This window comes from Motiliproteus sp. MSK22-1, assembly GCF_001968815.1.
In the GTDB taxonomy this organism is placed as follows: Bacteria; Pseudomonadota; Gammaproteobacteria; order Pseudomonadales; family Balneatricaceae; genus Motiliproteus.
In genome coordinates, this window is record NZ_MIEQ01000072.1 from 57672 (window position 1) to 115342 (window position 57671).

A 57671-nucleotide genomic window follows, 5' to 3' on the forward strand; every position below is an offset into this window, starting at 1 on the left:
GTAATAAGAAAGCATTGGGTTCAAAAGTTAGCTTCTCGCAACATTTTGTGAAAAACGATAGCCGGTTCCCCGTACTGTCTGTATAAGCGGTGCGTACACTTCGCCTAAGGCTTTACGCAGTCGGCGGATATGGACATCAACCGTGCGCTCGTCAATATAAACATTACCCCCCCAGACGTGGTCCAGCAGCTGACCTCGGGTAAAGGCACGCTCCTGATTGGTCATGAAAAACAGTAACAGTTTAAATTCGGTAGGCCCGACCTCCAGGGCCTGGTCTCCATCTGTTACCCGGTGTGAAATGGGATCAAGGGTCAGATCATTGACGCTCAGGCTTTGTTTTTCTGACAAAGGTGAAGTTCTGCGAAGCACGGCCTTAAGTCTTGCAACAAGTTCTCTGGGGGAGAATGGCTTAGTGATATAGTCATCGGCTCCTGCTTCGAGGCCCAGTACTTTTTGGTCTTCTTCACTTTTTGCGGTCAACATTATGATAGGAACATCAGCGGTCAAGCTGTCTTTTTTCAGCCGACGTGCCAATTCAATACCGCTTGTCCCAGGCATCATCCAATCCAGTAGGATCAGATCAGGCTGCTCGTCAATCACCAGCGCATGGGCCTGCTGAGCATTTTCTGCTTCAAAGCATTGGTAGTCGGCCATTTCCAACGCCAAGCGAAGCATCTCCCTGATTGGCGCTTCATCATCGACAATGAGTATGCGTTTGATGGTCATCTAGCGGTCTCCTTGGTTTGACCCTGTCTTTGAGCTAAGTGAATAGAGGTTGAACAATTAGAGAGCGAATCATTAAAGAGTACAAAAATGACAAAACGATGACAGCGAGAGCTAAACCCCATTCAGCCAGCCACCGAGAGCATTTTTATCGGATTAGGTTGTTATTTCCGATCCTGTACGAGCTTTTTTTATGACTTTCCATGTTGTATGGCTTTCTATGTTGCACGGCCTCTATTATTCCGTACTGTTCTCAGTTCTTTTTACCCAATCTCTTTCAGGCTCTTTTGAATCTGTTCAGGTGAACTGTGGCTGACGTTGACACCCTTGACCAGATAGATCAGGTGTTGAGCAATGTTACGGGCATGATCACCAATACGTTCCATGCTTCTCAGAATCCAGATTATGTTCATCGTTCGGGCAATACTGCGAGGGTCTTCCATCATATAAGTTACCAATGAACGCATGGCAAACTTGTATTCTTCGTCAACAGCCTCATCTTCTTTAGCGACCTGGTAGGCGAGATCAGTGTCGTATCGGGCAAATGCGGTCAGAGAGTCACGGACCATCTCACTGACATGGTTACCAATATGACGAGTTTCTGTATAGCCCTTGGGAGACTCTCCGTCTTCCACCAGCTTGATGGTATGGCGGGCAATACGGCAGGACTCGTCACCAATGCGTTCCAGGTCGCTAACCGCTTTGCTGATGGCGACGACGAGTCGAAGATCGCTTGCCGCCGGTTGTCGACGAGCAATAATTCGAGTGCATTCCTCATCAATGGTCAGATCCATCTGATTGATTTGTTTATCCGTTTGTCTGGCCCGTTCCGCCAGGCTGGAGTCTCCCTCAATCATGGCATTGAGGGCATCGGTCAGTTGTTTCTCAACTAACCCGCCCATGGCCATCAAGTGGGTCTTTATCTGTTCCAGTTCAGCATTAAATTGCTGGGAGATATGATCGGAATGGGCGTCTTTATTAAATTCCATAGTATTCTCTAGGTTTGGTTAACGGCGAAGGCTCAGCTTTCCACGATCTGGCTGTATTGATTGAACAGCAGAACATCAGAGAAAAGCATAGGCCACTGAATCAGCCGTATCGGCCCGTAATATAATCTTCGGTCTGTTTTTTCTGTGGATTGGTAAAGAGCTGGTCAGTGGTACCAAACTCCACCAGATTACCCATGTACATAAATGCGGTATAGTCGGAAACCCGAGCCGCCTGCTGCATATTGTGGGTAACAATAACAATAGTAAAACGTTCCTTCAGAGAGTGAATCAACTCTTCGATCTTTAATGTAGATATGGGATCAAGGGCTGAAGCGGGTTCATCGAGCAATAATACCCCTGGTTTCACCGCAATGGTGCGGGCTATAACGAGACGCTGTTGCTGACCGCCCGACATTCCCAGCGCACTTTCGTGCAACCGATCTTTTACTTCGTCCCACAACGCGGCGGATTTTAACGCCCACTCAACAGTCTCATCTATCAGGCGCTTTTTCTTGATGCCCTGTATCCGCAGCCCATAGGCAACATTTTCGTAAATGCTTTTAGGAAACGGATTCGGCTTCTGGAATACCATACCGACCCTTCGGCGAAGATCTGCCACATCTACCTTACGGTCATAGATGTTTTCTTCACCCAGTTGAATAGCACCATCTATTCGGCAGCTGTCCACCAGATCATTCATCCGATTGAAGCTTCTCAGCAGTGTCGACTTTCCGCATCCGCTGGGGCCGATAAATGCTGTTACCCGGTTTTTGGGGATCTGCATTTTAATGTTATGTAGGGCCTGTTTTTCCCCGTAAAAAAGGTTCAGGTCGTTGACCTCAAGTGCCAATGGCTCTTTGCTGAGGTCTAGTAACTCCCCCTGTCGAGAAAGTGTATCCAGGCTGAAATTGGGTTGACGTGCAAGTTCCATAGATCTAGTTCTCAAGAGCTTTGTATTTTTCTCTCAGGCGGTTACGAATGGTAACTGCCAGGAAATTCAATAGCGCAATAACTGCAACTAACAATAATGCGGTGGCATACACCAGTGGGCGGGCCGCTTCGACGTTAGGACTCTGGAAGCCAACATCGTAGATGTGGAATCCCAGGTGCATAAATTTCTGATCTAAATGCAGGAATGGGTAGTTGCCATCCAAAGGCAGTGATGGAGCCAGTTTAACGACCCCTACCAGCATCAAGGGAGCTACTTCGCCCGCTGCCCGCGCTACCGCCAGAATGACACCGGTCATAATCGCAGGGCTGGACATCGGTAGCACAACTCTCCAAAGCGTTTCTGCTTTAGTTGCCCCCAGTGCCAGGCTGCCCTCGCGAAGAGAACGGGGAATTCGGGACAGGCCCTCTTCGGTGGCGACAATAACCACTGGAACGGTGAGTAATGCCAGGGTTAGAGAAGCCCATAGCAGCCCCGGGGTACCAAAGGTTGGAGCGGGCAAGGCTTCGGGGAAAAACAACTGATCGATATTGCCACCCAGGAAATAAATGAAAAAACCAAGACCAAAGACACCGTAAACGATCGAGGGTACACCGGCGAGATTGTTAACGGCAATACGGATGATTCGTGTGACTAATCCCTGTTTGGCATATTCACGTAAATAGACGGCTGCGATAACGCCAAAAGGTGTTACCAGAACGGACATTAATAAAACCATCATGACGGTTCCGAAAATAGCAGGAAATACTCCACCCTCTGTATTCGCTTCGCGGGGCTCGTCGCTCACAAACTCCCATAACTTGGCACAGTAGAAGCCTATTTTATCCACCACATTCATGCTGTTTGGCAGGTAGGCTCGAACTACTTTACTTATTTTAACTTCGACCAGACTTCCATCCATTGCTTCTGCAATCATACTGTCTCGTTCAAAGGCCCGGTAAAGCTCCGAGAGGCGCGCTTGCAGGCCTTTATACTGCTGGTCAAATACAGCCCGGTCTGCGGCCAGTTCAGCCTGATGGGCAGCCGTCAATTCGCCCTTAAGTTCCAGGGAACGGGATTTTAGTCGCAGGCGTTCAAGGCCATGATTGATTGTGCCGATTTCATGTTTTTCTATTTCGTAGATTTGTTCATGGAGCTGTCTGGCTCGGGCAATCCGCTCCTGGAGGGCGTTCCATAGATCCTGGTGATTGGCTGATGTTAATGAGGCGACGGTTGTCTCACCTTCCTTGACTTCCTTAAGGTAGCCGTAGAAATTGCCCCATTCCGTTCGTTCTGCGGCAAACAAGGTTTCCGGATAGCGGCTATTACGAAGTTCCCTTTCCAGTACCCAGCGAAAATCGGCACCACCAACATCTCTGTTGCCGACTTTTAGCAGCAGTCGAGAAGCCGTTTCCTGTTCCGCCGGAAAACTGTAGCCGGCATCTCTTAGCTGATCCGTGGATACCTCTCTATGGTCGGCAATTTCACCGATAACCCTTGTTGTCTGGGTTTTTCCAATATGCTCTGCTTCGATAATATCGGCAGGCCAAAAATGACCAAGACCCCGTACTGCTATCAATATCAGCAGGCCTGCGACCATTATGACGCTGATCGCTACTGCTGCCGCGTTTAGAAAGATCCAGGGGGACCCGCTCGCGAACCATTTATTTACACTGATTTTCATCGTGATTCTCTCGCTGCCCTAAAGGGAACCGTATTTTTGTCGGAGGTGTTGTCGAACGACTTCGGCCAGGGTGTTTACTACAAAGGTAAACATGAATAGCACCAGAGCGGCCAGGAAGAGGATTCGGAAATGTGAGCTTCCCACCTCTGATTCGGGCATTTCCACGGCAATATTCGCTGCCAGAGTTCTCATACCTTCAAAAATATTGATGTCCATAATGGGGGTGTTGCCGGTTGCCATCAGTACGATCATGGTTTCACCCACTGCACGTCCCATACCGATCATCAAGGCAGAGAATATCCCGGGGCTGGCTGTAGGAAGAACGACCCGGGTCAGCGTTTGCCAAGGAGTGGCACCCAGCGCCAGCGAGCCTTCAGTAAGGTGTCTCGGGACGCTGAAAATAGCATCTTCAGTGATTGAGAATATTGTTGGAATGACTGCAAAGCCCATTGCTAATCCAACGACTAAAGCATTCCGTTGATCGTAGGTTATCCCCAGTTCTCTGGTTGTGTAGGTTCGCAGGTCTCCATCAAAAAATAGGTTTTCGATTCCTGTACTTAATGGCATCGACAGCCAAACCAAAAGAATAATGACGGGTATCAGTAGTGCCGCATCCCACCCGTCAGGCAACTGCCAGGAAGAGTCGTCGGGAATTTGAGACCAGAAGTATGCAAATACCAAGGTGCCAATCGGTACCACCAGCAGTAAGGTAAATATGCTGGCAAGGTTCGTTTCTACGAATGGTGCCAGCCAGAGACCTGCCAGAAAACCCAAAATGACGGTAGGCAACGCTTCCATTAATTCAATGAAGGGCTTGATCTTGCGTCTCAGGGCAGGTGCCATAAAGTAGGCGGTATAGATAGCACCACATATGGCTAAAGGAGTTGCCATCAGCATGGCATAAATTGCAGCCTTTAGAGTGCCGAAGGCAAGAGGCATCAAGCTGTATTTAGGTTCGAAATCGTTGGTTGCAGCAGAGGATTGCCAGACAAAATCCGGCTTATCGTAGCCTTCGTACCAGATCTCCTGCCAAAGAGCTGCCCAGGAAACCTCAGGATGCTTGTTATCAACCTGCCAGAAGCTTAGGGTTCCTTGATCATCTTCAGTCAGGAGTGCATTTGCTCGTGGTGAAAACGCCATTGAGCGGATATTTTCATTGGTTAACTGTTGGCTTAGCACCTGATTTCCTGCAGTGGCACTGTACAGTGTAACCACGCCCTGGTTGTCGGCAGTGGCAAATCCCTTGCGGCGATGCTCCATTGCTAAGGTGCTTAGCGGTGTTGTCGGAGACCCCTGGGATGAATCATTGTTAAAACTACGGACTTTTTTCAGATCCCATTGATTGTCTTGATCTCGAACCAGGAACCACTGAGTTACCCGGCCCTGATCATCGGCAATCATCAGAGAGGTTCCGCCAAGCAGGAAGCCAACATCGGTGATTTGACCAGTGGTTGTCTTATGGACGGCCTGTAACTGAGGGTTCTGTGGATCTTTAATATCAAATAAGCTTAGGTTTCCTGCCTGATCCAGGGCGTAAATCCAACGCATATCCGGTGCGATAAGCAGTTTTACCGGTTCTGAGGTAAGGCTGGGGAGCTTATAGAACTCTGAACTGAGTTCAACCTCCTCAGTCATGAAGTTCTCTTCCTTGCTGAGAATGAGCAAGCCCAGTTTCTGATCCTTGTTGCTGCCTACCAGTACCAGCCCATCATCCCCATTGCGAACAGCAAGATGCTTTATTTCGCCGAAGTCAGCCCCGATTTCCATGGGTGTTTCACCATAGGGGTAAGAAATGGATGGTGCTATGGTTCGAATATCATCCGGGTAACTTATTTTGTAATTGTGCTTCGCAACGACAATCTGGCCGTTATCCAAACCCAGAGCAAATACCCGACTGGATTCAGAATCCAGAGCAAAACTACTGACTTCAGTGTTTGCCGGTCTGTTTATTTCCACCTGCTTTCTTATGTGGCCGGTGGCTGCGTCGAAAAACAAAGCATTGCCTACAGTATCAATTTTTAAGGCAACTTCATTCTGCTCTTCAAGAGTCAGGTAAACGGCCGGGGTATTAGAGCCTTCCAGCGTGTAAGCCTGTACAGGTTTACCAAATTGCTCCCACTGGCTGATCTCTGCTGCTTTGAAAAGAGGAACTACCTCATAAAGCAGATAGATGAAGATCAGCATGATAGCGACGATTACGCACATACCACCGGCACCAACGGCCGAGGTAGTCATGCGTTCTTTAAGTGCACGAAACTTTCGATGCCTCGCTAGAGCAGGGGTATCGAAGTCAAGTTCGGGGGCTAGGGTATGTGTATTAGTATCCATACGAGAAAGATAATCGCCAAATATGACAGTCGTGTTACAAAACTGTCATTAGAATGAAATAAAAGTTACAGCCGGCCTGGGTAATTATCTGATAACAGATAGATCTATTTTGATAAAAAAACTGACATCTTCCATGCATTCTCACCGTGCTCTTTATAAGTAAGCGAATGTTATAAGTGAGCGAGTGTTAGCCGTTTACGCAAAAACGAAAAGGGGGCTGAAGGCCCCCTTTCCTGATCAGGCTGAGCATGGCTTAGCGAGAGGCAACTGCGCTGTTTATGCCAATGGCTGCCAGGGTCTTTTCAACAACTTTTGATGGAAGAGGAATGTAGCCATCCTTAATAACCACCTGCTGACCCGCCTTGGACAGTACTAGCTTGACAAACTCGCGATCCAGCGGGGAAAGCTCCTTGTTAGGGGCCTTGTTAACGTAAACATAGAGAAAGCGAGAGAGTGGGTACTTGCCCTTAACCGCATTTTCCGGCGTTGCTTCGACAAAAGGTGCTCCAGGCTTCTTGGCCAGTGGCACAGCGCGAACGCTAGAGGTTTTGTAGCCGATACCCGAGTAACCAATGCCGTTGATGGAAGCGCTCACGGACTGAACAACAGAAGCGGAACCTGGTTGTTCGTTTACATTGCTCTTGTAGTCGCCCTTACAAAGGCCTTTCTTTTTAAAATAGCCGTAGGTTCCTGATACCGAGTTGCGACCGTAGAGCTGAATGTCCTGCTTACCCAGGTTGCCACCTACGTTCAGGTCACTCCAGCGGCTTATGTCCTTTGGACCGTTACATTTACGGGTAGAGGAGAAAACCGCGTCTACATCAGCAATGCTCATGCCTTTAACCGGGTTGTCTTTATGAACATAGACCGCCAAGGCATCGATTGCTACCGGGATAGCGGTGGGCTTGTAACCGAACTTGTTTTCAAAGGACTCCAGCTCCTTGTCTTTCATCTTGCGACTCATCGGCCCCATGTTGGAGGTACCTTCGGTCAATGCTGGAGGCGCGGTAGAAGAACCCGCTGCCTGAATCTGAATGTTGACGTTAGGGTAATGACGCTTGAACTCTTCAGCCCAAAGGGTCATCAGATTAGCCAGGGTGTCCGAACCGACACTTGAAAGGTTACCGGAAACACCGTTTACCTTCTGGTATGTAGGAAGGTTGCTATCGAGCAGGTCAGCTGCTTGCACGGAAGTAGCAAGGCTGCCAGCAACCAGCGTCAGAGCGGTTAAGACTTTTTTGCTGAGCAGTTTGTTGGTGAATATTTTTTTGGCTTTCATCTGAGCCTCCTAAACGGGAACAATGTTTGTTGGTGCGTTCTAAGTTGTGATTGTTACGAGGTTCTAAGTCGCTACGTTGTTGGAACCCACTATAAGTCCGTTTTGTGACATCTATGTTACAGCGGTCCCCTAAATCTTATTTGGTGCCCGAAATTACTCAGCTTTCATTAATCAGTCTTTTCGATGATAAGGGGCTTCCTAAAAAACCAACGAACAGGTTAATTGGCCCTTAAATGGCTCGCTGAGAACGTCATTGCATATTTATCGGTTCTCTGGACCCGGTGAAATTTTTAGTGCAATATCAATTGCATCAAGCGCACAGGGAGCGAATATCAGTCAGAGTGCAGCGCTGCAATAGCATTAAGCGTTGACGTCAGAAGGGATGCTGTTTTCACTACCAGAATCCCCCTTCTCCAGTTACTGTTAGCTTCCTTTGTTATCCCTGTGCTGTTTGGTCGATGAGATAGGCTGTTTGGTCGAGGAGATAGACAGTGGTGGAACTGTCATAATCTTCCGTTTTAATTAATCAGATATTCAGCAAACACTTAAAGGAGTTATTCGGATGGAATATACCGACTCGGAAAATGCTTACGCTGCACCAGAAGCTACATTGGAAAGATCGCTGACAGGGGGGGAACAGATAACGGCTTTCCCGCGATTTTCTACCTGGTGGGTTTTGTTACTTTCAATGGTGACATTGTCTATATACTCACTTTACTGGATATATTCCCGGACAAAAATACTCAATCGTCTGGTTCCGGAAAATCCGATATCTTTCTGGATTTATGCTTCACCGATTCTGTTTTTTATTGTTGGTATCATTGTGAATTTTATGATTGGCTTTTACGGCGCGGAAGCGGGTTCAGGTCTGACTGTGTTTTCCAATATTGTGTCTTTGGTAAACCTTATTATTTTTATCGTATGGGCTTATTCTTTCCGTAATCGCTTGAATCGATTGGCGGGAGTTGAAAAGGGCGATAAATGCTACGCGGGCCCGATTTTGACATTCTTTTTAAATAGCCTATATATGTCCTACAAAGTCAATCAGCTTATTGATCGTCAGCGCGAAGCAGTCTGAGGACAAGCAGAGAGCAATGGGAGCTTGCCCTCTGTAACCAGTCGACCAGGATTCGCTTTGCAGGTTTTCTTGTCTGGAGTGGTACATGGCCATTTCTTAAACGGATTTAAGCAAGGTATAGATAACCGATATGCATATTTTTCAAGCCGGGTTATTGGTGCTGGCACTCTGTGTTTCTGCACCGGTGTTTGCCGCTTCTCTTCTTCCAGGTTACGGAGCCGATCCAGAGCAAACCTCTGTTTCCGGTATTTCTTCCGGTGGCTATATGGCCTCACAGTTTCATGTGGCCTATTCAACAGAACTGACGGGGGTGGGCATTGTTGCCGGTGGTCCTTATTTTTGTGCGGGTAGCGATAGTACCGCTGGGGCGGATCTAAATCCATTTCAGCCTTATGTGGTTACGGCAACCACGACTTGCATGAATCCTTGCAAATGGGCGTTTTGGCCCTTTGTTGGCTGGTGCGAATCGATAATGTTACCTGATGGGGAGGCGTTGGCAGCCCGGGCCCAGGCATTCGCGGCTGATGGCCTGATTGATGATTTTTCCGGTCTGGTTAATGACCGGGTTTATCTGTTTAGTGGCGGGTTGGATGAAACCGTTGTCACTGGGGTTGTGAATCAGGCCAAAGGTTTTTATCTTGCCGCAGGAGTGCCTGACTCGGCAATCAGGTTTGATCTGCATCCCGGAGCACAGCATGCCTTTATTTCGGACAATATCAACAGAGGCTGTGATGTTCACGGGGCGCCCTTCATCAATAACTGTGACGGCTATGATCAGGCGCGAGAAATTCTTCAGCATATATATGGAAACCTTAAGGATAATGCCGATGTTTTGACCGGCACTATGCTTGCTTTCGATCAGTCGGAGTTTGTTCCAGAGAGTCAGTTCAGCATTTCCAGTCTTGCAGAAACGGCGTATGCCTATGTTCCCAATGATTGTGAGACCAAGTCCTGTCGGGTACATGTTGCCTTTCATGGCTGCAGGCAATCCGCGGCGGAGTTTGATACCAATAAAGTTTTCTTTCGTGATCTGTCGGGTTACAACGAAGTCGCCGATACAAACCAGATCATTGTCCTGTATCCACAGATACGATCTCGCGATGAGTTGAATGTTTCGCCATACAACCCGAAAGGCTGTTGGGATTTTTGGGGTTACACGGGTTCGGGTTTTTATAAAAAGGAGTCGATTCAGATGACGGCAGTCAGTTCAATGATTAAACGGCTTTTGTTGCCTCCTGAACCGGTGCAGTAAGTTACAGATCTTAAGAAGTCGAAATGGGCAGAGAGGTTAACGATAAACAGGATGGGAACAGCCGGTAACGTTTATTTCCATTTTGATTTCATTAGTTGTTAATGCTGCGTATTTTGACCCCCGTTATTTTTTAAATCTTGGGTTCAGGCCTATGAAATCTTCACTTGTTTTTAGTTCAATAGTTGTTCTGGCGTTCCTGCTAAGCAGTTGCGGAGCGGACAATCCTGCTGCCATTGATAAGACTTCAGCGAAAGCGTCAGAGCAGCATACTCCAGGAAAGACAGCATCACTGATACAGCCCGCTGAAAAGAAAGAATCAAAAGTCGATAAGGTAGAGCAGGCAGCGAAAATTACCGGTATTGATGTATCCAAGTACCAGGGAACCGTTGATTTCGAAAAGGTTAAGGCGGCGGGAGCCCGTTATGTTTTTGTTCGTGCAACGGAGGGAATTACCTATCAGGACCCTGACTTCAAGTCTAATTTTTCCGCTGCCCACACCGCTGGTTTAACGGTGGGAGCCTACCATTTTTATGAGACTGATGATGATCCTGCTGCACAGCTTAAAAATTATACTGATATGGTGAGTTTGCAACAGGGTGACCTCCCGCCAGTGGTGGACATAGAGAAGCTGCATGATAACGATCAAGCAAATTTAATCGATAACCTCAAAGCCTATCTCAATGGTTTGGAAGCACACTACGGTGTTAAACCGATCATTTATACAGGGCTTGATTTTGCCAATGAATATATAACTGAATTTGGCGACTATCCTTTATGGTTGGCAGAATATGAGGTTGACCAGCCTACCGTACCGAAAGGTTGGTCTGACTGGACCTTCTGGCAGTGGTCTCAGACGGGCACCGTTGAGGGTATCACCGGAAATGTTGACGCAGATCGTTTTAATGGGGATGCGGCAAGCTTTGGTAAAATTCTGATTAAATAGCGCTTGATTTGTATGAATATTCAAGCTCGTAGGAATCAGACGTGAATATCGATGTTTTGACCTAGTGACGAGCTTGGATCCAGCTGTGGTGGTTGGGGCAGTAGTGAAAGGGCAAGCTGGCCTTGAAGATCAATTGAGTCCTTCAGTACACGCAGAGCTATTTCCTGGTGCAGGCTGGCGTTAGACAGCGTAGTTGGAGAAGAAAGCGAGAGGGAAGAGATTTCCATCGTTACTTTACTCCCTGTGAATCGATTATTTTATATACAATAACACTCTCATTCGCTGATTAAAACTGCTGCCTTTTTATAGTCTGATGCCGTTCTGTTGGCGATCTGTCTGATTCAGTCCTAACCTAAAAGGTGTCATAGCCAGTTAGGTTCTCATAAAAATAATTATTCAAGGATTTGATAATGAAAGAGAAAAATGTAGTACGGCAGTGGATTCTGGTTGTTATTCTCAGTTTAATGAAGGTCTTCGTTTTCTCTTCCGCCCAGGCTGCCGACGGGGAGGACTCCAGTCATAAGATCAAGCCCGTCTTACTGAAAGTACCTTTGGCATTCCCTTCTGCCTTGCCGGCGGTAAAGAGCTCTATTGTTTGGGTTGCCGATCAGGCTCAGCTGATCAGCAATGGTTCGATAAAGGTAAAAACCTATGAACCGGGAAAGCTGGTAGCACCTTTTGAAATTCTTGATTCTGTATCAACCGGTAAGGTGAATGCCGGGTTTGCTATCTCCGGCTATTGGGCAGGAAAGATACCTGCCGCCAATATCTTTTCTTCCGTGCCCTTTGGGCCTGAAAGTGGTGAGTTTATGGCCTGGATGTATTATGGCAACGGACTGAAACTGTATCAGCAGATGTATGATCAGGCAGGCTACTCGGTAAAAGTCATTCCCTGCGCTATCCTGGCGCCGGAAAGTGGAGGCTGGTTTAAACGGCAGATTAACAAGCCAGAGGATATTAAAGGCTTGAATATGCGTTTTTATGGCCTTGGAGGTAAGGTTTTCAGTAAGCTTGGTGCTTCAGTATCTTTGATTCCGGGGGCTGAAGTCTTTCCTGCTCTGGAGCGAGGAGCTATTGACGCTACTGAATTTTCTCAGCCCGCAATCGATCAAATGTTAGGTTTTCATAAAATAGCTAAATACAACTATTTTCCTGGCTGGCATCAACAGGCCAGTGTCATTGAGTTGCTGGTTAATAAGGAAAGCTGGCGTGGTATGCATGTTAGCCAGCAGGCAACAATGGAGGCTCTCTGCAAAGCTGCGATGACTAATACTCTGGCTCAGGGAGAAGCGATTCAGTACCAGGCAATGCAAAAAAATGAAAATGAGCGGGGGGTGACCAATCTTTATTGGAATGCTGAAATGCTGGCTCTGTTTGAAGATGCATGGCAGCAGGTGGTCAATGAAGAATCACAGGACCCCTTTTTCAAAAAGGTGTGGGATGATCTCTCTTCCTTTAGAGCTAACTATGTGATCTGGCAGCGACATGCATTTCTTCCCCGTAAAACAGGTGATAAGGTTCAATAGTTTCTAAAACCCTGAGGCCGGTATCTCTGCCTGTTCACCGAGCCTGCACTACCACAGCCCGGCCGGGCTGTGGTTTTTATAACTGATCGGCCATCTCTTTTATTCTCATCCCCCTGTTGTTCAATCTCTCCCCCCCTTTAGTGCGCCCCTAAAAAACCGCGCAGTGGAGGATGTTCTGGCTGCTTTCATTTCCGATCATGTGTACACCACCAATCACCGGTTTGCTGGCTTTGAGGCTTGCAGTACTCCAGCACAAAGCAAAATCCGATGCGTGGTTGTAAGGAAAAACGCTGTAGGGAAAACGTATAGAGATCGACGTTGTATAGCAAAACCAACGGCTGAAATTACGCAACCTCCTTGAGAAGGAAAGAGAGATGTTTCAAAACAACAACAAACAGATCAGAGGTTGGCTACCTCTGGCATCCGGCCTTATGGCTGCACTGGCGGCAGGTCAGGCGGCGGCAGTAGACTTCCACGGATATGCCCGCTCCGGAATCGGTGCAACCTCCAGCGGTGGTGATCAGGCCTGCTTTCAAGCGAATGGTGCTGGCGCAAAATATCGGCTCGGTAATGAGTGTGAAACCTATACCGAGATCAAGCTGGGCCAAGAGCTTTACAAAGCCGATGGGGCTTCCTTCTATCTGGATACAAATTTTGCCGGTAGCGCCAGTCAGGATCAGGACTGGGAGCCTGCTAACGGCGGTGATGGTCTTTCCATTCGAGAGTTTAATGTCAAAGCCAAAGGGGTGTTAGAGTCTTTGCCTGAAGCGACTCTCTGGGCCGGTAAGCGTTTCTATCAGCGTCACGATATTCATATTAACGACTTCTACTACTGGGATGTATCCGGCCCAGGAGCGGGTATTGAAGACATAGATCTGGGTGTGGGTAAATTATCCCTGGCATGGTTGCGTACCAGTGAGGCCGGTGGGGATATTGTTAAGAGTGAAAGCAACGTTACTGATGAGCTTCGTAATGATGTTTTAGACGTCCGCATAGCGGGTATCAATACCAATAAAGATGGCAGCCTTGAATTGGGGCTGGATTACGGCTTTTCCAGCACGGCTGATGGACAGTCTCTGACGGATAATGCTCCAGACACTGGATACATGTTGACTGCAGAGCATACGCAGGGCAATTTCTTTGGTGGTTTTAACAAGCTGACACTGCAATACGCCACTGACTCCATGACCGGTTGGGTGGGTCATAATCAGGGATCTAATGTCAGTCTGGCTGACAGTGAAATGGTTCGTCTGATCGATCAGGGCGTGGTCAAAATCGGTGACAATGTCGAAGGTATGTACTCTGTTATTTTTCAGGATATAGACCGAGGCAACGACAGTGGCTCTACCTGGATTTCTGCCGGTATTCGTCCGGTTTACAAATGGTCTGAAAATCACAGCACAGCGTTGGAAATTGGCTACGATACTGTCGACTTTGACGCCGGTAATGGCAACAAAGATAATGATTTGCTGAAGCTCACAGTTGCTCAGCAATGGTCCGCTGGTTCCAGCTTCTGGGCCCGTCCCGTTATTCGTGCTTTTGTAACCTATGCACAATGGGATCATGAAGATTACCATCCTGCTTCCGATATTCTGGATGATGATGCTGATGATGGTTTCACCTATGGCGTACAAATGGAAGCCTGGTGGTGATCTGATTCGAATGAACATCAAAATCTGTTCCAAACGACAGACTAGTAGTGGCTGAAAGGATCTCAGCCCAGGACCCCGAGGTATTCCCCTACCTCGGGGTTTTGTGCTTTCTTACAGAGGGTATAGATATGAACACAAGTAACTGGACTGGCTTTATTTTAACCCGGCTATTGTCAAAACCCGCCGGGATAGTTCTTACCGGCGTTTTTACGCTGGCTGTAACTGGTTGCAGTCTCAATGGATTTAACGAGTTGTTACCCGCTCATGCTGATGATGCCAGGACAGGTAAGACCCGAGTCACTGAAGCTGAGGGTGAAAACCGAGCTGAGAGCTTGCGTCAACCGGGTAACGCTCCATCTTGTTGTGATTCGTTGCGGCAATTACCGTATCGGCCTCTGGCTGTTGACGCGAATATTCGTCTGCAAATAAACAGCACTTCCCCCGTTTATCATTTTCCTTCCGGTCGGAGTTATTTTTCTGCGTTCAAATTACCGGTAAATAGCAGCTCATTTCGAATAGAGTTGCAGAGTCTCATCGGAAAAACGCTGTTTGAACCGACGGTAATGATGTTGGATGGAAAGTTTGCAGTGACTCGAATCTTAGGGAACGATCGCTTTAAGTACGTTGCTGCTCGAGGTTTTAAAGGTGACAGCATTGATGGCAAATTCCGCGTTGACCGAAGCTATCCAGGGAATCTCTATAATGAGACCTATATGATTATTTATACCACTAAGGCTCAGATGTCGGGACAGACGACGCTGGTACACCCGGCCAAAGCGTTTGCTATTGCTCAGGGTAATCAACCACCGGCGATTGCCGATCCAGTGGTTGACCACACTGGGGTCGGAACGATAAAGCTGTCGGTGATTGAAGAGCAGAACAAGGTCGCTGCTGAGTATGTCCCTGGTCGAAGTCAGCAAAATTTAATGGATGCTATGGGGGATAAGGGGCAAAACCAGGTCGGAGTTGCCGAGAGGGCAGATACTGAGTCGGGAACGAATCCAACAACGATCTTACCTGAAACGAAAGCCTTTTATAAAAAAGCAGTCGCTATGGCCGTGTCGGAGGGAAATCTTGATCGAGCTTTAAAGCTGGTTGAGGAATCCCAGCGCTTGGGTATTGCTGAAATCAGGCAGTACTTTCTGGAATTGTTAAAAAACTAGTCAATCCTGAAACGATTAATCTGTCCGTCTATCTATTGCACTTCTGCTCCCTGGAGGTGCAATAGATTTAGTCTGAACCTGCTTTCCACTAGAAAGGCTCAGGGTTTCCTGCAAATGCAATGACGACTCGATCATTTCCCTTGATACGAGCAAAGCTGTAGGGGCTGTCTGCCAGTTTCTGGTGCTGACCTGCGCCGATGGCAATATGTGCCTGCCTGAACGTACTTAGTATTTGCCAGTGTTTGAGCAATGCTTTATAAGCCGGTTTATTAAGATCACTCCAGTTCATGTCTGAACGAGTCCCCTGAAGTGGGTCAGACCCTGTGGGGCCTGACGGGCGGGCGCTTTCGTCTCCGTAGTATATCTGTATCGCTCCCGGTAGCAGGAGTAAAGGGGCGGCTGCCCGAAACTGCTGGTCCAGTTGGTTACCCTGTTTGTTAACAAACAGAGCGGTATCCTGAGAACTGAGGTAACTGAGCATATTAAAGCCCGGTTTATTGTCATTCAGTGCCTGTGCGTACTGTTGATACAGAGTATCCATGCTATTGAAGCATTTAACACCTGCCTGTGCTTTGTCCTGAAACTCAAAATTAATCAGCGCATCGAATCCGTTATTAAAATAGTTATCCCGACTAAAGCCGTGGCCAAAAACCTCTCCGACCATCCAGAAGGGCTCTTTGAATTGGGGCACTGTTTGCTTTTTACGCCAGGTTTGTAATGCTGAAATAGCGGCCATTTTTAACTCAGCCCAGGCTTCCTGCTCGACATGTTTGGCTGTATCAATCCTAAACCCGTCAATGCCATAGTCCTCAACCCATTGCGTCAGCCAATGGATCAGGTACTGTCGTGGAGTGCTTGAGGGAAGGTCTTTAGCCAGGGTATCGGGCTTGTGTTTCAGAAAAGGTGGAAGGGATACAAATTGGGTAGACTCTGTCTTAAAATCAGGCAGGAACGCCAGGGAACCCCTGATCGGATCAACAGCTGCGCTTGGTCCACTTTCATAGCCCGCAATTCCAGCCCGTATCCATTGTGGTCCCCACCATTGCAACCAGTCATCACTGTTGTAGTTGATCAGTGCATGGTAGTCGTGATAACTCTCGTGACTTTCAGGTTGCCATTGTTGCCAGCGTTCAGGAAGGTACCGTTCCATACCCTTATTGATTGAGCCGAACCGATAGTCCTGCATATCAGCGAGAGTGGAGTATCCGGCATGATTCATCACTATATCGAACAGTACTCTGATCCCTCTTTGGTGGGCACCATCGATGAGTTTTTTTAGCTCCTGTTCTGTACCCATATTGGCATCCAGGCGGGTATAGTCCAGGACATAATAACCGTGGTAGGCATAGTGCTTGAAGTCGCCGTCATCACCACCTCCAACCCAGCCATGAACTTGCTCGTACGGGGCCGTGATCCAAAGTGCATTAACACCCAATTGTTGCAGGTAATCCAGCTTAAGGGTCATACCCGCCAAGTCTCCACCGTGGAAGGTACCAATCTCCTGATCTCCGTCCGGTTGCCGACCGTAGCTCTGATCATTGCTGGTATTTCCATTGTAGAATCGATCCGTCATGGCGAAATACACAGTGGCATTGTTCCAGTCAAACAGAGCTGACTGCGACAAGTTCTGAGGTGTTCTTCTTTCCTTGGAGGTTGCTGGTGTCGGTGACAGGTTTAATTTACTGGAGGAGGAATCGGCTGATTCCAGTAACAGCAGACCCTGGCTGGCCGCACTGGGGGTTATTTGGATTGTCCCATTCGAAACCTGAACTTCTTGACCTGAATAAGCATCCCGTAGCCAGTCACCATCCTTAAAGGTGGGGGCTACCTTGACGGTGACGGCTCCTCCGTCCCAGATAGGGCAATTGGTCAATGATATCGATGGGGGCTTTTGCGGTGTTTTGGTTAAACGGATCAGCAGCGTCTGATCATTTTTGCTGTCAGTTGTTGTAGTCAGTTGATAAGAACCTGCTGAGGTAATCTGCAGTTGCAGCAGAGCAGGCTCCGAAATGGATAACCTGTGCTGTCTGAACGGGCGAAATGGCTGCGGTGAAATACTGTTACTCTGATGGCGGGCTACGGCAACACTGAGCGGAGATATCAGCAGCTGGTAGGTGCCTGGAGACAGAGTGCCAATGTGGGTTGTCTGGCGTTCTTCAGCCGTGAGGGAAAAGCTACCTGCGATGCTGTTGCCTTCATTGTCATGGCCTTCAATGTCCAGAGTGTGGGTCGGTTGCTGAGAAGCTGGTACTGGAGCAGCTTGCAGGGGCAATGAAGTTGATAAGAGTACTGCTAACAGTAATACCGTCAGTAACCCTACCATCGATAGACCATCAATATGGCGGTAATCATTACTTTGATATCTGATCGCTTTAAAAGCCCGGATTTGCAGACTCTCCCGGGGAGTTTTCTGTGACTCCTCCGCGTTGAATGGCTGGATACAACTCCAATATGCATAGGTCAGGGGAAAGGGATCGAGGATCATGTTGTTACCTGTTGATGTTGTTGTTTTAAACGCTTTCTGATGTCGGCGCCAGCTGGAAACTTCATCCTAACCAATTGCCATTGCGCTTTTATCCCCCTGAACAAGACATTCATAAGCCTCTGAAACGGGGCTTTTACGCCCCTTACGCCCTCTTTCTACGCCCCTGCTTTTTGTAGGGAGGAGGATGTTTTAGATTGCGCTTTTTCAGACTATGGGTAAGGCGACACTTTGACCTGATTGAGATAGCTGCCTGGTTGAGAAAGCAGTCTGGTCAGGACAGTGATCTGCACATGATGGTGAATCCAGTAAAGCAAATAGTTAGAAAAATAAACGTCGTTTACACCGAAGAAAGTTATTGGGGAAAGGATAGTATGTACATACTGACCCATGACCGAATTCCCCCGTGTTGAACGTCTTTGTGTTTTGAATGAACAGAATAACAAGCCTAATAAGGTAGGACAGAGATATGAAGAAGCTCTTAGGTACTGCGCTGATTGCTGCCGTTACGACAATGGGAATGGTAATGCCAAGTCAGGCTGGGATTGAAGAAGGCAAGCTGGTTGTCTGGATCAACGGCGACAAGGGTTACAATGGCCTGGCCGAGGTGGGCAAGCGCTTTACTGAGGAAACAGGCATACCGGTGGAAGTTTCTCACCCGGATAAGGCAACGGATAAATTCCAGCAAGCTGCAGCTACCGGCAACGGTCCAGATATCTTTATCTGGGCCCATGATCGTTTTGGTGAGTGGGCTCAAAGTGGTTTGATATCAGCTATAGATCCCAGCGCTGAATTCAAGAATACCGTTGCAGGTTTTACCTGGGATGCAGTGACATACGATAACAAAATCTACGGCTATCCAATTGCATTAGAAGCCGTTGGCCTTATTTACAACAAGGCCCTGGTTAAGAATCCACCAAAGACTTTTGAAGAGATATTTGAACTCAATATGTCTTTGGAAAAGCAGGGAAAGAAGGCCATTTTGTGGGATTACAACAATACCTACTTCTCCTGGGGGCTGTTTGCTGCCAACGACGGCTATGCCTTTAAAAATAACGGTGCCAGCTACGATGTAGCTGATACCGGCGTTAATAATGAAGGTTCTGTTAAGGGGGCTAACATGATCAAGCGCCTGATTGATGAGGGGGTGATGCCAGAAGGTGCCGACTATGGTGTCATGGACGCGGCCTTCAACAAAGGCGAGGTGGCGATGGTTATTAATGGTCCCTGGTCCTGGAGTAACTTTAACAAAAGCGGTATTGATTTTGGCGTTGCCAAGATCCCCAGTATTGATGGCAATGTCGGGCGTCCTTTCACCGGTGTTCTGGCAGCGGCATTGAATGCTTCCAGTCCGAATCAGGATCTGGCGGTGGAGTTTCTTGAGCAATACATGCTGTCTGTGGACGGACTGAAGACAATCAATAAGGATGTACCTCTGGGAGCGGTGGCTAATAAAGCTTTAATGAAGGAACTGGCCGCAGATCCTAAAATTGAAGCGACTTTTGAAAATGCCGCTATTGGCAAGCCGATGCCAAATGTTCCGCAAATGGGAGCCTTCTGGGCAGCGATGGAACCTGCATTAAAGAATATCACTTCCGGTCGTCAGGGCGTTCAAGAAGCTCTGGATGATGCCGCAAAGCGCATTGTTAAAAACTAAGCACTCTCTATTTTTGATCATCGACCCTGAGTTTAGGGTCGATCCTACTATTGTATTCCTAGATAATGAAAGGGCCCTGTAATGTCGACCCAAGCCCTCCCTATGCCTCAATCTCAGCTACACATATTATTTTCGCACCGTTTAGTCAAACTGACAGCCGTTCTGCTGGTTAATCTGTTTGCGCTTTATTTGGTGGTTGCCCTTTATGCTCAGCAGCAGATTGCTTTTGCATTGTTGCTACTGGTGCTGATCGCATCGGCGAGTTACATTTTTTTCAGTAAAAAAGCCTATGCTCACCGTTATATCTATCCTTCTTTGGCAGGAATGGGGATTTTTGTCATTTTCCCGCTGCTTTACACCGTGGGGATTGGCTTTACTAACTACAGTGCCAGCAATCTGCTTTCTCTTGAGCGAGTACAGGAGTTTCATCTCAGCCAAACCTACGTCAGCTCTGCCGGTAAATATCAGTTCCAGTTGTTCGAAAGCAACGGCCAGTACCGTATCCAGGTTTATCGTCCGGATGTGCCTGGTCAGCAATTCAGTACCGAGAGCTTTAGCCTGGGTGATGAGGTTCAGTCTTTGACGCTTTACAAGGGATCGACTGCGCTGCCGGAGCCTCTGAAAATTCGTCAAATCATCAAACTTAAAGCTGCATTGGCAAAACTCCGTCTCAATCTGCCACAGGGAGGGGAGCTTCGTCTTAGTGGTTTGAGACAGTTTGCAGCGGTAACCCCAGTCTATGTCCGTGGTGATGGAAATACTTTGATTAATCAGCAAAATGGTGAGCAGATCAGGCCCAATTTTGATACTGGTTTTTATCAGACATCGGCTGGTGAAGCCTTGTCGCCTGGATTTACCGTTGCTGTGGGCTGGCAGAACTTTACCCGGGTGGTGACAGATCCGAATATCCGCGAGCCGTTCCTGCAGATATTTGTTTGGACGCTGTTGTTCTCTGCCTTATCAGTGTTGTTTACCCTGGTTGTTGGATTACTACTGGCTAACCTGCTGCAATGGGAACAGCTGCGTGGCAAGGGCTTCTACCGGACGATGTTGATTTTGCCCTATGCGGTTCCGGCATTTATTTCCATTTTGGTATTTAAAGGATTGTTTAATCAGAACTTTGGTGAAATTAATCTGGTATTGGGGCAGCTGTTTGGAATTGAGCCAACCTGGTTCAGTGATCCTCTGATGGCCAAGAGTATGATTCTGATCGTCAATACCTGGCTGGGGTACCCGTATATATTGCTGTTGTGCATGGGCTTATTGCAGTCGATTCCCGGTGATCTTTATGAGGCTTCGACCATGGATGGAGCCGGGCCGGTGGATAACCTGCTTCGAATCACTCTGCCTCTGGTGATCAAACCGCTGGTTCCGTTACTGATAGCCAGTTTTGCCTTTAATTTCAATAATTTCGTCCTGATATCTCTGCTGACCGGTGGGTCACCCGATATTATCGGTGCGACGACACCTGCGGGAACCACGGATCTATTGGTCAGTTATACCTATCGTATTGCTTTCCAGGACTCAGGTCAGAATTTTGGCTTGGCAGCTGCGATTGCCACGGTCATTTTTTTGATGGTTGGTGCCCTTGCGCTGATTAATCTGAAACTCAGCAAGATCAAGATATAGGAGGCATTGTTATGGCTATGGTACAACCAAAATCGATCCGCTACCGGGTCTGGGCCAGCCACCTGGGACTGCTTTGTTTTATAGGATTGATTCTGTTTCCGCTATTGATGGTGGTTTCTATTTCTTTTCGTGAGGGTAACTTTGCGACCGGAAGTCTGTTTCCGGATAATCCAACTCTGGAACACTGGTCTCTGGCGCTGGGGATTCCCTATACGCTGGAGGATGGCAGTGTCGTACAACCGCCGTTTCCCGTGTTGTTATGGCTGTGGAATTCAATCAAGGTTGCATTGATTTCGTCGCTACTTATCTTGATGTTATCGACAACCAGTGCTTATGCTTTTGCCCGGATGCGTTTCGCTTATAAGGGCGTGATCCTGAAGTCGATGCTGGTATTCCAGATGTTTCCGGCGGTGTTATCACTGGTGGCTATTTATGCATTGTTCGATGAGTTAGGAAAGCACTTCAGTTGGTTGGGTATTAATAGTCATGGTGCCGTGATTCTTGCTTCGTTGGGAGGGATGGCATTGCATATCTGGACCATTAAAGGTTACTTCGAAACTATCGACTCATCGCTGGAAGAAGCTGCTATTGTAGATGGCGCGACAACCTGGCAGGCTTTCATCTATATTCTGTTGCCTCTCAGTGTACCCATTCTAGCGGTCGTATTTATTCTTGCCTTTATCGGTACGATTACAGAGTATCCGATTGCCTCGGTGCTATTGTTAGACGTTGATCATTTGACACTGGCAGTAGGAGCCCAGCAGTATCTTTACCCGCAAAATTATCTGTGGGGGGACTTTGCTGCTGCGGCTGTTCTGTCTGGTTTCCCAATAACCCTTTGTTTTCTCTACTGCCAAAAATGGTTGGTGGGTGGACTGACGGCAGGAGGAGTTAAAGGATAGCTGTGCTTTAGGGAGCCTGCGAACAAGTCCCTCGGGCCCCAGAGGGCTTGCTGAAAATATAATGGACGTATTTGAAGGCTCCTTAGCTTTCCAATATGGATCATTCCTTGGTTGGATTGACCACTTAGCCAGCGACCGTATCATGCGGTCGTTGTTTTATCCGTAACAAATCATTTTATCTCCCGTCTAATGGCTACGAACTTCCTTTATTCATCGTTGCGCTTTCTGGGGTAAAGACTGAGGCAATGGATGGATCACTACTGTCGGTGACTCCGAGGTTCTGACCTGTCAATCTGCTTTACTTCCTCAATCCCGGTGATCTCGTTTAAAGGAGTGGTTGTCACTGCTGAGCCTGCTGCAAGAACAACACTGCCTTTCAGTGAAACCTTGCTGGTGAGCTTGGCACCGGACTTTCTGGAGGTCCTTATGAAAACTCGACTCAGTTTACTTGCTGCTACTCATACCATGGTAACGGGACTGATAGGGTCAATGCTCGTTGGTTCGATCTTTGCGGGTTCTGCGTTAGCCGTTGATAGGGATGGGATTAGCGGGTATATGGAACCCGGCTATCTAAATTATAACTATGTGCCGGGGACAGAGGTGTTGCCTGTTATTCGATTGGCTGGAATGATAGCTGCTCCAGGTTCATTGGTTATTAACTCTTTAGGCCATCTGGAGCCAGGCTATTTGAATTACGCATATTTCAGCACTAATCGGCCTGCAAAAACCGCTGTCTCTATTAATGGTGAAAGTGCTGCTTCTGGATCGGTCAGCCGTAATCTCTGGGGGTTTATGGAACCGGGGTATCTTAACTACAGTTACTAGGGCGTAATAATGGTGCGTTGCCTGCAGAGCTTTTAGTTTCAAGCTTTAAAAATGACGCCTTAGAGTTTGACGCTCCCTGTGGAAATATCCCTTAACTGGTTATTTTGCTTATCTCATTTTGCCTTAGAACCTATGAATCGAGAACACACTGGACTTATTCATAGATTCCCTTACCCGAGAGAAGCTTTCTTCTGAGGAAACAGAAGCCCTCCTCTCGGCTCCTCCTTCGGTTAACCTCGATCAGGAGGAAGAATCCTAGCTCCTGTTGTCTTATCGTCTGGTTTTTACTTTTTACAGATGGTTGGCTGACAATGAATCGAGCAAAGCAAAAGAAAGTACTGATTGTAGGTGGTACATCCTACGACAGGATTATCCATTTAGAGGAGTTTCTGCAACCGACACCTCAAACAGTTTGGGCGCAGAAGAGTTACTGTGCCTTGGGTGGAACGGGTGCGGGAAAGGCATTGAATCTGGCTCAACTGGATTTTGATGTGACCGTCCATACAATTCTCGGGCATGACCGGGAAGCCGCTGAAATTTTATCCTGTCTGGATAGCGCCAATGTCCGTTGTCTGGTGACGCGAACAGAGCAGGGGAGTGAGCAACATACCAACCTGATGTCTGTTAAAGGTGAACGTATATCTATTTTTACCAACCCTCCTGCCAATCCAGACCATCTGGATTGGACCCGGGTCGAGGAAGCGCTGGTGGAATGTGATATCGCCGCAATCAGTATTCTTGATTACACCCGACCAGCGCTGGCCAAGGCCAGGGAAATGGGTAAACCTCTTTGGATAGACCTGCATGATTATGATGGTGCCAATCAATATCACCAGGATTTTATAGAAGCTGCCGATGTGGTCTTTGTTTCAAGTGACTGTTTGCCTAACTATCGGGAGTTTATGTGTGAGCAAATAGCCTCTGGAAAGGACCTGGTGGTCTGTACCCATGGTAAAGCAGGCTCAGAAGCGCTGGACAGTCAATGTAACTGGTATCAGCAGGATATCGCCGATGGATTTGAACTGCTGGACAGCAACGGCGCTGGCGATGCGTTTTTCAGTGGCTTTTTGTATAGTTACTTGAATAACCGGGGAATACAGGTCTGCTTGCGTTATGGCTCCTTGGCTGCGGCAATGTGTATCAACACAGAGCAGCTGGCATCCAACCGTTTGTCGCCGCGAGTACTGGAATTGCATTATTCCCAACGGTATTAAATATAACGGACCAAGAAGGGGGGGCTGTATGAGGTATTTTGCCGGGATTGCGGTTCCTCTAACCGCGATGATTAATTTTTTCTACATAAGATCAAATAAGGATAATAACAGCTATGTTTTGATCCTGTTTATTTTAAATTTAAAACGTATACTTTTATTGTGATGAGATTTCAGATATGTACTGAGCTCGCACATCTGCTATAACGCCTTCGTCTTCCATTTTCTTTAATACCTCAACCAGCTTTGGGACCAAGTGAGAGTTCTTTTTATGAAGGTAATGGTAGAGAGGGTATACTTGAAGAATATGTTTATAGAGTTTGATTTTCTCTTTTTTGGAAAAATCTACGGTCAAAGGGATACTGGTAAGATGTGCGATTATAATAACGTCGCACCTGTTTTTAGTGAGCATTCCAAAAAGCTGATAGTTTGAATTAACTGACCGAACACTAAAATTACGAGTCCCCGCTTCTGAAAACTTTACACCATTGCGAATACAAACACGATGGTCTTTTAAATCATCCCACTTTGTAAGGTTAAGGCTTTTGTTTTTTGTTATTGCAATGCCTTCCATTATGCCAATGGGGACGGGAATCATAATCAGGTTTTTATATTTTAAGTGAACATCCTTAATTCGATATAATTCTCCGTCTACAACTCCTGCGTTTGCATCGTGTATGGCTCTTTCAGCAGGAAGGTCGATTACTGTCATCTCAATTCCCATACGGTTATATGCTATTCTAAGAACACGTTCGCTAATCGTTGCGTAAGATGATTTTTCAATTGCAGAAATGTCGATCTTATTGTTAGCATGTGAAATAACTGAATGAAAAAATAGAAAAAAAATAATTGATTTAAAATATTTCATGTTGTTTTAACCATGTCTTAGATTCGTAATATCCAAATAATCAGAAACAACCAGTTACTTGAGTGGAGTGGTTTAATTAGATTATTTAATGTTTTTTGAGTGCGTGTTTTTATTTAAAAACAGAAAACCAGATCTCAGAAAACATGAATTAAGTTTAAATAATTACTATTGCTTTACATTAAAGAAAATATATTCGATATATTTCCAATATCTTGTATTCTAGTACAATAGCGTGCGGATTCCACTATTGACACTTTTTTTGCGATGCCAGTGGGTAACAACTGCAGAGGATAGTGATCTTGTTGAATATACGGCTTCCATAAAACTAGCCGTGGCGGAATTATGCATAAACTGGATCAGCAGGCCTGTCCACGGGAAAAGAAAGCTTTTGAGATGAAAATCCAATCCTTGCTTAATTTGCTTGGTCTGGAAGAGTTTGTTAGGCTTTCTCTCAAATTTATATTGGCGTACTTTTTTCTAATGATATATGGAATTAAATCAATTACTTAGAACAGGATGTTATATATGTCTGATATGATATTGGGAATTCATTCAAATGTTTCTGGCGATGAAGCTGGGTTTACATCTGGCCATGCATGGATTTCTATCAGAAGAGGTGGGAAAACAACGGTATACGGGTTATGGCCTGATGCTCACCCAAAAACGCTAGACAATGGAGATAAATCAGACATTAGAGTAGGTATGGAATCAAGGAGCAGGCCCAAAGCAAGCAGATATTATAAATTATCAGATGCTCAATCTAAACACTTCAATGCGCTTATGAGAGCAAATGTGGGATGGACATATACTAATACCTGTTCGGCATGGGCAAGCGATATTGTTGAAAGTGTTATCGGTGAAGATGTTGACTCTGATGATTACTTTGGTTTTGAAACTCCTAGAGAGCTTGGAAAGTCTAGTGAAGAATTAGAGAAAAAAGATCCCACTTCAATATTATCTCCAAAAAAGTTGACAAAGAACCCGGCTTCTAGTACTCAAACTTCTGGTAAGTAATGATGGATTTAAGATTAATTTTTACTCTAATAGCCATATTTACTATTGTTACAGGATGTAAGGGAGAGGTTATGAGTAATAGCTATAGCCATGATGAATTAAGTATCGAAAGCATAGAAAGGCAAGATAATGGATCAACTAAAATAGTGTATTCTACTATTCTTGAAACCTTATATTACTGTCCTGGTGCAAACGTAACTGAAAAAAAAGATGGAATACATATTGAGTTTGTCAGGTGCCCTATAGATGATTTATGCAACGTGACACATCCTTTAAAATTAGAAAATGATAAGGAATATATTGTCATCGAAGATGTTGAAAAAAAATTGTACTTAAAAACAAAAAATGATTTAATTAAAATTTAGTGCTAGAGAAATAATATTTAAATTTATCTGTGAGCAATATGGATGATTAATATTTATTGTCGGTCTCTGATGTCCTTCTGTTAATCAGGATCGACTAAATACAGGAGAGGATTAACGGGATTTTGGTGCAATGAGCCTTCGTCATCTGCTAGTGCCACTTATATTGCTTATTATAAGTGGCTGCATGACTAACCAAACAGTTGGCAAAGAAAATGCTGGCTCTTGCGAGTGAGGCGAATGAATCTGCTAAAACGACTTCTGATTTAAAATTAAGAAGAGAAATCAGCGAGTTTCTGTTGCGACAGAGCCAGAGTATTTGATCATAGGGATGTGCTTCAATGAAGAAAATCTTATTTGTATGTAGTCAAAACAAACTCAGAAGCCCTACCGCTGAGGCAGTATTCTGTAATCATAAGGGTTGGGAAGTCCGGTCTGCAGGGTTAAACAACGACGCCGAAATTCGTATCAGCACTGAAGATGTAGAATGGGCTGATTATATTTTTGTGATGGAACCGGTCCATAAGAAGAAATTGAGAGACAAGTTTAAGAAATATCTGAAAAACCAAAATCTTATATCTTTGGGCATTCCGGATAATTACGAGTATATGGATAAGGAGCTGATTCAACTCCTGGAGAATAGAGTTTGTCAGCTTATTAGCTAGGTTGCCTGGGATGGAATCTGCAGCTTTCGGTATATGCCTCAGCCCTTATAAGTTAAGGTCTGAGGCTCGGGTGGATTGATCTGAAAAACTCCTTCAGGCCCTTTAATTACTAATGGTTCAGGCTCTTAAATCACTAATAGTTCAGGCTCGGTTCAGGAAATAACCGCCTGCAGGCCTCGCCGTTCTGTTGAAATAGATGACAGGAGTCTGCGTTTATTCCTAAGGTAAAGCTGCTGTCCTCTTTCGCTGGAATGCTGCCGGGCTGGCGAACAGTCAGGCCGTCCGGCGCACCTTCCATATCCAGATATATCTGCGTTTCATTGCCCAGATGTTCTGCCAGATTAACCCGCGATTCCAAGCAGCAATCCGCTTGTTCTGGGCCCACAAAGTGTTCTGGTCTGACCCCCAGAGAGACCAGTTCCCCGACTACCAGGTTACTGCCATCAACGGGGATGGTTATTTGTTTGCTGCCCGGCAATGTCAGCTCGACAGCTGATTCACTCACGGAAAGAACCTGAGCATCGATAAAATTCATCTGTGGGGACCCGATAAATCCTGCGACAAAGCGGTTTGCCGGGTAGTGGTAAAGTTCCAAGGGGCTGCCTACCTGAGAAACACGGCCTCCATCCAACACGACGATTTTGTCCGCCAGGGTCATGGCTTCGACCTGATCATGGGTGACGTAGATCATTGTTGCTTCAAGGCGTTTGTGGAGTTTGGCGATCTCTATGCGCATTTTGACCCTTAAGGATGCATCGAGATTAGAGAGCGGTTCATCAAACAGCAGTACCTGAGGCTCACGGACCATGGTTCGTCCGATAGCAACGCGCTGGCGCTGCCCGCCGGAAAGATCTTTGGGTTTCCTGTCCAGCAGGGCACTCAGTTGAAGTGTCTCCGCTGCCGCCAGTACCCGGCGTTGAGCTTCTGTTTTATCAGTTTTTTGCAGTTTTAAACTGAACGCCATGTTTTCCGCCACATTCATGTGAGGGTAGAGAGCGTAGGACTGGAATACCATTCCGACTGAACGATCTTTTGGAGGAAGATCATTCACTCGGGTGTCACCGATATACAGGTCTCCGTCGGTTATTTCTTCAAGTCCGGCAATCAAACGCAGCAGTGTTGATTTTCCACAACCGGAAGGGCCGACAAAGGCAACGAATTCTCCTTTTTCGATCTCCAGATCAATATTTTTTGAGACTGGAATCTGATCATAACTTTTGCAGATATTTTTTAAGACAACACTGGCCATTTGATTACTCCTGCTCGGCTGGGGTCAACAGGGCGAAACCAGCATCCAGCGCTTGCAGGTGAAACTGGTGATCGGCAATTTTAGCCTGAAACTGATCTAAAATTTGCTGTTCGGCATGAAATCCCGCTGGCAATGATAACGACCGGGGGCTGTCCGTCAGGTTTATGGCAACCAGCATTTTTTGTTCTCCAGTCGTGCGTAAGAACATCAGGCAATTTTCCGGAGCATCAAGAAACTGAATATCTCCCTTTATCAGCGTGGGGAAGCCACGGCGCCAGGCAGCGAAGCTACGATAGGCGTTTAGCACTGAATGTGGGTCCGTATCCTGATGGGATACCGATGCCTTATAGTGTTCTGCTGGTACCGGTAACCAGGGTTTCACCTCTGAAAATCCTGCATTGAGCTGGTCTTCCTGCCAGGGATGTGGCGTTCTGCAACCGTCACGCCCTTTGAATTCAGGCCAGAAAGCAATGCCATAGGGATCCTGCAGTTCTTCCAGTTCAAGCTCAGCTTCAGTAAGGCCTAGTTCTTCTCCCTGATAGATGCAGAAGCTGCCTCGCAGGGAGAGTTGCAGTGCCATCATCAGTATAGACTGCTTATCACTGGGGCTGCCTTGAGCCCAGCGGCTGGCGACTCGTTGTACATCATGATTACCAATCGACCAACAGGGCCAGCCATCGCGCAGCTGGGACTCAATGGATTCGATGGTATGGCGGATAAAGGTTGCATCCTTTTGCTCGGTGAGTAAGTCGAAGGAATAGGCCATGTGTAGCTTATCACCGCCTGCAGTGTAATCTGCCATGGTTTCCAAGGAGCGATCGCATCCTACTTCACCTACGGTGGTGGTACCTGGGTATTGATCCAATAATGTTCTCAGCTTCCGTAGAAACCCCAGATTTTCCGGTCTGGATTTATCATAGACATGGGACTGGTAGGCGTAGGGATTATCCAGACGTACACCAATACTGCCATTGCTAACCTTTTCGTTGGCAGGGTTGTTGCGCAGTTGCTGATCGTGGTAATAAAAGTTAGCGGTATCCAGGCGGAAGCCATCAACACCTCTTTTCAGCCAGAATTCAACATCCGACAATAGCTGTTCCACAACTGCTGGATTATGGAAGTTAAGGTCTGGCTGACTGGCTAAAAAATTATGCAGATAATACTGACGGCGTCGGCTGTCCCAGGTCCAGGCTGAACCTCCAAATACCGAGAGCCAGTTGTTGGGGGGAGTTCCGTCGGGTAAGGAGTCGGCCCAGACAAACCAGTCAGATTTTGGGTTGTCGCTACTCTGGCGGCTCTCTTCAAACCAAGGGTGCTGGTCAGAGGTATGGCTTAACACCTGATCAATGATCACCTTAATGTTGCGTTCATGGGCTCCTGCCAGCAATCGGTCAAAATCCTCGAGAGTACCGAACATGGGGGCGACATCCCGATAGTTGGAAACGTCGTAACCAAAGTCTTTCATTGGAGAAGTGAAGAAGGGTGAAAGCCAGATAGCATCGACGTTAAGACTGGAAATATAATCCAGCTTGGCGGTTATACCTGGAAGGTCGCCAATTCCATCCTGATTGGAGTCCATAAAACTACGGGGGTAAATTTGATAAATTAGTGCGCCACGCCACCAGTCGAGGTTCATTTCCTGCATCTTCAATACTCTAAAACAGTGGGCTGCCGACTGTCATTGCTGATCTGAGTCTGACACTTGCCTGATCTGAATCTGACGCTTGTAAAACAGATTACTGCTGCGGCGGCCCGGTTGATTGATCTATCTTGTGATGCTTATAGCTTCTCCCAAATAGAAAAAGGAAAAATCCTCCAACAGGAATTTTTTTGGGGCGTACCCCGGGGGGGATGAGGTGGGGGAGTACTACTCCCCTTGGATATGACTAAGCATGCGATCTGCCAGTTTAATGGCTTCCTGGCGCTGACTGATATTGAGCTTTTGGTAAAGGCTGCGAATATGAGTTTTGATCGTACTGGTGGCAACTCCCTGCTGTTGGGCTATTTGATCGTTACTGAGACCTGCGTGTATCAGGCTAAGAACCTGCCATTCTTTTCGAGTCAGTGGTGTGGCACGAATCAGTTCCGGGATATCTGGCTGCTTCAGAATATCTTCAATTAAGGATTCATCCAGGGTTATTCTCAGTGCTTTGCTGAAGTCTTTTTGATGTTGCAGCAGCTGCAGTAATCGATCAGTACGGCTGGATTCCATGAGTTCCAGATCGCGTTCTTTTTTCAGTGCTTTAAGCATCACAATCAATGGTTTTCCCAGACGTAGAAAGCTGCCGATAAATCCTGTAGTCGTTGCTAGTTTAAGCGCCTGATGAAGGTGATCCAGGGCCTCTTGCCGGTCTTCCTGTTGCCAGTAAGCCCGAGCCAGATAGATATGATTACGGTTCTGATCGGTGACCAGTTGACATCGGACTGCGACCTGTTGAATGGCCAGGATTTTTTCGATGGCATCTGTAGTATTACCCAAACAGGTCTGAGCACGGGCCCAGTTTCTGGCATGGCACTGGGCGAAGTGATTGGTAGCAAGGGGGAGTGGAGGTGCGTCTTCCAACCAGCCTCTGATTGATTCCTGATCATTACAACTTTCCCAATAGGTCATCAGTGTTGCGTGAGCATTGGCCAGCCAGTCACTGTGGTAGCTGGAGCCTTTGAGCAGCTGTTGCACCTGTTCGATCCTTGCCCTGCAAATGTCCAGTTCACCCCGGCTCTGAGCAATTTTTGCTTCCAGTACCACGCATTGTAATTGCCAGCGTTGATCCTGTCCTTCCAAGGCTTCAAGCCCTTTTTTGCAGGCCTGATTGGCGGCATCCAGGTGATGCCATTCCCAGAGTACCTGAGCACGAATACGATGAATAAACTCCAGTAATGGCAACTCCTCCAGGTGTCGTTCCTGGGCATACTGCAAGGCTTTGTCCTGGAGGTTGAAAGCCTTTTGCAGAAAACCCTGTGCAATACAGTTCTCCGATTGTTGGCAAAGGCTCCAGATTACGGTTTGAGTTACTCCCCGACTGCGAGCCAACTGTTCCGCTTCCTGCATACGAGTCTGTGCTTTGGAAAGTCGACCTTGACAGAAACCGGCTTCACCGAGAATGGTCAGGGCTTGTATTCGTGCCCGATGTTTTTCTTCCGGTAACTGCTCCAAAGCTTGTTGTGCCAGTTGCTCGGCGTCTTCAACACGCCCCTGATTTATCGCGACCTGAGCTCTGAGGGTATCAAATTCGCCGTGGGTGGCCCGCCATTCTTCGGGAGAGAGTTGTGAGGGCAGATGCTGTTCTGCCGCCAGTAGTACCGGTTCTACCTGCTCAAAGCCAAATCGACCCTGAGCCGCCCAGGCCTGAAGTAATGTCAGTACCGGGTCCTGTGCGATGTGTTCGGAGCTGAGCGCATTCAGGCACTGTTGAAGAATACGCAGCTGGCCCTGCTGGTAAAAATTCCAGCCTTCTTTTCGCAACAGGTTAGTGATTCTTTCACTATCTGAGGCTGCAAGAGCATGGCGTACTGCTTCGTGTGGAAAACCCAATTCAAGCCAGGTATCGCTGGCTACTGTATGAAGCGCTGTTTCTTCGTCCGGCAGGCTTATCTTCAGCTGATGTTGCAGAAAACCGGCGAACAGAGGGTGATAACGATACCAGTTACGGGCATTGTCCTGAGGTAGCAGAAAAAGACCAGAGCGTTCAACTTGCTCCAGCAGTGGTCGCGGAAATTCCAATCCGGTCACGGCACTGGCCAGTCGTTCGTCGAAGCGTTCCAGAATACTGGTACGGAATAAGAACTGGCGCACATTTTCGGGGGTTTGGCTTAATACTTCTTCTGCCAGATAATCCAACACATGGCTGTAACCTCTGGAGAACTCTTCATGCAGACGCTCAAAGCTGCTGTCATCAGTGGCCGATAGTGCAATCAGCTGTAGCGCTGATGCCCATCCTTCGATCTGCTGATTGATTCGTTCAACCTGTTTAATATCTGCTTTGAAGGGGAGCCGCTGGTTTAACAACGCCAGGGCTTCAGTATCATCAAATGCCAGATCAGTCGCATTTACTTCCTGCAGCTTTCCCTGCACACGCAGCGATGCTATACCCAATGGTGGTAGTGTGCGGCTGGTAATCACGAGCTTCAGCCAGCGGGGCATATGCTTGATAAAGAAGCGCAGGGCTCCGTGGATGCTAGGATTTTCGATCAGGTGATAGTCATCAAGAACCAGTATTAAGGGAGTATCCCGTGGTGGCAGTTCAGAAAAAAGCCGAACAAATAATTGCTCCAGATTCTCAAACGAGGTCTGTTGAGCCAGTGAGGTTTGTTGTGCAATAGCCAGTGTTGCTTCACAGCTGTTGGGGTAAGCCTGATTCAGGCTGGATAACAGATAACCAGCAAAGCGAATTTCTTCATTGTCTGATGGATCCAGACTATACCAGGCAGTATCCAGTTCTTTAGTTCTAAGCCATTGGTTGGCGAAAGTGGTTTTACCGTACCCTGCTGGAGAGTGAATCAGCAATAAGCTGAATGCAGATAGCTGCTCCAAACGAAGATGTAACCGCTCTCTGGGCTGGGTGTGACAAGGGCATTCGGGTTGACTAAATTTTGAAGGGATCAGCATCAGGGCCGCATTGTCATTGGAATTGTTCGGGGCCATGGAGCGTTCCTGTTAAATGTTACCAGATGTTTATAATGTGTAATTTTTGATAAAACTAACACAAATTGTAAAGCGCATGGCGATTTTTAATAGTTGGAGTTTGTCAGTAACAGATCAGTATTTGGTCAGTTATTACCCTGTGAAATGGTGGAGCCTTGTTATTTGCGGAAGGGATTACGGGGGCAGGGGGCTTGCTTAATTTTCGGAAGATCAGCCAGAGGCTGTACTTTCAGCAGCGTGAACAGCCAGCTCATCGATGAGCCAGTTCTGAAACAGCCTGACTTTGTTACTCTGCATACTGTGAGATGGGATCATCAGATAGTAGGTCAGCCCTGAGATGCTGTGTCTGCTGTCATATTCGGTTAACCACCCCTCTTTGAGAGCTGTCTGTACCAGTAGTGAACTGACCAAAGCAATACCCTGTCCTGCCAGTGCTGCCTGGATGACATGATGCTCCTGATCAAATTGGCGTATTCGGCCTGTCTTGTGCTGTTCTTCCAGGTATCGATCCCAGGAAATGACAGGCAAATTAGTGTTTTGCCACCTGGTTTCTATCAAGCAGGCTTCATCGATTCTGGTAATACTTTCCAAATACCTGGGGGTGGCGAAGGTTCCAAAGGTTTCGGTTACCAGTTTGATTTTGTTTGCTTGTTCGCCGTCGAGTTGACCATAGCGAATGACCAGATCAATGCGTCGATCCTTTTCCGGGTTCTGCAACTGTTCTCCGGTTTGAACAACGACCTTGATCTGGGGGTTCTGCTGATGAAAATTTTCCAGTCTGGGGACCAACCACATTGCTGCAAAAGAGGCTGTAGTGCTGAGTGTAAGTGTTGTATGGGTATCTGATATTTCTTCAAATACTATTGATAGCTGTTGTAGGGCCAAGTGTGCAGCTTGAGCGAGCTTTTCTCCTTCCTCCGTGAGTTCAATCGCCCGGGTCTTTCGTTCAAACAGCAGAGAACCTAGTCTGTCTTCCAGACCACGGATCTGATGTGATACAGCGGTGGGGGTGACGTTAAGTTCGGATGCTGCTGCCTTAAAGCTTTTTAACCGGGCTGCGGCATCAAATACTCGGATGCTGTTTAACGGGGGGAGATGGGCAAACATAGTAATCTCTATGAGTAAGTATTTCTCATCTATAGGTTTAAAATGATCCTTTGTCAATCTTCTTGAGGGAACGCACCATATCGGCATGTTGATACAGATTCCAGTAAACCTTGAGGAAATGATATGCCTACGATATTACACCTTGACAGCAGTGCACGCCCTGTTGATAACCCCGTTACTGAGTATAATTCGATCTCTAAAGCATTGGCTGGGGAATTTATTCAGCAGTGGCAGAAGCAACGACCTGAGGATCCGGTAATTTATCGAGACCTTGGGCAAAGTCCTCCTGATTTTGTCAGTCAGGATTGGATCGCTGCAGTCTTTACAGATGAGAATAATCGCACTGACTCTCAGCAGCAGCTACTCAGATTATCTGATACGTTGATTGACGAACTAAATCAGGCCGAGATCATTTTAATGTCGACTCCCATGTATAACTACGGTATGCCTGCTGCGTTGAAGGCCTGGTTTGACCAGGTGATTCGTATTCATAAGACGTTCACCTTTGATTTAGAGCGAGGAGATTTTCCTCTTGAACCCATCATGTCGGGAAAAACATTGGTACTGGTGTCATCCTGTGGCGAGTTTGGTTTTGAACCCGGAGGAATCAGAGAGTCGATGAACCACCTCGGACCGCATATTGAAGTGCTGGGCAAATATCTGGGAGTGGATCATTTTTTTGAAATACGAGCAGAATATCAGGAGTATGCTGATTACCGACACCAACAGTCGGTTCAGCAGGCTCGATCTGCCGCAATCGAATTAGCCGGAGATCTGGCCTACGCTTACTAAGGAGCTTATGCTTAATTCCGTATAGAGTATAATGAATTTATTTGCGGGATTGCTAATATAGTGTTGCATCGAAATATAACAGCGTATCGAATGTGGAGGGTCTCCACAATCGATGTGCTGTTCCGGTCACCGTCGGTTTTAAATGACAGCTTCTCTATTCAGCTAAATTCCCTTAACTTGAGCTTTAGGGCGTCTTCCATGACAAGGGATTTTTCTTTGCGGGTGTCCGCCCATACCAGTACAGATTCCGCCGTGGCGAAACAAGAGTCATTAATAAACAGCCCCTGACCGAGAATAACCGAGCTATTACCTATATGCAGGACTTTACAGCCAATGCGAACCTGATTGGGATAGTAGGCAGCGGCAAGGTATTTGAGTTTGAACTCGGCGATTACCCAGCCTGTACCAGAGCCTTCTGTACAGCCGGGCCACAGGTTTTCAAGGAAATCTACGCGACCTGTTTCGCAATAGGTTGCAAAGGCGACATTATTAACATGATTGAGTCGGTCAAGATCAGCATACCGTACAATATCATCTGCCCAATATTGGTAACTGGCCGCTTCTCGTAAATCTATAGTCGCTTCAGCACTCATTGATGTTCCTTATTCATTCGGGTCTATTCCGGATCTATGCAAACATACTCAAAGTCGCCACCCTGTTTATTAATGCCTTCTTTTGGTGGCGCTATCCAGCCTGCATATTCACCGGGCTCAGTGACTGCTTTCATCAGACTGTTTATATAAGCCAGATCGGACTCCGATGGCAGCCATTGATCCTGCTGCTGTTGCCATGATTCTTTGCTCATCAACTTTCCGTCCGGGCTGACCGATAACTCTGAAAACTCTCCAACCTGGCGATTAAATGCCGGGTGAGGCTGACTGAATTCAAACGTGACACCCAGTTTAGCAATGATCTTGTTCCAGCGATTCAGACCAGCCTGGCAGTCTTTTATGTAGTCGTCCAGCAATCGGGCATTAATCGCTGTTAGTGCCGGGGTGTCTCGTATGACAAATTGATCCCCCTCCAGTTTTAGCACCGGATAGGTATCATTTTCCAGTTGATGATCGTCTTCGATGCGGGTTTCCTTATAGCGACCTTTTAAACCGGCGTTAAAGGCGTTAGCTCCGTTAGTTGAGACTTCTGCACCGAACAGATCACGGGAAACGGTTATATGGAAGTTAGCTTTTTTCTGTAGGGTAGGGAGGTCAATTACACCGAGCTTGCGAATCGCGTCTATTTCGTTAGGGTCAGATATTCCCGCTGCTTTCATCGCTTCACAGGTCCGCTGAATAATACGACCGACACCTGATTCTCCTACAAACATATGATGGGCTTCTTCCATCAGCATAAAACGACAGGAACGGGAGAGGGGATCAAATCCAGATTGGGCTAAGGAGGCAAGCTGCATTTTACCGTCTCTGTCGGTAAAAAAAGTAAACATAAAGAATGACAGCCAGTCCGGTGTATCTTCATTAAATGCTCCTAGAATACGTGGTCTGTCTTCACTGCCTGAGCGACGATTAAGTAGTGCTTTTGCTTCTTCCCGGCCATCTTTGCCGAAGTACTTTTGTAACAGGTAAACCATGGCCCATAGATGACGACCCTCTTCTACATTTACCTGAAACAGATTGCGAAGATCATAGAGTGAAGGGCAGGTAGCGCCCAGGTGACGCTGCTGTTCTACTGAAGCCGGTTCGGTATCGGCCTGTATAACAATCAGCCGGCGCAGCATTGATCGGTATTCTGCTGGCACTTCCTGCCAGACGGGTTCGCCTTTATGTTTTCCGAATGGAATGGTTCTGCCTTCTTCTTTTGGTGCCAGCAGGATGCCCCACCGATATTCCGGCATTTTTACATAATCGAAGGTTGCCCAGCCTGCGGGATCTACACCCACCGCTGTGCGTAGATACACCTGTGCTTCCTGGAACCCCTCCGGTCCCATGTTTTTCCACCAATCGATATAACCCGGGTGCCATGCTTCCAGGGCTTTTTTTAACGCTCTGTCCTCAGAAAGATTTACGTTGTTGGGAATCAACTCGTCGTAGTTTACTTCAATGGATGGTTTATTCATGGTCCCGTTCTCATCTGATAGTGTCGGCGCTGGTGCGGAGTTTTCAGTCTGATTCTCTGTGTCAGGTTCCCCTGACCGCTATACCCGCTCCTTGTTGTATTCTGGTCTTCCTCCACTGCCGTAAAGTCTTAAAGCGCCTTTTTCTCCTACAGCATTTGGACGCTGGAAGATCCAGTTCTGCCAAGCACTTAAACGGCCAAATATTTTTGTTTCCATGGTTTCCGGGCCAGCAAAGCGTAAGTTTGCTTCCATGCCCGTAAGGGCATCGGGTGAAAAACTGGCTCGTTCTTCAATGACCATACGGATTTCATCATCCCAATCGATATCATCCAGAGCCTCGGTAATCAGTCCCGCTTGTTGAGCTGCTTCTGCATCGAGATCTTCTGCAATGAGGTTGGCAACCAGCTCAAGGCTGTCAGGTTCTCCCAGAAAGCGGGTCTCCAGCCGTGATAGTCCATTCGGCATGGGGAGGGGGCCAAAATTTGTCGGGCTCAAACGGATTTTTGCTGAGGGTCTTGGATCATCTTCGTACTGGCCCTCCAGCATATAACTGCGGTCGACACTGAACAGCAACTCAGCGAGAAATCCGCTAAAGCAACTGCCTTGATCGACCAGTGCAAAGCTGGATCGGGAGGTCATATCAATGCGCTTAAGGGTCCGCTTCCAATAGAGCATTATCTCTCGTACCAACCAATAATCGGTTGACTCTCTCAGTAGCTGGTCATAGCCAAATACCGCCTGTACTTCGCCTTCGGTACGGAAGATTAATGTCCCCAGTTCGGGTTCGTTGCTTCTTAAATGTAACAGCGCATCATCGAGTTGGCGGGCCAGCGCTAACGGCCAGAATTTATCGCCCTGTGTTTGAATATCCTCGAACAAACTGTTCCTGTGCGGATGGTTTTCACCTAAACATTCTGATTCTGGCCCCTTGAGGGTCAGGGTTGCCAGGGACTTTTCTCTGTTCAACGTTACGTTGAGGTCGGGATAGCGAATTGTATCGGCTTCAATGCTGCGTTCCAGGGGGGTTAAACAGATCCCCTTGGCGTCTGGGCTGCGATTAGCCTGCTGACTGAATTCTTCTGCTCGTTGCTTTACCTGCCGGGTAAACTGAGACCCCGGGATTACTTCATCCACCAATCGCCAATCCACGGCTTTCTGGCCGCCAATACCCTCTTCGGTGGTACAGAAAATATCGGATCGATCACGCCTTACTTTGCGCTTATCGACCAGTCGGGTTAGTCCTCCGGTTCCTGGAAGTACGGCAAGCAGCGGGACTTCCGGCAAAGATACGGTGGAGCTACCGTCATCGATCAGCATAATGTAGTCGGTGGCCAGCGCCAGTTCGTAGCCTCCTCCTGCTGCTGTCCCATTAATAGCGCAGATATAACGCTGCCCGGAGTTTTCACTGGCATCCTCAATTGAGTTGCGGGTTTCATTGGTGAATTTACAAAAGTTCACCTTATGGGCATGAGAAGACCCTGCCAGCATTCGAATATTGGCACCGGAACAAAAAATTCGATTGTTGCTGGAACTGATGACTACAGCACCGACTTGCGGATATTCAAAACGCAATCTCTGGACTGCATCATAAAGCTCAATATCAACACCCAGATCATAGGAGTTCATTTTCAGCTCATAGCCGTCAAATAAGCCACCCTGTTCATCCACAGACAGGGTTAGATGGGCAACAGAACCGTTCACAGTGAGCTGCCAATGTCGATAACTGTCTGGCTGAGTCCGAAAATTGATCATCACCTCTTCCTCGCTGTTGTGTTATTAGCAGCGTTATTAGCAGCCTGCTGTTTGTAGAAAGGCGCAGGACAGAGTCCTGACTATGTTTTACGTATGATTATTGATATGCAATATAGTTCCTTATGAATTATATTGCAACTAAAAGTGATATATATCAATGAGGGTTTTTAGATATTCATTAATAACAAATAGATATATACTTGTTGTGTGGTGGGAACGAATTGTATCGCTGGATATTCGGCAATATAGTGCCTTGGGTGTAGAGTTACAGAGGAGGTGAAAAATAAATACCAGTCCATTGGCATTTAGTATTATTAGCGGCTGAATTCGATGCTTCCCTGGGGGAGCAGGTAAAGAACAAGAGCCTCACCTTCGGTTACGGTTGGATGATGCGAGCTACCCGGAGGGTATACCCACCAACCGGCACTGTGGCCATCAAAGCGTGCACCGGGTGTTATTGGCATAATCATATTGATTTCCCCTAGCGGGTGACAATGATGTGGTCCTTTTAGATCTTTCATCATGACGACATCGACGCTGAAATTATGGGTCTTCTGTCCTGGCTTTATAACCCTGCCATAGCGGATGCCTCCAGCCTCATGCTGGCACATCCAACCTTCGGAAATAGCTTGCTGGCAGGCCTGTTTAATTTTTAGAAAGTGCTCACCTTCAGCTGGAAATTGTGTGTTCAGCTGCTTCGCCATGGACCGATTTAGCGTATCTTCAGAAAGGTATGAAGTGACGACAGCGATCAGTTTTTCAAACTGGTTGATATTCATGTCTGGCTCCATAATCAACACTCCATCTGAGTTGAGTGCTCTGGTTATAAAATGCGGTTATTTCGGAGAATCTTTTGGACAATTTCAGAGATTCCTTAGCATTTGGACTAACAAATATCACATTGAATATGTATTTTAGTACTTAAACTACAGTGGCGAGTATAACTATTTTTGTTGTATTGTGCATTATAGTGCTTTTGTGGGCTGCGATTATCCTGGTCAGCAGGCTCAGAGATATGATTTATCCATTACTGGGGTTGTTAAGTAGAGATAGGGAAGAGATAGAAAAACACAGAGGGGATAGACAAGTGCGCAGAAACAGAGGGCACTATAACGGAGGGTTCTATCCTGTTTGCAGTGCTCTCTGTTCTTTGTTTTCTGTTGGTTAGCTCAGATTGCTGTATTTGCTTATGATCAGGGACGCATTTACGCCTCCAAAACCCAACCCATTACAGAGTGCATGTTCAACTTCTGTGGCTCTTGCACGATTCGGAACAAGATCCAAATCAGCCATTGTCGCATCCGGGTTATCCAGGTTAATGGTGGGCGGCATTAAATCATTGATAACGGCCTGGGCTGTAAAAATAGATTCAATTCCCCCGGCGGCACCCAGCAGATGGCCGGTTGCTGATTTGGTTGAGGAGATTGCCACCTTGCACAGGTCATCGCCCAGCAGGTTTCTTAAAGCAGCAATTTCAGCACCGTCTCCGACGGGGGTTGATGTGGCATGAGCATTAATGTAGTTCAATTTGTTTGCGGTGATATTTGCCATGGCCAGCGCAGTTCCCATTGATCTTGCACCTCCTGATCCATCTTCAGGGCCCGAGGTGATATGGTGAGCGTCAGCGCTGGTGCCATAGCCGGTGATCTCTGCCAAGGGGCTTGCGCCTCGTGCCAGTGCGTGTTCCAGCTCTTCAATGACCAATAAGCCAGCACCTTCGCCCATTACAAACCCGTCACGATCCTGATCAAATGGTCGTGATGCCTCTCTGGGACTTTCGTTGCGGGTTGAAAGAGCCTTTAATGCATTGAATCCTGCCAGTGACAAAGGATCAACGCAGGCTTCTGCTCCCCCAACCAGTGCGACTCTGGCCTCGCCGGAACGAATTATTCTCAAGCCGTCACCAATTGCCTGAATACCTGCTGCACAAGCGGTCACTGGTGTTCCGATAGGTCCTTTGAAGCCATATTTTATTGAGACGTTACCCGCAGCCAGGTTTGCCAGAAATGCTGGGACAACAAAGGGTGATATTTTCTTGTGGCCGCGACTTACAAGCGTTTGTTGCGCTTTGGTGATAGTCGGAAAGCCACCGATGCCGGTTGCTATTATCGTCGCGGTAGCAGCCTGCTCCGCTTCTGTTACAGGGAACCAGTTGGCTTGGGTCAGAGCCTCCTGACTGGCAGCCAAGGCATAAATGGTAAAAAGATCGAGCTTCTTACGGTCCTTCAGGGGTAATACTTCATCCAGCTCCAGTCCAGCTTCAGAATCCTGTTCTCTATCGGGTACCAGGCCTGCGATTTTTACCGGCAGCTCTGATACATCAAAGCGGTCAATCGCTCCTATGCCTGATTTAGCCGCGGTAAGGCGCTTCCAGACTTTATCTACACCACAGCCTAACGGGCTGACTATTCCCATGCCGGTTATAACGATACGTGTATGTGTCATAGCTTAGTTACAACAGTAGTTTATGGTGAAAATGATGCTATAACGTTCTAACATATGATCAAGATAATATTTACTCTATCGAGGTTCCTTAGGATGCCTTATTCAGCCACTCATAAAGCTAAGACCAAAGAACGAATCTTAAAGTCGGCAACAAATCTTTTCTGTCGTTATGGTTTTGATAAGGTTTCTATTGCCCAGGTCATGAAGCTTGCAAAAATGACCCATGGTGCTTTTTATGCGCACTTTGATTCAAAGGAAGCCCTATACAAAGAAAGTTTTGTTGCTGCACTCAAACGCAGTAGCGCAAGGCGTTTGATCAAGGAGCCGTTTTCTATTAAGAACCTTATGGCGTTGGTGACGGGGTATTTAAATCTGGATAATTTAAATAAAGAAAATACACCGAGCTCTGAAGCATTCTTATCCAATGATATTGGTAATTCGAATGTAGAAGTTAAAAAACTCTATGAGCAGTCGTATCTTACACTGGTTAAACTGTTTGAAAACAGGCTCAGGGCATTAACTCGATTAAAAAATTCACCATTGAATATAGATGCTGAATCAATACCTGATAAGTCTCGTGCCATATTGTCCTGTCTGATCGGTGCACTGGCAATATCAAAAACCATAAATCTGGAAAATGAGCGGCAAGCCATATTAGTTGCAGCCCAAAACCAGATATTCAGCATACTGGGAATTCAAAATCCGGAACAACAGGCAGAATCGGCTGTTTAGCTGCCCTCCGATTAACGGCACTTCCAAACAACCAGCATGTCTTTAACTTCAGCCCTGATCACCAACCGCTCTGAATATCACAGCCCAAGGCATTTGGGATGTCGCCTGGAGGGCTGGATTCTTTGGGATTGTGCAGGTTCTTGACTGGTATCGATCTTGTCGACAGTAACTACAGTTTAGTGACGATCAACGTGCATTATCTGAAGAAGGCTTTCCTAAGACGATATGACGAGGGCCTGCAATATTCTGCTGACCTGTAATACCGCGATCAATCTGCTCGATTTTTCCACCAGCTTTGAGAAAAGCTGCCGTTTGTTCTTCGATGGATTGATGTGTTTCGGTCGCTGCTGTTTTCTTTGGTTTCGCCGCCATAGTGAAGGAGTCCGTATGAGAAAATTTCTCTACATCTTATCAGTTTTTAGTTTATATATCTTGCCGTTACTATGAGTCGGCCAAAAATATGAGAATTTGGAGTAAGAGTTCAGGAAAGAAAAGTAAAGCTTAACGGGTTGTATTTAAAGAGATTAGGTTTAGAGCTATGGATAAAATTGGCGAATAAAAATAATGTTCAAAAAAATGTAAATATTATCTGATATTTTCGTTTTATCGAGTGCAGAATGCAGAAGGAATGGATAGCAGTACTCTCTCTGTTTAAGGATCCTTTGAACAAGCCCTTTCGGCCCCTGACAGCCCATAGAGCGCACAATTGACTTATTCACCGGTTCCCTATCGGTCATGGTATGGTAAATGCTGTCAGGGGCGAGTCTATAGCTTATGTGAGATGTTATGGGAATCAGATGCTTTACACACATTCATGAGATGGAATCTTTGGGCGGGGAAGTTGTTTGCACTTTTTATCGTCCTCACGGAGGAGCACCGGAGGAGCATGGAAAGTATCTTGCAGACTGGCTTTCGGGTAAGCGCCTGGTTAACGGTATTGAGAGAGACTTTCAGGAGGGACGTGATCATAATCGAGCCGGACAAATGGCGATTGACCTTATGGCTTCTATCAAGAAGCAGACGCCTTGTGAAGTTTTCCCGACAGGCTCTTCAGGTATGGGTGAGGATTTTGTATATCATATCTTTTTCAGTGATGGCGTTTTCAGTTTGTTTTGCGAAGATTGTTACTCCAGAACCAATATTATGACTGTTGTAGATGAATACGATTCAGCGCAAGTGAAAAAGGCGCTTTCTGTCAATAAGTGAAGGAAGATCGTCTTTATCTTTCCTCTAGCCATGCAGAGCTGCAATCCATGCAAGGATACCGAAAAGTTGGCGCTTACTATCCAAATGTTATATAAGAAGTAGCAATCCTCCTTAGATTTTATCCTATCTTCGGTGGAGCTGTTCACACCGTTTTGAGTGTTGTGCGCAATCGATTGTTTAAGTCTTTGGCTTTATGGCAACTGGCTGATAATCGTCGATGCGTTCGGGCTTGTTTTACTCTGTGTGGACATTAGAGACTAGGTGGTCCGTGAACGAATATACATCAGAGGATTTTGATGACGGGCGTGATCAATCAGCTTCGGGATGAAGTGGCTTACTGGGTACAATCGTGCCCTTCTTTAGCGTGCCAGAGCGCTCGCAACTTCCGATGAAATAGATTGATTTCCTTTATTCAGGCCCGACAAAGGGGCAAGTGTTCTTTATGTATTTTTATGGTAAACAGACCTCTATGGCTAACCTGTGTTGGTCGTTGAGTGTTGTCGATGGATGAACGGATTGGATGAACTAATGGAATGTATGAATACTGAAGCATTGACAATGTCTCAAGAATAAGAGCGATTTCAAATGGAGAGTCAGAACAATGTTCTTTCTGAGATCTCTGTGGCGCCAAATAATAATTAAAGCCGTGATTTTAGGTATGCATAGACAAGTTGGAGGAAGATATGTCCTATTCACCGAGTCGGCTCAGCAGTTTCTTGTTGGTTTCAACTGGATTTAGAAGCATTTAACAACATTAAGCCTGGTGATATGAAGACCAGGTAAGGAGCAGTTTGTGAAAGTCTTGCTGGTAGATGATGATGTAGGTCTTGCTGATACTATGAAGCCGGTTCTTGGTATGTACGCTATTGAGCTTGATGTAGCACATACACCCGAAGAAGGCCTTAAAATGCTCAAGGAACGCCAATACGACATATTGCTGCTTGATGTCATGTTACCCCGAATAAATGGTTTAGAACTTTGCAGGATGATCAGGGCCTTAGAGCAGCCGTTTTGTGATGTTCCAGTGATAATGCTTTCAGCTTGTAAGGAGCTGGTAGATGTAGTGGTCGGACTGGAAACAGGGGCTGATGATTATGTGGGCAAACCTTTTGAACCCCGTGAGTTGGTTGCTAGAATCAATGCCGTTCGTCGTCGGTTTAACGATATTAAGGAGGAGGTGGCTAAAGTACCCCAGGATGATGGTGAACTTTATTTCAGGATCAATGACGACACTCTGAAAGTTAATGTTCCCAGAGCACAGGCCCATATTAATGATCGCTTACTTGATGTTACATCGATGGAGTTTGAGATATTGCTGACGCTATGTAAAAACCCTTCTGAAGTTATTAGCAGGGAGAAGTTACTGGAACGCTGTAACGGGTACAGCACTATTTATTCCCGTGGAATTGTTGCGATGATTTATCGTCTGCGTAACAAAATAAAAGCGAAAGGAGCGAAAGCTGATTTTATTCGGACCGTCAGAAGTAGAGGTTATGCTGTCGTTGGCCATGTATCTGAGCTTTAGCTGCTTTCGCTGTGTAACTGAATGAATCGGTTTAATTCGTTATCCTTATAAAGTAAGAGTTAACAACTAAAAACTACGTTTGAAGTCTGTTTTTCTGTCAAAAGGTGCAGTCGCATTAATAAACGTGCGCTGCGCCTCTCCTGCCTGCTTACCCCGCCAGTGATTACCCTTTTGTGAAGGGTCCATTGGTAACGGCGAAAAATCATTCATGCTGTGGCAATCCTGGCTCAGTCGGGATCGGGTCAGGATGGCCCAAAGCACCTCTGTATCCGAATCGACGTTGATGTCTCGATCAACGTAAATAACCAGCTTGGTGAAAGGATTCGCCCGTATTAGCGACTTTGAAAGGGTTGTCAGTTGTTGCTCTGAAACGCTGTGGTTCTGGTTGATAGAGACGTAGAGCAACAGCATTCCTCCTCCGGCGGGAGCATACCGCAAGTTAACCACATCTATCCTATTGTTTTCAGCAAGAGCCAAGGCTGCATTCAGTGCCCCTCCTATACCCAGGATAATCGACTGTTCTTTACCAGGGCCAATTGTTGCCTGGAAGAGTGGGGATTGCTGGCTGCTAATACCTGTAACCTTGACCACGGGCAGCTGCTGTTGAGCCGAGCCAAAATATCCCAGAAATTCAGGCATTGAAATATTGCCGTTTGCTGACTCTGGTACACTGCAGTGACAAATTTCACCTTCGAGGACAATCTCGCTGTCAGCAAGGCACAGGGTTTCCTGGGTTCTTGCCTGTGCCATTCTAATGGCACGCCGAGCCAGGGCTCCTGCCATTGACAGCTTGTTGGCACCCTCCGGTAACATGCTTCCAGAGAGTGTTGAAGCCAATGCTACAGCCGGAGGAACACCAATGTTGATGGTCACTGGTAGCGGTTTTTCCTGATTGGCTGCTTGTTGATATAAGGCTCGTAGCTGCCGGGAGGGTAGCATCCATATCGCTAATCTGTTGTCGTCTATTAATAGCATTCGATGGGCGGAAATAGACTCCTGCCCGGTTTTGTCGTCTCGAGCATAAACAAACCCCATGGTTATGTAAGGACCCGCGTCTGAAGGGGTCGCTTGTAAAACAGGAAGTTGGCGAAGATTAATATTTCCCCGCTCGACCTGAGGGTTAAGATGCCCGGAAACTATTTGTGGATCAATGGATTGGGTTATCAGCTCGGTTGCTGTGATCGGGTTAATGTAATCAGGTATTGATGGCATTAGCTGTTTAAGGCGTTTCTCACAACCGTAAAACCCCAGCAGTACGTCCGAGTCTTCATGCCTGTAACGTACCACCGGTTCCGGGCCATCTTTAGCCGTCGCTGGCGAAGTCGCGAAATTATTTGCGAAGTGATCTGCTATTTCATTCACTGTCAACGCTGTTGAGTGCTCTATGCACTCTGCCGGTGAAACCTCGTTAAGGGTTTTCAAGGCAAAGCGCAAAGAGCTACCACTGGTCAGCGGGCTGCTGGTCGATAAATTATCAGGCTTGTTTGTAAGCATAATTAATGACTTTATCCTGTTTATAGCCAGTGATACTGATAATTGCGGGTGCAAGCAGGAGGTCAGTGATCAGAGCAAGGGATGTTCCGATCATCATAAGTGCTCCAAATGCTCGAATATTACTCATGGAGGAGAAGAGAAATACAGAAAAACTGCAGACCACTATCACTGTGGTGATCAGCAATGCTCCGCCTACATCATTGACAGCAGATTTAATCGCCTGGCTGGGGTCATTTGTGAGCTGGATGTGCTGTCGGTAGCTGTAGAACAGATGCACAGTATCATCAACAATCAATCCGGTGAGAAGGCCACCAATCAATATGGTGAAAGTATCTATCGGTATCCCTGAAACAGCCATTACTGCCAGTACGACGATAAAGGGAAATACATTCGGAATCATACTTAGCAAACCGAATTTAGAGCTGCCAAGCGTCATGCACATCAATAAGGTAATGATAATGAACGCATACAGGTAGTTGTAACCCATATTGTCCAGTACCGCTTTGGAAGTTTGCGCCAATAACGTGATAAGGCCACTTACTTCAACGGTAGCAAGAGTATTCAGCTCTTCAGCAAAAATGCTTTTTACTTGTTCTGCCACCCCGGCGTATCGTTTCGCTTCAAGCCAGGGTACTAAAAAGGATACCCGCCCCTGAGAATAATTGAGAGTGAGGTACCTCATGATGTCATCATTACCTTCGCTTTCGAGCAATAAAAACTCGTCCCAGATTTCCCTCTGGGATGGTAAGCGACGCTCTGCAGGATTACCCTCGTGTACCGCCTGATTGGTTTCCTCAATGAAAGATATTGCGCTGGTATGACGACCAATTGGAATGTCCAGTTCCTGGTAAGTGCGTTTGGCAGCACGGCTTATCGCCTCAAGAATCTCCTTATTACGTATGTCATGCTCGGCCGAGGGCTTCACCGTGACTTCAAGATTAACTGTCCCCTGGAATTTCTCGTCTATATATTCTGTAGACTGTCTTATGGGATTGCTTTCAGATAACCAGAGTAGAGAGTTATGCGAGTAGTTAAGTTTAACCAATGTGGCACCGGAAGCGATTGCGATAATTGCAAACCCCATCAGGACTCGCTTGGGGTTCTGAGCGGCAAATCCAGATAATTGAGCAAGGCTGTAGGCGATCCCGTTGAAATAGCGGCGCTTTTTTAGGAAGAACCGTTTGGGTAGCAGGGCGAAGGCAACTGAAGCCCAGCAAAGAGCAAAGACATAGCTGGCCAGGGTAATGACAGCTCCAAAAGCTCCCAATGCCGCAATGGGGGCAAGAGAAGAGGTTGTGAAACCGATTAATCCACCGGCGCTGGTAAGTACACTGAAGAAAATAGGATGATGAATTGAACCTATTGCCTGTTTGAATATTTCATGACGTGGAATGTCTTGCCGGGAGAGCCTGACACAGGTATTCATAAAGTGGATATAGACGCATAAGTTAATGACTAAGCCCAGAGCTATCAGAAGTTGAGTGGGCGGCGTAAGTGGGGTGTTAGTCAGAGACATACTTGCCAGTGTGGTAAAAAGACTCGACAGAAAGCCAATCAATGCACCCGCTGAAATAATGGTACTGCGGAATACGATTGCCATGAACAGCAAGGCGATAGCCACCGATGCAAGAGTGAATCGCGGCATATCCTTTGACATTAATCTGACTATTTCGCTACTGACCACAGGGGCGCCGGAAATATGAATATCGAAGTCCTGCTGCTGATATTTCTCAGCTATTTGCTGAGCAGCATGAGTCATCTCTATGTATTGTGGGGAGCCCAGTGGTTGTCGTTCTTCCGAGATGGTCTCTTCGGCCGGGCATGAAATACCCTCTGATGGAATAGCAATACAATCACTCGGACTGGGAGCGTAGCGATAGGGCTCAACAATGATCGCAGCGGACTTTCCTTCCTTATCTATAACAAAGTTTTTATAAAGTGGTGTGGAAGTTATTCTTTCCTGTAACGATGCAGGGTTTTCTCCATTATTAAGGACATTCCGCATGAGTTCTTCAAGGTAGAAGCTTCCGTTATCATATTCAATGAACGGGATGTTATAGAGACTGAATATCTCTGAAACATAAGGAACACCATCGGCTACTTCTCTATGGAATTTACCGAGTTGGTTCATGAATTCAGTTGTGAATATATTATCAGCACTAATTGTAATAACAATGCGGTTGTCTTGCCCGAATTGCTTTCTTAATTCGTAATAGTGGAGAAGCGCCGGATCATCTGATCTCATAAAAGCTTCAATTCGGCCATCACGTTGTAAATTAGGTAATTGGCTTCCTGCATATAGTGCGGTAAATATCAGTAGTAGTATTGCAGATTTAATTCTATGGTTAAAAATACTTGTTAGTACACTGGTAATAACGTGATTTATCGCGCTTGAACTCTTCATGAGACGATTACCCAGATAGAGAATAGAGCAGGTGGAACCCCTGCTCCTGTTTGTTAAACCTGCAAAAGCTAACGACTAAAAATCGATAATCTTCTTTAAGAATTACCGAGTAGCTATAATCCATAAGGGTCTATCTGCAGGTTATTTATTTGAAATTCTAGTTTTTCATTGATTCAGTTCTGAACTCTCTCCAGTTTGTTGTCAGCGAGCCCAGGCTTTCCGGGCTGTACCAGTCTTTAGGTAAGCCAATATTGAACTGTTCACCGTAGTTCTGAAACAATGAAGTGGAGATAATACGACCGTCTTTACGTGTTGATACACTGTACTTTTCAGGGGCAAATACACCATTAATCCAACGGTATACATCTGTATCGAAGATGCGTTGCTCGTTGGGTGCGTCGGCGTTGAAGGTACTATGAACGGGAAGGAAGGTATCCTTTTCAACCCAGACTTCGCCATCTCTCAACCCTAGCCGAATGACTTCATCTTCATTGTTAGGATTCACGTACAGTTTATAAACCGGGTAACCTTTATATTCCCCTTCACCCAGCATTTTACAGTCATAGTCGCGGGCTAATCTGATTAGCATTTCGCCAATGGCAATGTCCGAACCATACAGCCGCCCACTAAGGTCTTTTGATTCAACATCCAGCGTTTTTTGTGTTGATGGCATGTATAGCCAGACCTTGTCTGCTTTTCCGTCTTCAAAGGAGTCCACCGCAAAAGCCTCAGTGTCTCTTAGCTCAGCAGGTTCAAGTACGCGGCTACGCAGGTAACGATTAATACCAGAATTTTGGTGAGTGGCTGTGATTGTGCGCCTTTTAACGTTGCCGTTTTCATCTGTAATTTTCATCTTGACTATACGCCAGCTGTCATAGCCGTTATACCGGTTCTGAATTCCCAAAAGAACATCCTGACAGCTCTTCACAGGGGGAGGGGATGCCTGAGTGTTTAATTGAGTGGTTGTGGCCTGGGCGCCTGCCGTAAAAAGAAAAGTTGAGGCAATAGCGGTAGAAAGTGTTTTAAGCAGTGCTGGTCGTTTCATGATGTAACTCCATCTGTTTAAACGGTTATGGTCAGGAAATTAAGGGTAAAAAATCGATAGTTATCCTCTTTAACGTACGATTTTCAGCAGTACTGATTTCTATTATTTAGATGATTATCCAATATTTTTAATATTACGTATTTTGAATGAATATTAGATCTGGCTGCCAATTTATCAATCTAAATAAACAGCATCAAGTGTATAAAAATAGCGATATGTTAAATATAACTGTATGGCTTTTGAAATGTGACAAAAAATATACGATAAGTCACATAAGATGACAGTTGGTTGTTTTTTGTTGGAAAGCTCGTGTTTCATGAAGTTATATACTAAAAATAGATTGCTGAAATATTCTGTTCATAGATGAATGATGTAAAGGGACTCTGTTTATTTTTTCATATCTAATAGTCATCCCTTTTATTTGTTGATTTTGGTACGGTATTTATCAATAGCCTTTTAAAGTTATTAGGTCGTTATATTTCCAATTTGGATGGACTTACTATGAATCTAAAGATATGCGGAGCGACCAGTGTAAGAGAAATAAGCTTACTGGATTCGGTTGGTGTCAAATTTGTTGGGCTCTGGACGTCGATATCTGGGCATAAACGAAATCTTGACGATGATCACTTTACGACACTGGCAACTCGATGCCGCCGGGTAAAGCCGGTAGCCGTTTGCGTTAAACCTGATATCGAACATGTTGCAAATCTCTGTGAATCAACTGGAGTGGAATGGGTGCAACTACATGGTTTCGGGCCGCCATCGCAAGTACAGGAGTTTAACAAGCGTGGCCTTAAGGTGATAAAGACACTTCATGTGACAGATGCTGGAGATTGTCCGGAAATAAGGTGGCTGGATGATTACGATAAAGCCGGTGTCAATGTGTTCTTGATTGATCGATTTGTTGATCGGCAAGCCATTGGAAGTACCGGACAGTCATTACCACCCAGGGTACTGCGAGAGACGATTGATTTGCTCTCTGGTCGGCACATATGGCTGGGCGGGGGACTCAATATCTGTAATTTGGCAGATACTTTTGACTATCCGGAAATTGATGTCATTGACATTGATAATGCTGCTCGAACAGGATCAATAATAGGGGTCAGAGCCATTGCCTTGCAGCGCGGTATACAGCAACAAGGAGCCTCCAATGTCTTTCAGTAATGCAGCAGTTCAGAACGGTGAAAATACCGCAGTCGGTATTGTTGACATAAGCAGTCGATCCCTTTGTATTCTTTTAATGGCAGGTGATGGTGGAATCGATAATACAAGAAAGCTTTTGCAGGTCTGCGTTGATGAAGGTGTCCAGGTCGTTGAACTTTGTGTCCCTTTTCCAAATGCTTTCACTGATGGGGAAGTGCTTCAACGGGCTCACCAGAGAGCGCTTGACGTTGGTACTGAGCTGGAGTGCTGTTTACCACTAGTAGAAGAATTTTCAGATCAGCTAAAAATTGTTTTGCTGGTGGACTACAGCCATAGTGTAAGACCACGTGGTGCGGCGGGGGTTTTAAGAGCGGCAAAAACGTCAGGATGCGCTGCGATTCTTCCTCATGGGTTACCGCCTCGATTGAGAGAAGAGTTTTATCAGGCTGCGGCTGAGATTGATCTGAGCGTGGTTGGGACCGTCTACCCGAACACTGATTCTCAGACACGGAAAAACGTACTTCGCCAGTCCGGCGGATTTATCTATCTGGTTTCTCAGTTTGGTAAATCCGGTGGTTCAGTCCAAACCGATCAAAAGGCTGTCTCCGAAACCCTTTTCGCAATTCGTCAGGAAACGGCACTTCCCGTGGCTATTGGTTTTGGGCTTAAAACCCAAAAAGATCTGGATGCTGCATTCCAGCAAGGTGCTGATATGTGCATTGTCGGAAGTGCAGCAACCGCTGCGACAGAGAGGGCAATTCAAATGAATACCTCACCACGTCGAGCGCTAACGGGCTTTCTTCGCCAACTTAAAGAGGATGAAAAACATGGATAGTCGATTATCCCGCTTGGATATACGCAACAAACTGGTCGAGTCCATCGGAGGAAAATCAGAGGAATCATTATCCTGTCTGAAAATTGATAAAGACCACACATTTTTCTTTGATCATGAACACGATCATGTTCCTGGCTTAATGCTATTGGAAGCTTCTCACCAATATGCTGAACGAATGCTTGAAGATGCAACGGAATCCTATGTTGCAGTGATGGAAGCAAGTTTCTTCAAGTTCTGTCTATTTAACGCCCCGGTTATGCTCAGTGGAAAACGTCTACCTTCTGAGGAGGGTGACAAATTTGAAATCATCGTCACTCAAAACGGCAAGCAACGGGCCATCGTGGAATTTTTATTCAAGAAAGTTTCACGTCCCATACTGCGTATTGAGGGTGACAAGAGTCTACAACCCTGTGCGGCCGCACGGGTCAATAAACTCCGCTCGGAAAATGTCATGATCAGTACGCCGGTTAAGTGTGCTTCAGGCAAGATGATGTGCAGTTCATTGCCGGTAAACACTGCAAATCTGTTTAGTGACAGCCGTGAAATGGCGCATCCGCTATATCTCGTAGAAGCTTTTATGCAACTGCAGAGATACATTAATCATTGCTCGGAGTCAGGCCGGTTGAGAGATATTTTAATGGGGATTAGCTTTAACCAGCAGCAACCTATTGACCGTCACTGCATGTTTGACATTGTTGCGGATGAGCTGACTGAGGACTTTGGAACTAAGCATTTTACCAGAGGTGCCTGGTTGAAAACGGGAGACATCAACTTTGGCCGTTGTGATTTGCATACGGTCCGTCTAATGACCAAACATAAAGCAGGAGAGCAGCATGGATAACCGAGTACATATTATTGGATCGGGTGTTTCAGGGATGGGAGCTGCTCATTATCTTGCTAAGCAAGGTATTGACAGTGTTATCTATGAAACCAGTGATTTTGTTGGTGGACGAGCAAGGTGCATTGCTGACGGCGAACATAGGTTCGAAGTTGGAGGTAAGAACTTTTCGTCTGAATGGCCGCGTTTTAATCGCTTACTCAGGGAGTTCAATATCTCAGAGTTTGATATGCAGCACCCTGATTTTCATATTGTTATGAAAGGGAAAAAGGTAAAACTCAGTAAGGATCGAACGGTCACGGGTAATCTATCACTGGCTCTTAAACTCGGACTACGCGGTGCATTTCAACTGCGTCGTTTCCTGGCTTACTCGCAAAAGAACGCTGCTAAGCTGAATTATTCGGAAGGTCTGATTGAAGAAGTAGAGGCAAAGTGGGATGACAAACCTGTGTCCGCCTACTTTTCTCGTTCTCTGACTGAAGGTCCTGTGCGCTTGTTTTCGATCATAATGGGGGCGGCGGAACCGGATGAGGTTTATCCTTCTTTGCTAACGTTGTTCACTTCGGGTTTCGGGCGAGGGAAGCATTTTGCCGTACGAGGCTCAATTCAGCGCTTTCATGATGAGTTTCAAAAACATAAGCAGATAAAATTTGGTGCTAAAGTTGAAAAAATAGAGGTCACAGATGGGGCTGTCTCCGGGCTTTGCTTTAGCCAAAATGGAAAAATTCATCGAGTTAATGCGAATAGAGTTATTGTTGCTCTTCCTGCTCACCTGTTGAATCGATTGGTTCAACTGCCTCCTCCCGCTCAGAAGGCATTAGCCGAGATACGTTATTTTCCTTTAGCGATGATTAATATCGTTTATGATTGCGATATTTTTGAGGGCGACGTCAACTCCATCATGTTTGACCCAGGTTCTCCACTTGGGCATTGTTCTGCAAATCGTCTGTACCAGAAGAACCATGTGAGATTTACTCTTTCTGGTAAAACGGCCCGCGCAAGCCTGAGTTTGTCTGATGAGGATCTGATTAAATTAGCCGAACGTGAGTTTTCCAAGCATCTTCCGATTAATGGGAAGCGAGTGACAGCAAATGTTACCCGCCATTTGGGTGGAATATGTGCCTACGCCCCCCATTTTTCTCAGTTGAAGCGCGTTATTATTGATGGAGTAGCCAGTGTTTCCGGGTTAGAAGTGGCTGGTGATTATATGGAAGGCCATACGATGGAAGGATGTTTGCATTCCGCGGAAGCGGCAGTCGAGCGTTTAGTGTCGGCTTCCTCTGAATCAGATATTGATACTTTGGTGCAACTGGCAGGTTAGATTCCTGAGTTACCTGAGAGGGACTGGAAGTGCCGATTAACAATAAATAAATTAAATCTTCATAATTGAGACTCTTCAGACAGGCGGCATTGCAATGCACTTTATATTCTATGTCGCTTTTTTTGTACTGTTTTTGTCCTCAGAAGAAGAAAAAATATACCATTATTGAAATGATTAGCGGCCATGGAATCTATATCAGATAGAAACGTATTTAATTGAAATACTATTTAAATGAAAGTTTTTAAATAGTATTTCTGTTTTTACAGACTAGAGTTTACATCCAGTGAAACTCTTGAATTCATTGAAGTATCAAATTTTTTTGTTTTACTTGCGTCGCTGACCAATGATCCTTTACGCATCTTATGAGCATCCAAAAACAAGTTAGGGTGTTTGTCTCGTATTCCACTAACCACCCATTGATAGGGAAGATCATCGAAATCCCCATGTATCTTGACGAATTCCATGTGCTTGCGTCCGGTCAGGTCATACGGGTGGTGAAGACTGTCTTTAGTACCGTCGAACTCTAATGGTGTTAGTTTATATAAGGCGCAGAGTTTATCGTTAAAAACAGGCGTCGATTTAATCCAGTTTTTTCCATCAAGACACAATTCTACTAAGCAGTGATAATGGAAAGTATCGCCTCCTACATACTGTCGAATATTGTCGGAACAAAGATGATTTTTTACATCTGCAAACCATAAACGTGCAGGAACTCCGATTGATCGAAGTAAGGTTGTATAAACTATAGATTTATGAATACACATGCCAGAACCTCCTCGTAAGATTTGGCTGGCAGTTAAACCCTCTTTTGAGAAATCTGCACCGTAGATATCGTAAAAAATATTATCTCGCACGGCATAATAAAGTTTGACGGCCCTTTCTCGGAGCGAATTATTATCAGCTGGTGCATACTTTTCAATAAATTGAACCGTTTCTATCGTATCTGTATCAAAGAATTCAGTTGCCCTGAGGTGTCTTTCAGTAATCATTTTTATGCTCCGGAAAAGGGTTTGAGTTTATAAAGCATTAGGTAACGTGACTATAACGGTGGTGCCGACATCAAGTTTGCTGTTTATTGTTAATGATCCATTCAGACTGTCCACAATCGTAGAGCAGATATAAAGTCCAAGACCATAGCCTCCGGATTGGCGACGACGTGATTTATCTGCTCTCCAGAATGGTTCCGTAAGGTAGGGCAATTCTTCTTCTGCAATCCCAGCTCCAGTATCAGCAACAGAGATTTGCATTGCTGGACTGTTCAGTTGCTTACTATTGTCGGAAACTGTGATTATGACTGGATTATTTTTGCCATAAAAAATTGCGTTTCCAATAAGATTCCTCATTAACACGGCAAGCATTACCGGATGGCAGGTACAGTGTTGCTGGGTGGTTTGTACGTCCAGGATGATCTCTGATGCCTTATCTTGATACTCGGCGGTAATCTCGTTAAAGAATGGCAGAATTTCAATTTCGGAGCTGTCAGCGTCATCCATATTGGTGCGTGTTCTCTCTGTATAGAGTATTGCATCCAAAATTCGCTCAACGTTATCGATGTCTCCCAGAATTTCCAGCCTGAGCTTCTCATCCGTGACCAGATCTTTGCGTACCTTTAATCGGGCAAGTGGTGTTCTGACTTCATGGGGGATTGCCAGCAGCATATGGCGTCTGGATTCGTGGATTCGCTGCAGCTGTTCCAGCATTTCATTAAATCCTTCAGCAAGCGTTCGGTATTCACCATAGGTTTTTGCCAGGGGGATACGATAATTCAGATTCCCTTCTTCGACATTTTTAGCGCCTTGTTTCAGCTCGGAAAATGGTCGAGTCAGGAAGCGAATGATGTAATAGTTGGCAATTAACACAATCAGAACCGTTGCGAAAATAACACTGATGAGTAGTAGGGCCTGAGAAGACAGTGAATGACCAAATTTGGGCAAAATTATGTAGTAATCGTCTTTCCAGGCTGCGGCAACATAGTGATCGTTGTATGACTGCATGGCGATGCCATCCTGATCTGATTTTGCTTCTTGAATCAGGTCTTGATAATCCGCGTATCTGGGGTCGTCGATGGCCTCTGCCGGAATTAAAACTAAAGGGACATCGTCTATTTTCATGCCCTCTAAATCACTTTTTTGATTTACATCTGTGATATGGCTAAACAACGTTTTAGCCAGGTAGCGCCTAGGGTGCTCATCGGCGATTTCTTTGAACGATGCGATCATCACAAAGGCTAAAACACAGGTTGATACAATGGTGTTCAGAAGTAGAGCGGAAAAAACTGAGCGACTAATCCAATTAATCATGAAATCTATCCTTAAGGTAATTTTTTAGGCAACCCGCGACTAAGTCCATTATTTTCATTGGAGCTAAAGGGACCTGTTCGCAGAGCCTTTAGTCTAATGCTCTCCCACGTAAAACATAACCCTGATTTCTGACGGTAGAGATAAAATCACTAACTTCTGCTGTCTCACGGATTTTTAATCTGATTCGATAAATTAGTGCATCAATGCTTTTTGACTGAGTGGAGATACTTTGCTGGCACGCTTCGTTAATATCTTCTCGACTCATTATTTCACCCGGCGCTGAGGCAAGCGTCGCAAGTATTTCCAGTTCCATCGGTGTTAAGGATATGTCCGTATCATTTATCATCACTTTGGCTTCTGATGTGTCAATTTCAAGAGTATTGTCATCAAGCTGGATCAGCTGTGTATTTCGTTTTAACACCGGCAATTCTTTTCCAATTTTTGGTGTACGTCTTTGTATAGCATTTGCTCGTGCTAATAGTTCTCTCGGTTCGAAAGGTTTAATGACATAATCGTCGGCTCCGGCTTCCAGGCCAGCAACAAGATTTACCATCTCGCTTCTTGCCGTCAGCATAATTATAGGAGTTTCCCTGGCGGGAGATTCGTTTTTACGAAGTTGCCGGCAAAGCTCAAAACCATTCATTTCCGGCAGCATAATATCCAATAATATAATGTCATAAGTGTTGTTTTTTAATGCTTCAAAACCTTCTGATGGTGTTTGAGCAATGTCCATCTGCTGTCCGAAGCGCTTCATGAAATCCTGTACTAACTCACCCAGTTCTATGTCATCATCTATAAGCAACAATCTCATCGTTATTCCCAAAATTTTGTAAATGTTAGCATTACGCCATACTCTTGAGTATTACCACCATAGATAGTTTCATCGCCTCCGAAAAAGACATAGCTTTGTAACTTCATTTTTGTTGTATCAGTGGTTGGAATACTGAGAGATAACTGGCTGAAGCCACTTTCGTCCAATGGTGTATAGGTCGTAATCAGAGACAGATCCGAGTCACCGATAACATCATTCCAGCCGATTCGAGCAAATAACTGATGTCTTGCCAGAGGTTCCTGGCGTCTATTGGCTATGCCACTTATTTTTCCTGCTGTGGTTGAGGCTTTCCAAGCGGACAAGTCGTCTTTGTCCAGACCCGCTTCGTTGTAGTGATACTCAAGGCTTAATGAAATGTCCTCATCACCGACAAAATTATCACCGACTGACCAGGTAAAACCGGTTGCGATCTGACTGTAGTATTGAAGTTCTGTATTTCCGTATATGCTGGCATCACTGCCGATGGCTTCTGCAGGTATACTTAACCGCTTTTGTTCGGACCATTCACCATAGATAACAACAGATTCCGAAACAGCCATACTGAGTTCAAGACCGAAGGCTGGTTTGTCTTTTATGTATAACCCGGTTCCGGTTAAAGACAGGTTTTTCCAACGGGATGGTGTGTATTTCACCCAAAGCGCATCCTCAGAGTTAGTACGGTCAAGGCTAAGTCCGAAAATATCTTTATCTGTGGTTAATTTTTCTTTTCCATCAGAAACCTCAGGCCGATAGCCAAAATTAATTAATGCTTCTGGTGTCAGAAATACTCCTTGAAAAC

The 57671-nt window shown here is 46.1% G+C and carries 49 protein-coding genes (2 of these 49 cut by a window edge); 22 read left to right on the plus strand and 27 right to left on the minus strand.

The annotated features are described in order from the left end of the window. The 7 genes from phoR to BGP75_RS20215 form a co-directional block, all read right to left on the minus strand. A protein-coding gene (gene phoR, locus BGP75_RS20185; protein WP_076720693.1) for a phosphate regulon sensor histidine kinase PhoR crosses the window boundary here: on the minus strand, positions 1 to 15 show its 5' portion. The gene continues 1302 nt to the left of window position 1, outside the view; 15 of the gene's 1317 nt are visible here — the first part of the coding sequence; it begins with the start codon at positions 13 to 15; the stop codon falls past the left edge of the window. 12 nt (positions 16 to 27) lie between these two features. Next, positions 28 to 726, minus strand: coding sequence for a phosphate regulon transcriptional regulator PhoB (phoB, locus tag BGP75_RS20190; RefSeq protein ID WP_076720694.1), 699 nt, complete (start codon positions 724 to 726; stop codon positions 28 to 30). A 260-nt stretch (positions 727 to 986) separates the two neighbouring features. Next, positions 987 to 1712: a phosphate signaling complex protein PhoU gene (gene phoU / locus BGP75_RS20195; protein WP_076720695.1), complete on the minus strand. Its 726-nt coding sequence runs from the start codon at positions 1710 to 1712 to the stop codon at positions 987 to 989. 100 nt (positions 1713 to 1812) lie between these two features. Next, on the minus strand, positions 1813 to 2643 hold the full coding sequence (pstB, locus tag BGP75_RS20200; RefSeq protein WP_076720696.1) for a phosphate ABC transporter ATP-binding protein PstB: 831 nt from the start codon (positions 2641 to 2643) through the stop codon (positions 1813 to 1815). A gap of 4 nt (positions 2644 to 2647) precedes the next feature. Next, positions 2648 to 4324 (minus strand): phosphate ABC transporter permease PstA, encoded by a 1677-nt coding sequence (pstA, locus tag BGP75_RS20205; RefSeq protein WP_076720697.1) that lies wholly within the window; start codon positions 4322 to 4324, stop codon positions 2648 to 2650. 18 nt (positions 4325 to 4342) lie between these two features. Beyond that, on the minus strand, positions 4343 to 6652 hold the full coding sequence (locus BGP75_RS20210; protein ID WP_076720698.1) for an ABC transporter permease subunit: 2310 nt from the start codon (positions 6650 to 6652) through the stop codon (positions 4343 to 4345). A 253-nt stretch (positions 6653 to 6905) separates the two neighbouring features. Continuing rightward, a complete protein-coding gene (locus BGP75_RS20215; protein ID WP_076720699.1) occupies positions 6906 to 7931 on the minus strand; it encodes a PstS family phosphate ABC transporter substrate-binding protein in 1026 nt (341 codons plus the stop codon). Positions 7932 to 8493: 562 nt separating this feature from the next. On the opposite strand from BGP75_RS20215, the gene BGP75_RS20220 reads away from it, so the two are divergent. The 3 genes from BGP75_RS20220 to BGP75_RS20230 all read left to right on the plus strand — a co-directional run bounded on the left by BGP75_RS20220 (position 8494) and on the right by BGP75_RS20230 (position 11204). Then, a complete protein-coding gene (locus BGP75_RS20220) occupies positions 8494 to 9009 on the plus strand; it encodes a DUF4234 domain-containing protein (protein ID WP_076720700.1) in 516 nt (171 codons plus the stop codon). A 130-nt stretch (positions 9010 to 9139) separates the two neighbouring features. Continuing rightward, positions 9140 to 10261 (plus strand): hypothetical protein, encoded by a 1122-nt coding sequence (locus BGP75_RS20225; protein ID WP_083704944.1) that lies wholly within the window; start codon positions 9140 to 9142, stop codon positions 10259 to 10261. A gap of 151 nt (positions 10262 to 10412) precedes the next feature. Beyond that, complete coding sequence (locus tag BGP75_RS20230; protein ID WP_083704945.1) at positions 10413 to 11204, plus strand: glycoside hydrolase family 25 protein; 792 nt, start codon at positions 10413 to 10415, stop codon at positions 11202 to 11204. A 35-nt stretch (positions 11205 to 11239) separates the two neighbouring features. Here the strand turns inward: BGP75_RS20230 and BGP75_RS20235 are convergent, their stop codons facing one another. After that, a complete protein-coding gene (locus BGP75_RS20235) occupies positions 11240 to 11431 on the minus strand; it encodes a putative motility protein (protein WP_076720701.1) in 192 nt (63 codons plus the stop codon). Between the two features lie 183 nt (positions 11432 to 11614). Between BGP75_RS20235 and BGP75_RS20240 the strand changes: the two genes are divergently transcribed. From BGP75_RS20240 to BGP75_RS20250, 3 genes are all read left to right on the plus strand, one after another. Next, positions 11615 to 12730 (plus strand): TRAP transporter substrate-binding protein, encoded by a 1116-nt coding sequence (locus BGP75_RS20240; RefSeq protein WP_076720702.1) that lies wholly within the window; start codon positions 11615 to 11617, stop codon positions 12728 to 12730. 374 nt (positions 12731 to 13104) lie between these two features. Continuing rightward, positions 13105 to 14382, plus strand: a complete 1278-nt coding sequence (locus tag BGP75_RS20245) for a maltoporin (RefSeq protein WP_076720703.1) — start codon at positions 13105 to 13107, stop codon at positions 14380 to 14382. Positions 14383 to 14510: 128 nt separating this feature from the next. Beyond that, a complete protein-coding gene (locus BGP75_RS20250) occupies positions 14511 to 15545 on the plus strand; it encodes a MalM family protein (RefSeq protein WP_076720704.1) in 1035 nt (344 codons plus the stop codon). 88 nt (positions 15546 to 15633) lie between these two features. Here BGP75_RS20250 and BGP75_RS20255 read toward each other — a convergent pair whose 3' ends face one another. Next, positions 15634 to 18030 carry an alpha-amylase gene (locus BGP75_RS20255; protein WP_076720705.1) on the minus strand — a complete coding sequence of 799 codons (2397 nt, stop codon included), beginning with the start codon at positions 18028 to 18030 and terminating at the stop codon, positions 15634 to 15636. 466 nt (positions 18031 to 18496) lie between these two features. On the opposite strand from BGP75_RS20255, the gene malE reads away from it, so the two are divergent. The 5 genes from malE to BGP75_RS20285 all read left to right on the plus strand — a co-directional run bounded on the left by malE (position 18497) and on the right by BGP75_RS20285 (position 24254). Further along, positions 18497 to 19684, plus strand: coding sequence for a maltose/maltodextrin ABC transporter substrate-binding protein MalE (gene malE, locus BGP75_RS20265; protein WP_076720707.1), 1188 nt, complete (start codon positions 18497 to 18499; stop codon positions 19682 to 19684). Positions 19685 to 19765: 81 nt separating this feature from the next. Then, positions 19766 to 21313, plus strand: a complete 1548-nt coding sequence (gene malF, locus BGP75_RS20270; protein WP_076720708.1) for a maltose ABC transporter permease MalF — start codon at positions 19766 to 19768, stop codon at positions 21311 to 21313. Positions 21314 to 21324: 11 nt separating this feature from the next. Next, positions 21325 to 22215, plus strand: coding sequence for a maltose ABC transporter permease MalG (malG, locus tag BGP75_RS20275; RefSeq protein WP_076720709.1), 891 nt, complete (start codon positions 21325 to 21327; stop codon positions 22213 to 22215). A 426-nt stretch (positions 22216 to 22641) separates the two neighbouring features. Beyond that, on the plus strand, positions 22642 to 23040 hold the full coding sequence (locus BGP75_RS20280; RefSeq protein ID WP_143821129.1) for a hypothetical protein: 399 nt from the start codon (positions 22642 to 22644) through the stop codon (positions 23038 to 23040). 311 nt (positions 23041 to 23351) lie between these two features. After that, complete coding sequence (locus BGP75_RS20285; protein ID WP_076720711.1) at positions 23352 to 24254, plus strand: carbohydrate kinase family protein; 903 nt, start codon at positions 23352 to 23354, stop codon at positions 24252 to 24254. A gap of 154 nt (positions 24255 to 24408) precedes the next feature. On the opposite strand, the gene BGP75_RS20290 is transcribed toward BGP75_RS20285, so the two are convergent. Continuing rightward, positions 24409 to 25119: an ABC transporter substrate-binding protein gene (locus BGP75_RS20290; RefSeq protein WP_076720712.1), complete on the minus strand. Its 711-nt coding sequence runs from the start codon at positions 25117 to 25119 to the stop codon at positions 24409 to 24411. Positions 25120 to 25644: 525 nt separating this feature from the next. Between BGP75_RS20290 and BGP75_RS20295 the strand changes: the two genes are divergently transcribed. The 3 genes from BGP75_RS20295 to BGP75_RS20305 all read left to right on the plus strand — a co-directional run bounded on the left by BGP75_RS20295 (position 25645) and on the right by BGP75_RS20305 (position 27160). Continuing rightward, positions 25645 to 26133 (plus strand): hypothetical protein, encoded by a 489-nt coding sequence (locus BGP75_RS20295; protein WP_076720713.1) that lies wholly within the window; start codon positions 25645 to 25647, stop codon positions 26131 to 26133. Positions 26134 to 26204: 71 nt separating this feature from the next. Then, a complete protein-coding gene (locus BGP75_RS20300) occupies positions 26205 to 26498 on the plus strand; it encodes a hypothetical protein (protein WP_143821130.1) in 294 nt (97 codons plus the stop codon). Positions 26499 to 26836: 338 nt separating this feature from the next. Then, a complete protein-coding gene (locus BGP75_RS20305) occupies positions 26837 to 27160 on the plus strand; it encodes a low molecular weight protein tyrosine phosphatase family protein (RefSeq protein WP_076720715.1) in 324 nt (107 codons plus the stop codon). Positions 27161 to 27293: 133 nt separating this feature from the next. Here the strand turns inward: BGP75_RS20305 and malK are convergent, their stop codons facing one another. The 4 genes from malK to BGP75_RS20325 form a co-directional block, all read right to left on the minus strand. Continuing rightward, on the minus strand, positions 27294 to 28409 hold the full coding sequence (gene malK, locus BGP75_RS20310) for a maltose/maltodextrin ABC transporter ATP-binding protein MalK (RefSeq protein WP_076720716.1): 1116 nt from the start codon (positions 28407 to 28409) through the stop codon (positions 27294 to 27296). 4 nt (positions 28410 to 28413) lie between these two features. After that, complete coding sequence (locus BGP75_RS20315; RefSeq protein ID WP_076720717.1) at positions 28414 to 30054, minus strand: alpha-glucosidase family protein; 1641 nt, start codon at positions 30052 to 30054, stop codon at positions 28414 to 28416. 222 nt (positions 30055 to 30276) lie between these two features. Further along, positions 30277 to 33051, minus strand: coding sequence for an HTH-type transcriptional regulator MalT (malT, locus tag BGP75_RS20320; RefSeq protein ID WP_076720718.1), 2775 nt, complete (start codon positions 33049 to 33051; stop codon positions 30277 to 30279). 210 nt (positions 33052 to 33261) lie between these two features. Then, a complete protein-coding gene (locus BGP75_RS20325; RefSeq protein ID WP_076720719.1) occupies positions 33262 to 34158 on the minus strand; it encodes a LysR substrate-binding domain-containing protein in 897 nt (298 codons plus the stop codon). Positions 34159 to 34281: 123 nt separating this feature from the next. Here BGP75_RS20325 and BGP75_RS20330 point away from each other — a divergent pair, with 123 nt between their 5' ends. Further along, the gene (locus BGP75_RS20330; protein WP_076720720.1) at positions 34282 to 34950 is read left to right on the plus strand and encodes an FMN-dependent NADH-azoreductase; all 669 of its coding nucleotides are present in this window, start codon (positions 34282 to 34284) and stop codon (positions 34948 to 34950) included. Between the two features lie 158 nt (positions 34951 to 35108). Here the strand turns inward: BGP75_RS20330 and BGP75_RS20335 are convergent, their stop codons facing one another. The 5 genes from BGP75_RS20335 to fabF all read right to left on the minus strand — a co-directional run bounded on the left by BGP75_RS20335 (position 35109) and on the right by fabF (position 41218). Then, positions 35109 to 35543, minus strand: a complete 435-nt coding sequence (locus tag BGP75_RS20335; RefSeq protein WP_076720721.1) for a thioesterase family protein — start codon at positions 35541 to 35543, stop codon at positions 35109 to 35111. Positions 35544 to 35566: 23 nt separating this feature from the next. Then, entirely contained in the window at positions 35567 to 37021 is a 1455-nt protein-coding gene (gene boxB / locus BGP75_RS20340; RefSeq protein WP_076720722.1) for a benzoyl-CoA 2,3-epoxidase subunit BoxB, read from the minus strand. 78 nt (positions 37022 to 37099) lie between these two features. Next, positions 37100 to 38773: a 2,3-epoxybenzoyl-CoA dihydrolase gene (boxC, locus tag BGP75_RS20345; protein WP_076720723.1), complete on the minus strand. Its 1674-nt coding sequence runs from the start codon at positions 38771 to 38773 to the stop codon at positions 37100 to 37102. 314 nt (positions 38774 to 39087) lie between these two features. Further along, positions 39088 to 39552 carry a DUF4863 family protein gene (locus BGP75_RS20350; RefSeq protein ID WP_076720801.1) on the minus strand — a complete coding sequence of 155 codons (465 nt, stop codon included), beginning with the start codon at positions 39550 to 39552 and terminating at the stop codon, positions 39088 to 39090. 385 nt (positions 39553 to 39937) lie between these two features. Continuing rightward, positions 39938 to 41218, minus strand: a complete 1281-nt coding sequence (gene fabF, locus BGP75_RS20355; RefSeq protein WP_076720724.1) for a beta-ketoacyl-ACP synthase II — start codon at positions 41216 to 41218, stop codon at positions 39938 to 39940. Positions 41219 to 41311: 93 nt separating this feature from the next. On the opposite strand from fabF, the gene BGP75_RS20360 reads away from it, so the two are divergent. Continuing rightward, on the plus strand, positions 41312 to 41950 hold the full coding sequence (locus BGP75_RS20360) for a TetR/AcrR family transcriptional regulator (RefSeq protein WP_076720725.1): 639 nt from the start codon (positions 41312 to 41314) through the stop codon (positions 41948 to 41950). Positions 41951 to 42136: 186 nt separating this feature from the next. Here BGP75_RS20360 and BGP75_RS20365 read toward each other — a convergent pair whose 3' ends face one another. Further along, positions 42137 to 42322 carry a hypothetical protein gene (locus BGP75_RS20365; protein ID WP_076720726.1) on the minus strand — a complete coding sequence of 62 codons (186 nt, stop codon included), beginning with the start codon at positions 42320 to 42322 and terminating at the stop codon, positions 42137 to 42139. Positions 42323 to 42736: 414 nt separating this feature from the next. Here BGP75_RS20365 and BGP75_RS20370 point away from each other — a divergent pair, with 414 nt between their 5' ends. Continuing rightward, positions 42737 to 43156 carry a hypothetical protein gene (locus BGP75_RS20370; protein ID WP_076720727.1) on the plus strand — a complete coding sequence of 140 codons (420 nt, stop codon included), beginning with the start codon at positions 42737 to 42739 and terminating at the stop codon, positions 43154 to 43156. 793 nt (positions 43157 to 43949) lie between these two features. Beyond that, positions 43950 to 44681: a response regulator transcription factor gene (locus BGP75_RS20375; protein WP_083704946.1), complete on the plus strand. Its 732-nt coding sequence runs from the start codon at positions 43950 to 43952 to the stop codon at positions 44679 to 44681. A 66-nt stretch (positions 44682 to 44747) separates the two neighbouring features. Here the strand turns inward: BGP75_RS20375 and BGP75_RS20380 are convergent, their stop codons facing one another. From BGP75_RS20380 to BGP75_RS20390, 3 genes are all read right to left on the minus strand, one after another. Further along, positions 44748 to 46175 carry a UbiD family decarboxylase gene (locus BGP75_RS20380; protein ID WP_076720728.1) on the minus strand — a complete coding sequence of 476 codons (1428 nt, stop codon included), beginning with the start codon at positions 46173 to 46175 and terminating at the stop codon, positions 44748 to 44750. After that, on the minus strand, positions 46156 to 48579 hold the full coding sequence (locus tag BGP75_RS20385; protein WP_076720729.1) for an RND family transporter: 2424 nt from the start codon (positions 48577 to 48579) through the stop codon (positions 46156 to 46158). Before BGP75_RS20385 ends, BGP75_RS20380 begins: the two co-directional genes overlap by 20 nt. 157 nt (positions 48580 to 48736) lie before the next feature. Continuing rightward, the gene (locus BGP75_RS20390) at positions 48737 to 49624 is read right to left on the minus strand and encodes an outer membrane lipoprotein-sorting protein (RefSeq protein ID WP_076720730.1); all 888 of its coding nucleotides are present in this window, start codon (positions 49622 to 49624) and stop codon (positions 48737 to 48739) included. A 501-nt stretch (positions 49625 to 50125) separates the two neighbouring features. Between BGP75_RS20390 and BGP75_RS20395 the strand changes: the two genes are divergently transcribed. The 4 genes from BGP75_RS20395 to BGP75_RS20410 are packed head-to-tail and all read left to right on the plus strand — an operon-like array spanning position 50126 to position 53761. Next, positions 50126 to 50788: a hypothetical protein gene (locus BGP75_RS20395; protein ID WP_076720731.1), complete on the plus strand. Its 663-nt coding sequence runs from the start codon at positions 50126 to 50128 to the stop codon at positions 50786 to 50788. Continuing rightward, positions 50775 to 51602 (plus strand): tryptophan synthase subunit alpha, encoded by an 828-nt coding sequence (gene trpA, locus BGP75_RS20400; protein WP_076720732.1) that lies wholly within the window; start codon positions 50775 to 50777, stop codon positions 51600 to 51602. Before BGP75_RS20395 ends, trpA begins: the two co-directional genes overlap by 14 nt. Continuing rightward, a complete protein-coding gene (locus BGP75_RS20405) occupies positions 51595 to 52443 on the plus strand; it encodes an AfsA-related hotdog domain-containing protein (protein ID WP_076720733.1) in 849 nt (282 codons plus the stop codon). Before trpA ends, BGP75_RS20405 begins: the two co-directional genes overlap by 8 nt. Then, entirely contained in the window at positions 52436 to 53761 is a 1326-nt protein-coding gene (locus tag BGP75_RS20410; protein WP_076720734.1) for an NAD(P)/FAD-dependent oxidoreductase, read from the plus strand. The genes BGP75_RS20405 and BGP75_RS20410 overlap by 8 nt, the downstream gene beginning before the upstream one ends. A 260-nt stretch (positions 53762 to 54021) precedes the next feature. On the opposite strand, the gene BGP75_RS20415 is transcribed toward BGP75_RS20410, so the two are convergent. From BGP75_RS20415 to BGP75_RS20430, 4 genes are all read right to left on the minus strand, one after another. Next, a complete protein-coding gene (locus BGP75_RS20415; protein WP_076720735.1) occupies positions 54022 to 54750 on the minus strand; it encodes a transglutaminase family protein in 729 nt (242 codons plus the stop codon). 27 nt (positions 54751 to 54777) lie between these two features. Then, complete coding sequence (locus BGP75_RS20420) at positions 54778 to 56061, minus strand: cell wall metabolism sensor histidine kinase WalK (RefSeq protein WP_076720736.1); 1284 nt, start codon at positions 56059 to 56061, stop codon at positions 54778 to 54780. 88 nt (positions 56062 to 56149) lie between these two features. Next, the gene (locus BGP75_RS20425) at positions 56150 to 56872 is read right to left on the minus strand and encodes a response regulator transcription factor (protein ID WP_076720737.1); all 723 of its coding nucleotides are present in this window, start codon (positions 56870 to 56872) and stop codon (positions 56150 to 56152) included. 2 nt (positions 56873 to 56874) lie between these two features. Further along, positions 56875 to 57671, minus strand: partial view of a hypothetical protein gene (locus tag BGP75_RS20430; RefSeq protein ID WP_143821131.1) — the 3' portion only. 625 nt of this gene lie beyond the right edge of the window; 797 of the gene's 1422 nt are visible here — the last part of the coding sequence; its start codon lies off the right edge, out of view; its stop codon occupies positions 56875 to 56877.

What these genes read in the sequence shown, in the direction of transcription:
- malF (WP_076720708.1), top strand. Translation starts at nt 19,766, where the DNA reads ATGTCGACCCAAGCCCTCCCTATGCCTCAATCTCAGCTACACATATTA.
- BGP75_RS20365 (WP_076720726.1), bottom strand. Translation starts at nt 42,322, where the DNA reads ATGGCGGCGAAACCAAAGAAAACAGCAGCGACCGAAACACATCAATCC.
- BGP75_RS20290 (WP_076720712.1), bottom strand. Translation starts at nt 25,119, where the DNA reads ATGAAATATTTTAAATCAATTATTTTTTTTCTATTTTTTCATTCAGTT.
- BGP75_RS20395 (WP_076720731.1), top strand. Translation starts at nt 50,126, where the DNA reads ATGAATCTAAAGATATGCGGAGCGACCAGTGTAAGAGAAATAAGCTTA.
- BGP75_RS20390 (WP_076720730.1), bottom strand. Translation starts at nt 49,624, where the DNA reads ATGAAACGACCAGCACTGCTTAAAACACTTTCTACCGCTATTGCCTCA.
- BGP75_RS20230 (WP_083704945.1), top strand. Translation starts at nt 10,413, where the DNA reads ATGAAATCTTCACTTGTTTTTAGTTCAATAGTTGTTCTGGCGTTCCTG.
- BGP75_RS20420 (WP_076720736.1), bottom strand. Translation starts at nt 56,061, where the DNA reads ATGATTAATTGGATTAGTCGCTCAGTTTTTTCCGCTCTACTTCTGAAC.
- BGP75_RS20280 (WP_143821129.1), top strand. Translation starts at nt 22,642, where the DNA reads ATGAAAACTCGACTCAGTTTACTTGCTGCTACTCATACCATGGTAACG.
- BGP75_RS20325 (WP_076720719.1), bottom strand. Translation starts at nt 34,158, where the DNA reads ATGTTTGCCCATCTCCCCCCGTTAAACAGCATCCGAGTATTTGATGCC.
- BGP75_RS20285 (WP_076720711.1), top strand. Translation starts at nt 23,352, where the DNA reads ATGAATCGAGCAAAGCAAAAGAAAGTACTGATTGTAGGTGGTACATCC.
- BGP75_RS20225 (WP_083704944.1), top strand. Translation starts at nt 9,140, where the DNA reads ATGCATATTTTTCAAGCCGGGTTATTGGTGCTGGCACTCTGTGTTTCT.
- boxB (WP_076720722.1), bottom strand. Translation starts at nt 37,021, where the DNA reads ATGAATAAACCATCCATTGAAGTAAACTACGACGAGTTGATTCCCAAC.
- BGP75_RS20385 (WP_076720729.1), bottom strand. Translation starts at nt 48,579, where the DNA reads ATGAAGAGTTCAAGCGCGATAAATCACGTTATTACCAGTGTACTAACA.
- BGP75_RS20315 (WP_076720717.1), bottom strand. Translation starts at nt 30,054, where the DNA reads ATGCAGGAAATGAACCTCGACTGGTGGCGTGGCGCACTAATTTATCAA.
- BGP75_RS20240 (WP_076720702.1), top strand. Translation starts at nt 11,615, where the DNA reads ATGAAAGAGAAAAATGTAGTACGGCAGTGGATTCTGGTTGTTATTCTC.
- BGP75_RS20210 (WP_076720698.1), bottom strand. Translation starts at nt 6,652, where the DNA reads ATGGATACTAATACACATACCCTAGCCCCCGAACTTGACTTCGATACC.
- BGP75_RS20330 (WP_076720720.1), top strand. Translation starts at nt 34,282, where the DNA reads ATGCCTACGATATTACACCTTGACAGCAGTGCACGCCCTGTTGATAAC.
- fabF (WP_076720724.1), bottom strand. Translation starts at nt 41,218, where the DNA reads ATGACACATACACGTATCGTTATAACCGGCATGGGAATAGTCAGCCCG.
- BGP75_RS20305 (WP_076720715.1), top strand. Translation starts at nt 26,837, where the DNA reads ATGAAGAAAATCTTATTTGTATGTAGTCAAAACAAACTCAGAAGCCCT.
- BGP75_RS20350 (WP_076720801.1), bottom strand. Translation starts at nt 39,552, where the DNA reads ATGAATATCAACCAGTTTGAAAAACTGATCGCTGTCGTCACTTCATAC.
- BGP75_RS20220 (WP_076720700.1), top strand. Translation starts at nt 8,494, where the DNA reads ATGGAATATACCGACTCGGAAAATGCTTACGCTGCACCAGAAGCTACA.
- BGP75_RS20215 (WP_076720699.1), bottom strand. Translation starts at nt 7,931, where the DNA reads ATGAAAGCCAAAAAAATATTCACCAACAAACTGCTCAGCAAAAAAGTC.
- pstA (WP_076720697.1), bottom strand. Translation starts at nt 4,324, where the DNA reads ATGAAAATCAGTGTAAATAAATGGTTCGCGAGCGGGTCCCCCTGGATC.
- BGP75_RS20255 (WP_076720705.1), bottom strand. Translation starts at nt 18,030, where the DNA reads ATGATCCTCGATCCCTTTCCCCTGACCTATGCATATTGGAGTTGTATC.
- BGP75_RS20425 (WP_076720737.1), bottom strand. Translation starts at nt 56,872, where the DNA reads ATGAGATTGTTGCTTATAGATGATGACATAGAACTGGGTGAGTTAGTA.
- pstB (WP_076720696.1), bottom strand. Translation starts at nt 2,643, where the DNA reads ATGGAACTTGCACGTCAACCCAATTTCAGCCTGGATACACTTTCTCGA.
- BGP75_RS20335 (WP_076720721.1), bottom strand. Translation starts at nt 35,543, where the DNA reads ATGAGTGCTGAAGCGACTATAGATTTACGAGAAGCGGCCAGTTACCAA.
- BGP75_RS20250 (WP_076720704.1), top strand. Translation starts at nt 14,511, where the DNA reads ATGAACACAAGTAACTGGACTGGCTTTATTTTAACCCGGCTATTGTCA.
- BGP75_RS20295 (WP_076720713.1), top strand. Translation starts at nt 25,645, where the DNA reads ATGTCTGATATGATATTGGGAATTCATTCAAATGTTTCTGGCGATGAA.
- malT (WP_076720718.1), bottom strand. Translation starts at nt 33,051, where the DNA reads ATGGCCCCGAACAATTCCAATGACAATGCGGCCCTGATGCTGATCCCT.
- BGP75_RS20405 (WP_076720733.1), top strand. Translation starts at nt 51,595, where the DNA reads ATGGATAGTCGATTATCCCGCTTGGATATACGCAACAAACTGGTCGAG.
- BGP75_RS20370 (WP_076720727.1), top strand. Translation starts at nt 42,737, where the DNA reads ATGGGAATCAGATGCTTTACACACATTCATGAGATGGAATCTTTGGGC.
- malE (WP_076720707.1), top strand. Translation starts at nt 18,497, where the DNA reads ATGAAGAAGCTCTTAGGTACTGCGCTGATTGCTGCCGTTACGACAATG.
- BGP75_RS20410 (WP_076720734.1), top strand. Translation starts at nt 52,436, where the DNA reads ATGGATAACCGAGTACATATTATTGGATCGGGTGTTTCAGGGATGGGA.
- BGP75_RS20415 (WP_076720735.1), bottom strand. Translation starts at nt 54,750, where the DNA reads ATGATTACTGAAAGACACCTCAGGGCAACTGAATTCTTTGATACAGAT.
- BGP75_RS20235 (WP_076720701.1), bottom strand. Translation starts at nt 11,431, where the DNA reads ATGGAAATCTCTTCCCTCTCGCTTTCTTCTCCAACTACGCTGTCTAAC.
- BGP75_RS20300 (WP_143821130.1), top strand. Translation starts at nt 26,205, where the DNA reads ATGAGTAATAGCTATAGCCATGATGAATTAAGTATCGAAAGCATAGAA.
- BGP75_RS20245 (WP_076720703.1), top strand. Translation starts at nt 13,105, where the DNA reads ATGTTTCAAAACAACAACAAACAGATCAGAGGTTGGCTACCTCTGGCA.
- phoU (WP_076720695.1), bottom strand. Translation starts at nt 1,712, where the DNA reads ATGGAATTTAATAAAGACGCCCATTCCGATCATATCTCCCAGCAATTT.
- malK (WP_076720716.1), bottom strand. Translation starts at nt 28,409, where the DNA reads ATGGCCAGTGTTGTCTTAAAAAATATCTGCAAAAGTTATGATCAGATT.
- BGP75_RS20360 (WP_076720725.1), top strand. Translation starts at nt 41,312, where the DNA reads ATGCCTTATTCAGCCACTCATAAAGCTAAGACCAAAGAACGAATCTTA.
- boxC (WP_076720723.1), bottom strand. Translation starts at nt 38,773, where the DNA reads ATGATCAATTTTCGGACTCAGCCAGACAGTTATCGACATTGGCAGCTC.
- BGP75_RS20380 (WP_076720728.1), bottom strand. Translation starts at nt 46,175, where the DNA reads ATGCTTACAAACAAGCCTGATAATTTATCGACCAGCAGCCCGCTGACC.
- malG (WP_076720709.1), top strand. Translation starts at nt 21,325, where the DNA reads ATGGCTATGGTACAACCAAAATCGATCCGCTACCGGGTCTGGGCCAGC.
- trpA (WP_076720732.1), top strand. Translation starts at nt 50,775, where the DNA reads ATGTCTTTCAGTAATGCAGCAGTTCAGAACGGTGAAAATACCGCAGTC.
- phoB (WP_076720694.1), bottom strand. Translation starts at nt 726, where the DNA reads ATGACCATCAAACGCATACTCATTGTCGATGATGAAGCGCCAATCAGG.